This window comes from Clostridium ganghwense (genome assembly GCF_026735165.1).
GTDB classification, from domain to species: Bacteria; Bacillota; Clostridia; order Clostridiales; family Clostridiaceae; genus Clostridium_H; species Clostridium_H ganghwense.
Genome location: NZ_JAPQES010000001.1, coordinates 865,069 through 922,739, shown reverse-complemented (window position 1 = coordinate 922,739; position 57,671 = coordinate 865,069). Strand labels below are relative to the sequence as shown.

55 protein-coding genes, 7 tRNA genes, 1 pseudogene and 2 riboswitches (2 of these 65 only partly in view) are annotated in these 57,671 nt (G+C 29.8%); of the genes and pseudogenes, 49 read left to right on the top strand and 14 right to left on the bottom strand.

Features of this window, described 5'->3' with window-relative positions; genetic code table 11:
* The 16 genes from OXH55_RS04215 to mreB form a co-directional block, all read left to right on the top strand.
* A protein-coding gene (locus OXH55_RS04215) for an acetyl-CoA C-acetyltransferase (protein WP_268048192.1) crosses the window boundary here: on the top strand, positions 1–796 show its 3' portion. 380 nt of this gene lie to the left of the window's left edge; only the last 796 of its 1,176 coding nucleotides appear in the window; its start codon lies off the left edge, out of view; the stop codon is at positions 794–796.
* Between the two features lie 511 nt (positions 797–1,307).
* Positions 1,308–1,682 (top strand): ATP synthase subunit I, encoded by a 375-nt coding sequence (locus tag OXH55_RS04210; RefSeq protein ID WP_268048191.1) that lies wholly within the window; start codon positions 1,308–1,310, stop codon positions 1,680–1,682.
* Positions 1,683–1,696: 14 nt separating this feature from the next.
* Positions 1,697–2,377 carry a F0F1 ATP synthase subunit A gene (locus OXH55_RS04205; RefSeq protein ID WP_268048190.1) on the top strand — a complete coding sequence of 227 codons (681 nt, stop codon included), beginning with the start codon at positions 1,697–1,699 and terminating at the stop codon, positions 2,375–2,377.
* A 92-nt stretch (positions 2,378–2,469) separates the two neighbouring features.
* A complete protein-coding gene (atpE, locus tag OXH55_RS04200) occupies positions 2,470–2,721 on the top strand; it encodes an ATP synthase F0 subunit C (RefSeq protein ID WP_268048189.1) in 252 nt (83 codons plus the stop codon).
* Positions 2,722–2,767: 46 nt separating this feature from the next.
* Entirely contained in the window at positions 2,768–3,247 is a 480-nt protein-coding gene (locus tag OXH55_RS04195; protein WP_268048188.1) for a F0F1 ATP synthase subunit B, read from the top strand.
* Between the two features lie 2 nt (positions 3,248–3,249).
* Positions 3,250–3,786, top strand: a complete 537-nt coding sequence (locus OXH55_RS04190; RefSeq protein WP_268048187.1) for a F0F1 ATP synthase subunit delta — start codon at positions 3,250–3,252, stop codon at positions 3,784–3,786.
* Between the two features lie 26 nt (positions 3,787–3,812).
* On the top strand, positions 3,813–5,321 hold the full coding sequence (atpA, locus tag OXH55_RS04185) for a F0F1 ATP synthase subunit alpha (RefSeq protein ID WP_268048186.1): 1,509 nt from the start codon (positions 3,813–3,815) through the stop codon (positions 5,319–5,321).
* Positions 5,322–5,349: 28 nt separating this feature from the next.
* Positions 5,350–6,213: an ATP synthase F1 subunit gamma gene (atpG, locus tag OXH55_RS04180; RefSeq protein WP_268048185.1), complete on the top strand. Its 864-nt coding sequence runs from the start codon at positions 5,350–5,352 to the stop codon at positions 6,211–6,213.
* A gap of 83 nt (positions 6,214–6,296) precedes the next feature.
* Positions 6,297–7,694 carry a F0F1 ATP synthase subunit beta gene (atpD, locus tag OXH55_RS04175; RefSeq protein WP_268048184.1) on the top strand — a complete coding sequence of 466 codons (1,398 nt, stop codon included), beginning with the start codon at positions 6,297–6,299 and terminating at the stop codon, positions 7,692–7,694.
* Between the two features lie 12 nt (positions 7,695–7,706).
* Positions 7,707–8,114: an ATP synthase F1 subunit epsilon gene (atpC, locus tag OXH55_RS04170; RefSeq protein WP_268048183.1), complete on the top strand. Its 408-nt coding sequence runs from the start codon at positions 7,707–7,709 to the stop codon at positions 8,112–8,114.
* A gap of 147 nt (positions 8,115–8,261) precedes the next feature.
* Complete coding sequence (locus OXH55_RS04165) at positions 8,262–8,960, top strand: YwmB family TATA-box binding protein (RefSeq protein WP_268048182.1); 699 nt, start codon at positions 8,262–8,264, stop codon at positions 8,958–8,960.
* A 30-nt stretch (positions 8,961–8,990) separates the two neighbouring features.
* The gene (gene murA, locus OXH55_RS04160; RefSeq protein WP_268048181.1) at positions 8,991–10,250 is read left to right on the top strand and encodes a UDP-N-acetylglucosamine 1-carboxyvinyltransferase; all 1,260 of its coding nucleotides are present in this window, start codon (positions 8,991–8,993) and stop codon (positions 10,248–10,250) included.
* A gap of 184 nt (positions 10,251–10,434) precedes the next feature.
* Positions 10,435–11,478 carry a stage II sporulation protein D gene (gene spoIID, locus OXH55_RS04155; protein WP_268048180.1) on the top strand — a complete coding sequence of 348 codons (1,044 nt, stop codon included), beginning with the start codon at positions 10,435–10,437 and terminating at the stop codon, positions 11,476–11,478.
* Positions 11,479–11,627: 149 nt separating this feature from the next.
* On the top strand, positions 11,628–12,401 hold the full coding sequence (locus OXH55_RS04150) for a M23 family metallopeptidase (RefSeq protein ID WP_268048179.1): 774 nt from the start codon (positions 11,628–11,630) through the stop codon (positions 12,399–12,401).
* 117 nt (positions 12,402–12,518) lie between these two features.
* Complete coding sequence (gene spoIIID, locus OXH55_RS04145) at positions 12,519–12,773, top strand: sporulation transcriptional regulator SpoIIID (protein WP_268048178.1); 255 nt, start codon at positions 12,519–12,521, stop codon at positions 12,771–12,773.
* A gap of 131 nt (positions 12,774–12,904) precedes the next feature.
* Entirely contained in the window at positions 12,905–13,936 is a 1,032-nt protein-coding gene (gene mreB, locus OXH55_RS04140) for a rod shape-determining protein (protein ID WP_268049017.1), read from the top strand.
* A 65-nt stretch (positions 13,937–14,001) separates the two neighbouring features.
* Here mreB and yyaC read toward each other — a convergent pair whose 3' ends face one another.
* Positions 14,002–14,556 (bottom strand): spore protease YyaC, encoded by a 555-nt coding sequence (gene yyaC / locus OXH55_RS04135; protein WP_268048177.1) that lies wholly within the window; start codon positions 14,554–14,556, stop codon positions 14,002–14,004.
* 108 nt (positions 14,557–14,664) lie between these two features.
* On the opposite strand from yyaC, the gene OXH55_RS04130 reads away from it, so the two are divergent.
* Entirely contained in the window at positions 14,665–15,345 is a 681-nt protein-coding gene (locus OXH55_RS04130) for a hypothetical protein (protein ID WP_268048176.1), read from the top strand.
* A 7-nt stretch (positions 15,346–15,352) separates the two neighbouring features.
* Here OXH55_RS04130 and OXH55_RS04125 read toward each other — a convergent pair whose 3' ends face one another.
* The gene (locus OXH55_RS04125; protein ID WP_268048175.1) at positions 15,353–16,078 is read right to left on the bottom strand and encodes a PP-loop family protein; all 726 of its coding nucleotides are present in this window, start codon (positions 16,076–16,078) and stop codon (positions 15,353–15,355) included.
* A gap of 316 nt (positions 16,079–16,394) precedes the next feature.
* Between OXH55_RS04125 and OXH55_RS04120 the strand changes: the two genes are divergently transcribed.
* The 13 genes from OXH55_RS04120 (at position 16,395) to prfB (ending at position 27,386) form a co-directional block, all read left to right on the top strand.
* Positions 16,395–16,470 (top strand) — tRNA-Thr (locus tag OXH55_RS04120).
* Positions 16,471–16,475: 5 nt separating this feature from the next.
* Positions 16,476–16,560: transfer RNA gene (locus tag OXH55_RS04115), tRNA-Tyr, on the top strand.
* A gap of 7 nt (positions 16,561–16,567) precedes the next feature.
* Positions 16,568–16,643, top strand: a tRNA-Val gene (locus tag OXH55_RS04110).
* 48 nt (positions 16,644–16,691) lie between these two features.
* Positions 16,692–16,776: transfer RNA gene (locus tag OXH55_RS04105), tRNA-Tyr, on the top strand.
* A 7-nt stretch (positions 16,777–16,783) separates the two neighbouring features.
* A tRNA-Val gene (locus tag OXH55_RS04100) sits at positions 16,784–16,859 on the top strand.
* A gap of 49 nt (positions 16,860–16,908) precedes the next feature.
* Positions 16,909–16,993: transfer RNA gene (locus OXH55_RS04095), tRNA-Tyr, on the top strand.
* 122 nt (positions 16,994–17,115) lie between these two features.
* Positions 17,116–17,224: riboswitch (SAM riboswitch) on the top strand.
* A gap of 74 nt (positions 17,225–17,298) precedes the next feature.
* Entirely contained in the window at positions 17,299–18,474 is a 1,176-nt protein-coding gene (gene metK / locus OXH55_RS04090) for a methionine adenosyltransferase (RefSeq protein WP_268048174.1), read from the top strand.
* Positions 18,475–18,726: 252 nt separating this feature from the next.
* Positions 18,727–20,979, top strand: coding sequence for an SF1B family DNA helicase RecD2 (recD2, locus tag OXH55_RS04085; protein ID WP_268048173.1), 2,253 nt, complete (start codon positions 18,727–18,729; stop codon positions 20,977–20,979).
* Complete coding sequence (locus OXH55_RS04080; RefSeq protein WP_268048172.1) at positions 20,976–21,995, top strand: hypothetical protein; 1,020 nt, start codon at positions 20,976–20,978, stop codon at positions 21,993–21,995. The genes recD2 and OXH55_RS04080 overlap by 4 nt, the downstream gene beginning before the upstream one ends.
* A complete protein-coding gene (locus tag OXH55_RS04075; RefSeq protein WP_268048171.1) occupies positions 21,968–22,648 on the top strand; it encodes a ComF family protein in 681 nt (226 codons plus the stop codon). Before OXH55_RS04080 ends, OXH55_RS04075 begins: the two co-directional genes overlap by 28 nt.
* Before the next feature lie 246 nt (positions 22,649–22,894).
* Positions 22,895–23,425, top strand: coding sequence for a ribosome hibernation-promoting factor, HPF/YfiA family (gene hpf / locus OXH55_RS04070; protein ID WP_268048170.1), 531 nt, complete (start codon positions 22,895–22,897; stop codon positions 23,423–23,425).
* 239 nt (positions 23,426–23,664) lie between these two features.
* Positions 23,665–26,175 (top strand): preprotein translocase subunit SecA, encoded by a 2,511-nt coding sequence (gene secA / locus OXH55_RS04065; protein WP_268048169.1) that lies wholly within the window; start codon positions 23,665–23,667, stop codon positions 26,173–26,175.
* Positions 26,176–26,281: 106 nt separating this feature from the next.
* Positions 26,282–27,386, top strand: a protein-coding gene (gene prfB, locus OXH55_RS04060; protein ID WP_268048168.1) for a peptide chain release factor 2 whose coding sequence is annotated in 2 segments (ribosomal slippage) — positions 26,282–26,359 and positions 26,361–27,386 — 1,104 coding nt in all. Because the reading frame shifts where the segments join, the coding sequence is not laid out codon by codon here.
* Positions 27,387–27,422: 36 nt separating this feature from the next.
* Here prfB and OXH55_RS04055 read toward each other — a convergent pair.
* The 3 genes from OXH55_RS04055 to OXH55_RS04045 all read right to left on the bottom strand — a co-directional run bounded on the left by OXH55_RS04055 (position 27,423) and on the right by OXH55_RS04045 (position 30,570).
* Positions 27,423–28,424, bottom strand: a complete 1,002-nt coding sequence (locus tag OXH55_RS04055) for a lipoate--protein ligase (protein WP_268048167.1) — start codon at positions 28,422–28,424, stop codon at positions 27,423–27,425.
* Entirely contained in the window at positions 28,414–30,138 is a 1,725-nt protein-coding gene (lpdA, locus tag OXH55_RS04050) for a dihydrolipoyl dehydrogenase (protein ID WP_268048166.1), read from the bottom strand. Before lpdA ends, OXH55_RS04055 begins: the two co-directional genes overlap by 11 nt.
* A 78-nt stretch (positions 30,139–30,216) precedes the next feature.
* Positions 30,217–30,570, bottom strand: a complete 354-nt coding sequence (locus OXH55_RS04045; protein WP_268048165.1) for a carboxymuconolactone decarboxylase family protein — start codon at positions 30,568–30,570, stop codon at positions 30,217–30,219.
* Positions 30,571–30,806: 236 nt separating this feature from the next.
* Here OXH55_RS04045 and OXH55_RS04040 point away from each other — a divergent pair, with 236 nt between their 5' ends.
* Positions 30,807–31,394, top strand: a complete 588-nt coding sequence (locus tag OXH55_RS04040; RefSeq protein WP_268048164.1) for a DUF4230 domain-containing protein — start codon at positions 30,807–30,809, stop codon at positions 31,392–31,394.
* Between the two features lie 72 nt (positions 31,395–31,466).
* Here OXH55_RS04040 and OXH55_RS04035 read toward each other — a convergent pair whose 3' ends face one another.
* On the bottom strand, positions 31,467–32,813 hold the full coding sequence (locus OXH55_RS04035; RefSeq protein WP_268048163.1) for a M28 family metallopeptidase: 1,347 nt from the start codon (positions 32,811–32,813) through the stop codon (positions 31,467–31,469).
* 143 nt (positions 32,814–32,956) lie between these two features.
* Here OXH55_RS04035 and OXH55_RS04030 point away from each other — a divergent pair, with 143 nt between their 5' ends.
* Entirely contained in the window at positions 32,957–35,116 is a 2,160-nt protein-coding gene (locus OXH55_RS04030; RefSeq protein WP_268048162.1) for a Tex family protein, read from the top strand.
* A gap of 54 nt (positions 35,117–35,170) precedes the next feature.
* Positions 35,171–35,290, top strand: a riboswitch (FMN riboswitch).
* Positions 35,291–35,404: 114 nt separating this feature from the next.
* Positions 35,405–36,037: an ECF transporter S component gene (locus OXH55_RS04025; RefSeq protein WP_268048161.1), complete on the top strand. Its 633-nt coding sequence runs from the start codon at positions 35,405–35,407 to the stop codon at positions 36,035–36,037.
* Between the two features lie 115 nt (positions 36,038–36,152).
* On the opposite strand, the gene rimI is transcribed toward OXH55_RS04025, so the two are convergent.
* Genes rimI through OXH55_RS04005 form a run of 4 tightly spaced genes read right to left on the bottom strand, consistent with a single transcriptional unit; the run spans position 36,153 to position 39,039 of the window.
* A complete protein-coding gene (gene rimI / locus OXH55_RS04020) occupies positions 36,153–36,605 on the bottom strand; it encodes a ribosomal protein S18-alanine N-acetyltransferase (RefSeq protein ID WP_268048160.1) in 453 nt (150 codons plus the stop codon).
* Entirely contained in the window at positions 36,598–37,314 is a 717-nt protein-coding gene (gene tsaB, locus OXH55_RS04015; RefSeq protein WP_268048159.1) for a tRNA (adenosine(37)-N6)-threonylcarbamoyltransferase complex dimerization subunit type 1 TsaB, read from the bottom strand. Before tsaB ends, rimI begins: the two co-directional genes overlap by 8 nt.
* The gene (gene tsaE / locus OXH55_RS04010) at positions 37,311–37,769 is read right to left on the bottom strand and encodes a tRNA (adenosine(37)-N6)-threonylcarbamoyltransferase complex ATPase subunit type 1 TsaE (protein WP_268048158.1); all 459 of its coding nucleotides are present in this window, start codon (positions 37,767–37,769) and stop codon (positions 37,311–37,313) included. Before tsaE ends, tsaB begins: the two co-directional genes overlap by 4 nt.
* A gap of 31 nt (positions 37,770–37,800) precedes the next feature.
* Positions 37,801–39,039: an HD-GYP domain-containing protein gene (locus OXH55_RS04005; RefSeq protein ID WP_268048157.1), complete on the bottom strand. Its 1,239-nt coding sequence runs from the start codon at positions 39,037–39,039 to the stop codon at positions 37,801–37,803.
* Between the two features lie 312 nt (positions 39,040–39,351).
* On the opposite strand from OXH55_RS04005, the gene OXH55_RS04000 reads away from it, so the two are divergent.
* From OXH55_RS04000 to OXH55_RS03975, 6 genes are all read left to right on the top strand, one after another.
* Positions 39,352–39,975: a CBS domain-containing protein gene (locus OXH55_RS04000; RefSeq protein WP_268048156.1), complete on the top strand. Its 624-nt coding sequence runs from the start codon at positions 39,352–39,354 to the stop codon at positions 39,973–39,975.
* Between the two features lie 193 nt (positions 39,976–40,168).
* Positions 40,169–40,244, top strand: a tRNA-Trp gene (locus tag OXH55_RS03995).
* A 298-nt stretch (positions 40,245–40,542) separates the two neighbouring features.
* Entirely contained in the window at positions 40,543–41,826 is a 1,284-nt protein-coding gene (locus tag OXH55_RS03990) for a nucleoside-triphosphatase (protein WP_268048155.1), read from the top strand.
* Between the two features lie 183 nt (positions 41,827–42,009).
* Entirely contained in the window at positions 42,010–43,077 is a 1,068-nt protein-coding gene (locus OXH55_RS03985) for an ABC transporter substrate-binding protein (RefSeq protein WP_268048154.1), read from the top strand.
* Positions 43,078–43,121: 44 nt separating this feature from the next.
* Positions 43,122–44,138, top strand: coding sequence for a FecCD family ABC transporter permease (locus tag OXH55_RS03980; RefSeq protein ID WP_268048153.1), 1,017 nt, complete (start codon positions 43,122–43,124; stop codon positions 44,136–44,138).
* Between the two features lie 25 nt (positions 44,139–44,163).
* Positions 44,164–44,940 carry an ABC transporter ATP-binding protein gene (locus OXH55_RS03975; RefSeq protein ID WP_268048152.1) on the top strand — a complete coding sequence of 259 codons (777 nt, stop codon included), beginning with the start codon at positions 44,164–44,166 and terminating at the stop codon, positions 44,938–44,940.
* Positions 44,941–45,048: 108 nt separating this feature from the next.
* On the opposite strand, the gene OXH55_RS03970 is transcribed toward OXH55_RS03975, so the two are convergent.
* Positions 45,049–45,942, bottom strand: a complete 894-nt coding sequence (locus OXH55_RS03970; RefSeq protein ID WP_268048151.1) for a metal ABC transporter solute-binding protein, Zn/Mn family — start codon at positions 45,940–45,942, stop codon at positions 45,049–45,051.
* Positions 45,943–46,158: 216 nt separating this feature from the next.
* On the opposite strand from OXH55_RS03970, the gene OXH55_RS03965 reads away from it, so the two are divergent.
* The 3 genes and pseudogenes from OXH55_RS03965 to OXH55_RS03955 form a co-directional block, all read left to right on the top strand.
* Positions 46,159–46,338: an asparagine synthase gene (locus OXH55_RS03965; protein ID WP_268048150.1), complete on the top strand. Its 180-nt coding sequence runs from the start codon at positions 46,159–46,161 to the stop codon at positions 46,336–46,338.
* Between the two features lie 177 nt (positions 46,339–46,515).
* Entirely contained in the window at positions 46,516–47,052 is a 537-nt protein-coding gene (locus OXH55_RS03960) for an SLAP domain-containing protein (RefSeq protein ID WP_268048149.1), read from the top strand.
* A gap of 19 nt (positions 47,053–47,071) precedes the next feature.
* A pseudogene (locus OXH55_RS03955) lies at positions 47,072–48,037 on the top strand (NAD(P)/FAD-dependent oxidoreductase); the annotation flags it as partial.
* A gap of 44 nt (positions 48,038–48,081) precedes the next feature.
* Here the strand turns inward: OXH55_RS03955 and OXH55_RS03950 are convergent.
* Positions 48,082–48,705, bottom strand: a complete 624-nt coding sequence (locus tag OXH55_RS03950) for a RusA family crossover junction endodeoxyribonuclease (protein ID WP_268048148.1) — start codon at positions 48,703–48,705, stop codon at positions 48,082–48,084.
* Positions 48,706–48,945: 240 nt separating this feature from the next.
* On the opposite strand from OXH55_RS03950, the gene tsaD reads away from it, so the two are divergent.
* The 7 genes from tsaD (at position 48,946) to OXH55_RS03915 (ending at position 56,720) form a co-directional block, all read left to right on the top strand.
* Positions 48,946–49,971, top strand: a complete 1,026-nt coding sequence (gene tsaD, locus OXH55_RS03945) for a tRNA (adenosine(37)-N6)-threonylcarbamoyltransferase complex transferase subunit TsaD (protein ID WP_268048147.1) — start codon at positions 48,946–48,948, stop codon at positions 49,969–49,971.
* 494 nt (positions 49,972–50,465) lie between these two features.
* The gene (locus tag OXH55_RS03940; protein ID WP_268048146.1) at positions 50,466–52,043 is read left to right on the top strand and encodes an ABC transporter substrate-binding protein; all 1,578 of its coding nucleotides are present in this window, start codon (positions 50,466–50,468) and stop codon (positions 52,041–52,043) included.
* Positions 52,044–52,120: 77 nt separating this feature from the next.
* On the top strand, positions 52,121–53,125 hold the full coding sequence (locus tag OXH55_RS03935; RefSeq protein ID WP_268048145.1) for an ABC transporter permease: 1,005 nt from the start codon (positions 52,121–52,123) through the stop codon (positions 53,123–53,125).
* Between the two features lie 13 nt (positions 53,126–53,138).
* Positions 53,139–54,047, top strand: a complete 909-nt coding sequence (gene nikC / locus OXH55_RS03930; RefSeq protein ID WP_268048144.1) for a nickel transporter permease — start codon at positions 53,139–53,141, stop codon at positions 54,045–54,047.
* A gap of 14 nt (positions 54,048–54,061) precedes the next feature.
* Positions 54,062–55,018: an ABC transporter ATP-binding protein gene (locus OXH55_RS03925; RefSeq protein ID WP_268048143.1), complete on the top strand. Its 957-nt coding sequence runs from the start codon at positions 54,062–54,064 to the stop codon at positions 55,016–55,018.
* Positions 55,019–55,032: 14 nt separating this feature from the next.
* Entirely contained in the window at positions 55,033–56,001 is a 969-nt protein-coding gene (locus tag OXH55_RS03920; protein WP_268048142.1) for an ABC transporter ATP-binding protein, read from the top strand.
* A gap of 242 nt (positions 56,002–56,243) precedes the next feature.
* Positions 56,244–56,720 (top strand): response regulator, encoded by a 477-nt coding sequence (locus OXH55_RS03915; RefSeq protein ID WP_268048141.1) that lies wholly within the window; start codon positions 56,244–56,246, stop codon positions 56,718–56,720.
* Positions 56,721–56,791: 71 nt separating this feature from the next.
* On the opposite strand, the gene OXH55_RS03910 is transcribed toward OXH55_RS03915, so the two are convergent.
* Positions 56,792–57,238 carry a DUF340 domain-containing protein gene (locus OXH55_RS03910; protein ID WP_268048140.1) on the bottom strand — a complete coding sequence of 149 codons (447 nt, stop codon included), beginning with the start codon at positions 57,236–57,238 and terminating at the stop codon, positions 56,792–56,794.
* Positions 57,238–57,671 carry the 3' portion of a DUF3100 domain-containing protein gene (locus OXH55_RS03905; RefSeq protein WP_268048139.1) on the bottom strand. It continues 370 nt past the right edge of the window, so 434 of the gene's 804 nt are visible here — the last part of the coding sequence; the start codon falls outside the window, past its right edge; it ends in the stop codon at positions 57,238–57,240. The genes OXH55_RS03910 and OXH55_RS03905 overlap by 1 nt, the downstream gene beginning before the upstream one ends.

The window sequence follows — 57,671 nt, the reverse complement described above, 5'->3', positions numbered from 1 at the left end:
TGCTAGATGGGGACAAAGAATGGGAGATGCAAAATTAACTGATACAATGATAAAAGATGGTTTATGGGATGCTTTCAATAACTATCACATGGGAATAACTGCAGAAAACATAGCTGAACAATGGAGCTTAACTAGAGAAGAACAAGATGCTTTTGCTGTAAGATCTCAAAATCTAGCAGAAAAAGCAGTTAAAGAAGGTAGATTCAAAGATGAAATTGTTCCGGTTGTAATGAAAACTAGAAAGGGAGAAGTAGTATTTGATACTGATGAATTCCCTAGATTTGGAGCAACTGCTGAAGGTTTAGCTAAATTAAGACCAGCTTTTAAGAAAGATGGAACAGTTACAGCTGGAAATGCTTCAGGAATTAATGATGGAGCGGCTGCACTAGTTATTATGAGTGAAGAAAAAGCACAAGAATTAGGAATTAAACCAATGGCTAAAATTGTTTCTTACGGATCAAAAGGTGTAGACCCTTCAATAATGGGGTATGGACCGGTAGGAGCTACAAGAGTTACTCTTGAAAAAGCTGATTTAACTATAGATGATATAGATTTAATAGAAGCTAATGAAGCATTTGCAGCTCAAAGTTTAGCAGTAGCAAGAGACTTAAACTTTGATATGGATAAAGTAAATGTAAATGGTGGAGCTATAGCACTTGGACATCCAATTGGATGCTCTGGAGCAAGAATTCTTATTAGTTTACTATACGAAATGGAAAAAAGAGATGCTAAAAAAGGTTTAGCAACACTTTGTATAGGTGGAGGAATGGGAACAGCTGTTATAGTTGAAAGATAATAATTTAAAAAAAGAATAATATAAAAAGAGAAGTGAGAGAATGTTGAGAGTTAGTTTATAAAAACTTTAAAACAAACTTCTCTTTTTTTTTGCAATAATTTATATAATATAGTACAAAATATAATTTATAATTGTATAAATCTAAAATTAAGTAAAGAAGAAAAATTGAATAATCTAAAAGACGGTTGTTCAAATATTACCTGGGTAATTGATTAAGTACATATAGAGGTAATTAGATAATTATAATTATATACGAATGTAAACAGTTACTTAATAACAATTAAAAACATTTAAAAATTCAGAAAAAAGAGTAAGAGTGTTTGCTTTCATTCACATATGGCGGGAAACCAAGAAATGATTTTTAAATAAAGAGATTCATTGAAAATAAAGGAAAATTCTCTAAAAACAATAAAATTTAAAGAAATATATAGAAATATGAAGATATTTGAGATTTGAATATAAATACATGAGTAATATAATAAAATGTATTATATCGAAACTTGGAGGAAAAATGAAAAAAGATGGCGAACTTCACATCATGTTAAGGAAAATAACGTTTATAGACTATATATTGGGAATATTGTTCATTTTTACAATGTTTCGAATATATAGAGAATATGTGTTGGTTTCATTATTAGGATTTATACTAGCTATTATTAACTTTTACATAAATAGTTATGCAGTAAATTATGCATTTACCAAAAATAATTTAAATAATAATGCTGTAATAACTTTAAGTTATGCTTTAAGGGTTCTTATAGTAGGAATAATAGGAGCTGTGTTATTTACATATAATAAGTTTAATGTATTAGCATACATGTTGGGATACAATATACATCTTATTTCGTTAATAATATATGGATTATATTCACAAAACAACAAATAAAAGGAAGTGGACGAATGGAACTTAATGTAGAACCATTAAATAATTTTTTAGGAAGGTACTTTGGAATTACTGAGGATATTGTTATTCAGTGGGCAATAATTATAGTTATTGCTATAGCTGCTATAGTGTTAACTAAAGATTTGAAGAAAATTCCTGATAAGAAACAGAATGTAGTTGAAATATTTGTTGATTCTATAAATAATCTTGTAATTAGTAATATGGGAGAGAAGTGTAAAGGCTTCGTATCTTATATAGGAACTTTAGTATTGTTTTTACTATTTATGAATTTGACAGGACTATTTGGCGTTGAGCCTCCTACTAAAGATTTTAATATTGTATTAGGAGTAGCATTAATAACATTCTTGGTGATACAAGTATATGCAATTAAAAAGCAAGGCATTAAAGGATATTTTATTGGTTATGCTAAGCCTATAATACCATTATTGCCTATAAACATAATGGAAAGGGTAATGCTACCTATATCGTTAAGTCTAAGATTATTTGGTAATATAACTGCGGCTACTGTTATTATGAAACTTATTTATGATGCATTGGGCAAAACACCACTAGGAATTGCTCAATTGGGACTGCCTGTACCATTTCATTTTTATTTTGATGTATTCGATGGTTCTATTCAAATGTTAATCTTTGTTATGTTAACTATGATAAATATTAAAGTAATATCAGAACACTAAATATAAAAACAAAAGATAAAATATAATCATATATTATTGTGATTATTTATATATTTAACATTTAAAAATAAAAAAAATAGGAGGAACAGAATATGAATATTAGTTCAGAAGCATTTGTTGCTGGAATGTCAGCAATCGGAGCTGGATTAGCTGCTATAGCATGTATTGGTGGAGGAATAGGAACAGGAAATGCTACATCTAAAGCTGTTGAAGCTGTATCAAGACAGCCAGAAGCAAGCGGAAAAATTATGAGTACATTAGTAGTGGGAGGAGCATTATCAGAAGCAACTGCTATTTATGGATTTCTTATAGGACTATTGTTAGTATTTAAAGTAACATTATAAAAACAACGCTTTAACAAATAAGCCTGAAGGGAGGCTTCAATGAAATATGAAAATTTATTTGCCTAAGATACTATACACTATAATAAATTTTATGATTCTGTATTTTATCTTAAATCGCTTTTTATTTAAACCTGTAAATAAAACTATAGACTCAAGAAAGAATGAAATACAAAGTAATATTAAGCAAGCAGAAGAAGATAGAAAACAAGCAGAATTTCTGAAGAATGAAAATGAAAACAAAATAAAAGAATCAAAGGCTCAAGGGAAAAAGTTAGTTGAAGATTATAAAGTAAAAGCAGAAAAAGTATCTCAGGAGATAATTGGCGAAGCGCATGTAGAAGCAGAAAAAATTATAGAAAGAGCTACAAAAGAAATAAAAAGACAAAAAGAAAAAGTAGAAGATGAGATTAAAGATAATACAATAAATCTAGCTATACAATTAGCTTCAAAAGCTTTAGAAGAGTCAATAGATGAGGAAAAGCATAGACAACTTATAGAGGATTTTATTGCTAAGGTAGGTAATTAATTATGTATGAATATTTAGATAAAAGATATGCTCTTGCTCTTTATGAAGTTGCTGAAGGAAAAGGAAAAGTTGAAGAATACTTAGAAGAAGGAAAAGAAATTATTGAATTAATAAAAAATAACGAAGAAATAAATAAGATTATTAAACATCCCGAAATAAGCACTTCAAAGAAAAAGAAAATATTTGAGGAGATTTTTAAAGGCAAAATTTATGATGACTTATTAAGTTTTATTCTTTTATTAATAGAAAAAGATAGAATTCTCTATATGGAAGAAAAATTTAAAGAAATGGAGACAATCCATTTAAAAAAGCAAAATATCCTTGTTGCTAATGTTAAAACTGTAATTTCATTAAATGAAAATGAAAGAAAAGAAATGATTGAAAAGCTAGAGGTAAAATACAATAAAACAATAATATTGAAAGAAGAAATAGATAAAACTTTGATTGGTGGTGTTTATATCAGAGTAGGTGATGATGTAATAGATGGAAGTATAAAATCAAAGTTTGAAGAAATTAAAAAATCAGTATTAAGTGAATAGTTATTGAATGGAAAAGAGGTGAGTCTATGAACGTAAGACCTGATGAAATTACTTCAATAATCAGAAAAGAAATAGAAAAGTATGAAAAGAAAATTGAGACAGTAGACTCAGGTACAATAATTCAAATAGGTGATGGTGTAGCTAGAGTTTACGGATTGGATGATTGTATGGAAGGGGAATTATTAGAATTTCCTAACAACGTATATGGAATGGCTCTTAATCTTGAGCAAGATAATGTAGGGTGTGTTTTGCTAGGTCATGAAGAGGGCATTAAAGAAGGAGATGTAGTAAAAAGTACAGGTAAGGTGGTTGAAGTTCCTGTTGGGGATGCCTTAGTTGGAAGAGTTGTAAATTCATTAGGACAGCCGCTTGATGATAAGGGTCCTATAAGAAATACAGAAACTAGACCTATTGAAGTTGAGGCACCTGGAGTTATAGAAAGACAATCAGTTAAGGAGCCACTTCAAACAGGTATTAAAGCAATAGACTCTATGATACCAATTGGAAAAGGACAAAGAGAACTTATTATTGGGGATAGACAGATAGGTAAAACTGCTATTGCAATAGATACCATATTAAATCAAAAAGGAAAAAATGTTAAGTGTATATATGTTGCTGTTGGTCAAAAGCAATCTACAGTAGCACATATTGTAAACACGTTAACTGAAATGGGAGCTATGGATTATACAATAGTAGTAACTTCGACAGCTTCAGATTCAGCACCACTTCAGTTTTTAGCACCATATGCAGGATGTAGTATGGGAGAATATTTTATGCATAGAGGAGAAGATGTTCTTGTAGTATATGATGATTTATCAAAGCATGCTGTAGCTTATAGAACAATGGCATTACTATTAAGACGAGCACCTGGAAGAGAAGCATATCCAGGAGATGTATTTTATATTCATTCAAGATTACTTGAAAGAGCTGCTAGACTTTCTGATGAGTTAGGTGGGGGTTCTTTAACAGCATTACCAATAATAGAAACTCTTGCGGGAGATGTTACAGCATATATACCAACGAATGTTATATCTATTACTGATGGTCAAATATTTTTAGAAACTGAGTTGTTTTATGCAGGACAAAAGCCAGCAGTAAATGCAGGTATATCAGTTTCACGTGTTGGTGGTAATGCTCAAATAAAAGCTATGAAGCAGGTTACCGGAACTTTGAGATTGGAACTTGCACAGTATAGAGAACTTGCAGCCTTTGCACAGTTTGGTTCAGATCTTGATAAAGAAGCAAAATCTAGACTTGAAAAAGGTAAGCGTATAGTAAAAATATTAAATCAACAACAATATAGCCCTATGCCAGTAGAAAAGCAAATAATGATTTTGTATGCATCTGTTAATAATTACCTAACTGATATCAAAGTATCTGAAATTAAAAATTTCGAGAATGAATTTTTAGAGTATATAGATACTCACCATAGAAGCTTGGGTAAAAAAATATTAGAAGAAAAACAATTAACAGATTCTATCAAAGATGAACTTGATAAGTCTATAGAAGAATTTAAAAAAATCTTTTTAGCTTAAGGTTAGTCTTATCTTTAGGAGGTGAAATATGGCAGGAGCAGGATTAGTTGCTATAAAGCGAAGGATTAAATCAATCAATAATACCAAAAAGATAACAAAAGCTGTAGGACTTGTTGCCACCTCTAAACTTAGAAAATCAAGACAAAGCTTAGAAGCAAATAATATATATTATAATTATTTTAAAGATATTATAAATAGGATGCTAAATGATATAGAAGATAAAAATAATATATATATATATGGTAATGAAAGTAATAAAAAGTTATATATTGCACTTACATCTGATGCAGGATTATGTGGTGGGTTTAATGGAAATGTAGTTACAAAAACGGTACAGCAAATATCTGGGGAAAGAGAAAACTCACCTTTGATTATAGTAGGACAAAAAGGAAGAATGTATTTTAAAAAATTAGGATATGATTGTATTGCAGAATATGTTGAAATTCCAGATATGCCTACCATTAAAGAAGCAAGGATTATTGTAAATAAAGCTTTAGCATTATATAAAAAGGGTGAAGTAGGAGAAATAAATATTGTATATACTGAATTTATTTCTTCGGTAAAGCAAGAAGTAAAGGTTAGAAAAATACTTCCTTTTGAATATACACCTGTAACTTTTGAGAAGTCTCACAAAGATTATATAGAATATGAACCTGAAAGTAGAGAGATTTTAAAGAATATTTCGAATATTTATTTAAATCAAACTGTATTAAATTTTATGTTGAATTCTAAAACTAGTGAACAAGGAGCTAGGATGGCCGCTATGGATGGAGCTACCAAAAATGCTAATGATTTATTAGAAAAGCTTAACTTAAAATACAATAGAATAAGACAAAGTGTTATAACTCAAGAAATATCAGAAATAGTTGGTGGTGCAGAAGCACAAAAATAGTTGTAAATTGAAAATTTATAGTTAAAGATTTTAAAATCCTTAATAATTTTCAACTTACAATTAAATTAAAAGGGAGGTGTATTATGTCACAAAACGTTGGTAAAGTTGTACAGGTTATAGGTCCTGTTGTAGACATAAAATTTGATTCGGATAGTCTTCCTAATATATATAATTCCATAGAAATAAAGATAGATGATAAAATACTTGTAACAGAAGTTGAACAACATATAGGAGACGATATAGTAAGAACTATAGCAATGGAACCTACAGAAGGTTTAAAAAGGGGAATGGATGCTGTAAATACAGGTAAACCTATATCAGTGCCTGTTGGTAATTCAATACTTGGAAGATTATTTAATGTACTTGGAAAAACTATTGATAAAGAAGAAAGCTTTAAAGGGGAAGAATATTATCCGATACATAGATCAGCTCCAGGTTTTGCAGAACAATCTGTTGAACCTGAAATGTTTGAAACTGGTATTAAGGTAATAGATTTAATTGCACCATATCAAAAAGGTGGTAAAATAGGATTATTCGGTGGTGCTGGTGTTGGTAAAACAGTTCTTATTCAAGAACTTATCAACAATATAGCAAAAGAGCATGGTGGATTGTCTGTTTTTACAGGGGTTGGAGAAAGAACAAGAGAAGGTAATGATCTATATTATGAAATGAAAGAATCAGGAGTTATTAATAAAACTGCTTTAGTATTTGGCCAAATGAATGAACCACCAGGAGCTAGAATGAGAGTAGCCCTTACAGGACTGACTATGGCGGAATATTTTAGAGATCAAGGACAGGATGTACTTTTATTCATAGATAATATATTTAGATTTACACAAGCGGGGTCAGAAGTTTCTGCATTGCTGGGAAGAATACCAAGTGCAGTTGGGTATCAACCAACACTTGCAACTGAAATGGGCGCACTACAGGAGAGAATAACTTCAACAAAGCATGGTTCAATAACATCAGTTCAAGCTGTATATGTTCCAGCAGATGATTTAACTGATCCAGCGCCTGCGACAACTTTTTCTCACCTTGATGCTACAACAGTTCTTTCAAGAAGTATTGTTGAACTTGGAATTTATCCAGCTGTAGATCCATTAGAATCTACTTCTAGAATATTAGATCCAAGAGTAAGTGGGGAAGAACATTATGAAACAGCTATGAAAGTTAAGCATATACTCGAAAGATATAAAGAACTTCAAGATATAATTGCTATTCTTGGAATTGATGAGCTTTCAGAAGAAGACAAAATTGTTGTATCAAGAGCAAGAAAAGTTCAAAGATTTTTATCACAGCCATTTACTGTTGCAGAGCAATTTACAGGTATGAAGGGAAAGTTTGTCCCGGTTAAGGAAACAGTAAGAGGATTTAGAGAAATTATAGAAGGTAAGCATGATGACATACCAGAATCTGCGTTCTTATTTGTAGGTACTATAGAAGAAGCGGTTGAGAAAGCTAAGGATATGTCTAAAAATTAGGAGATAGATTATATGGCAGAGTTTATGAATCTAAAAATAATTACTGCAGATAGAGAATTTCATCATGAAGAAATAGTTCAGCTTAATACAGAAAGTGTAGAAGGACAAATAGGTATTTTGCCTAAACATGTACCTTCAATAGTTGCATTAAAACCTACTATTTCACAGTTTATTAATACTAAGAAAGAAAAAAAAGAATTTTTTTCTTCATCAGGAGTTTTAAAAGTAACTAGAGATGAAATTATAATGCTTTGTGATGCTTGTGAATGGCCAGAAGAGATAGATGTTCAAAGGGCTAAAAGATCTAAAGAACGAGCAGAAAAAAGGTTAAAGCAAGACAAAGATATAGATATAGACATAGAAAGAGCAAAAATGTCACTTATGAGAGCTTTGATGCGAATAAAAATGAAAGAAATGTAGAAAATCACGCAACCAATAAATTTATTGGTTGCGTGATTTTTATTTTGGCACACTTTAATGAGAAATTTTATATATTAATAATATATTTGAAGTATAATTTGTTAGTTTAGTGTCCATAATTTAAAGAGAAAGGTGGGGTGGATAACTATGGAAAAAAACAATAAATTGATTATTCTACTTTTAATTGTTTGTGCTATGCTGTTGAATTATAAAATATCTTATGCATATAAAAAAATAGATATATTCAATTCTATACTAAGTGAAACAAATGGTGAAATTGTGGAATATGGTTTGAAGGCCCGCTTTAAAACTTACAAAAATGGACAAGAATCTTGCAATTACTTCTTAGATAAAATCAATATTAATAGTACAAATTATAAAATTAAAGGTTCTAAAGATAAAAGTAATTATTGTATAGAGTTTTCAGATGAAAGTAGCAAAGGGTATATAGAGTTTTTGAGGGGTAAAGATAAAAATACTGTAGTAATCCAGATATTAAAAAAGGATAATAAAAATGAACTGTTAAAATTAAAAAATGAAATAAAAGATATAAGTAGTCCTATATCAGATGATGAGATAATATACTATCAATATTTAAAAGCTAAGTTGCCTTGTAATAATTTAGATGAAATGAATAAAAAAATAGTTTATTTACTGAAAAATAAAGGGACAGAAAATCTTCATTCAATAAAAATAAACAATGGCTTTAGTACATCAGCATATACAAAAAGATATAAGCCTATAAAAAATAAGGGCAAATTTATGGATCTGAATTTTGCGTTATGTAAATACTCATCAGGAAATTATATTGTAATTGGAACCCCAGAAATAGTTATGTCATACTAGCCAAGGAATAATAGAATGGAGAGGATATCAATGAAAAAGATATTGGTTAAAGGTGGTAAAAAATTAAATGGGGAAGTAAATATAAGTTCAGCAAAAAATGCTGTACTTCCTATAATAGCAGCTAGTATTTTATGTAAAGAAATATGTGTGATAGAAAAAGCACCTATGCTTGAAGATGTTTTTGTTATATGTGATGTTTTGAAGTCAATTAATTCAAACATTACTATAGAAGAAGATGAAATTTTAATTAATAATTCTAATTTAATAAATGGTGAGCCTGATAGTGAATTGGTTAGAAAAATGAGAGCATCTTTTCTCATTATGGGACCTATGATTTCAAGGTTTGGAAGATTCAAAATATCTCTACCAGGTGGATGTAACATAGGCACTAGACCTATTGACTTACACTTAAAAGGGTTTAGCGCATTGGGGGCAGAAATAAATTTAGGTCATGGATATGTAGAAGCATTTACAAATAAGTTAGTAGGAAATAAAATATATTTGGATTTTCCTTCAGTTGGAGCAACGGAAAATATAATGATGGCTGCTGTTTTAGCAGAAGGAGAAACTATTTTGGAAAATGCTGCAGGAGAACCAGAAATTCAGGATTTAGCTAATTTTTTAAATAGTATGGGAGCAAAAATAAGTGGAGCTGGAACAGACACTATTAAAATAGTTGGAGTAAAAGAACTAAAAGGAATAAGATATAAGCCTATACCAGATAGAATAGAAGCAGGTACTTTTATGGCGGCAGCTGCAATTACAAGAGGAAAAATAAAAATAAATAGAGTGAATGAAGAGCATTTAAAACCTATTATTGCAAAGTTAACAGAAATAGGAATTAGCATGGAAAAAAGAGGAGATAGCATAATAGTAGATGGAAATAGTGAATTTAGACCTGTAGATATTAAAACTATGCCTTATCCTGGGTTTCCAACAGATATGCAGGCACAAATGATGAGTTTATTATGTACAGTTCCAGGAACTAGTGTAATTACAGAAACGATTTTTGAAAATAGATTTATGCATGCTGGAGAACTTAAAAGAATGGGTGGAAATATAAAAATAGATGGAAGATGTGCTGTAATTGAAGGTGTAGATATTTTTACAGGTTGTGAGGTGAAAGCAACAGATTTAAGAGCTGGTGCAGCTCTTATAATTGCTGCACTTGCTGCAGAGGGCTGTACTAAAATTGGAGATATATATCATATAGATAGAGGATATGTTAATATAGAAGAAAAGCTGAAAAAGTTAGGTGCGGATATTGAACGAGTAGATATAGAAGAGTAGAGAGAAATTGAAATGACATATTATATTTCAGCAAGCTGAAATTTTATCAAAAGACCATGTAGATTTATAAAATAATTCTATATGGTTTTTATTTTTTAATTAAAAGGAGTTATTTTTTTACTATATCATTAATAAAAATATAGTATGATTTATTAAACTTATTAAAGATTAAGGAGATAACTCTATGAAGAAAATTATCTTAGGAATACTTATTTTTATATCTTTTACTTTGCTGCTTGCTATTTTAATAGTAGGAATTGATAATAAAAATTATATAGGAAAAAAAACAAAGCAAAACAAACAACAATATTTAAAAGAAAAATCAAAGAATATTATATTAGAAAAATATAGTAGTAGGGATTTAGATATAGAAGTGTATATTACAAAAAATAAAAAAATACAAAAAATGAATATTGAAGAATATGTTAAGGGCGTTGTAGCTGGTGAAATGCCAGTTAATTTTGATATAGAAGCTTTAAAAGCACAAGCTATTGCGGCTAGAACTTATGGACTTGCACGCTTAGAAAAGTTTGGGGGAGAAAAAAGTTTAAATGCCAATGGTGCAGATGTAAACGATACTATAGAATTTCAAGTTTTTATGAGTAAAGATGACAGAATAAAATTATGGCCTAAAAAATATGCAGAACAATATTGGAAAAAATTAAGTAACGCAATAGATGAAACTAAAGGGGAAGTTTTGGTTTATGACAATAGACTTGTTATGGAACCATATTATTTTTCTACTAGTGGTGGAAGAACTGAGGATGCTGTAGATGTATTTAGTAAAGATGTTCCATATTTAAAAAGTGTGGAAAGTCCAGGAGAAGATAGGGCGCCAAAGTATAAAACTCAGTTTACGTATACTTATAATGAACTTACTAGTATATTAAATAAAGTATATCCTAAGAGTAAGTTAAGTGCTAAAACATTGAAAAAGCAAATAAAAATATTAGAAAGAAGTAGAGGAGGAAGTGTAAAAAAAATAAAGATAGGAGATACATATATAACAGGTTCAAAATTTAGAAGTATATTGGGGTTAACTTCGTCTAATTTTACCATAGATTTTAGCACCAAAAATGTTTGTGTAAATTGTAATGGTTATGGACATGGAGTAGGAATGAGTCAATGGGGTGCAGATGTGATGGCTAAAGAAGGGAAAGACTATAAAGAAATATTAAAACATTATTATCAAGGGGTAGATGTAATTAAACTTAATATAAAAAATTAAAAAAATATAAATACGAAGAACACCGAGAAGTTAGGTGTTCTTTTTATGCGTAAATTTGTCAAAAATCGATGAAAAAAAAGGAAAAGTTTTTTGAAAATTTATGTATTTTTTATAGGCTAAAGGACAAACTACAAACAGGAGGTGTTTTTATGGAAAACAAAGACAATAATAAGAAATCATCATTTTTCGAAAAGGAGGGTTTTTATGTAGTACTATTTGTGTGTTTGTGTATAGTCGCTGTAGTTGCAGCGTTAACAACTAAAAATAATAAGAAGGCTATGAATAAACCACAAACATCACAGGTTCAAAAAGCTGATATTAAAGATGAAAATGATATTGCAAAAGCTTTAAAAGAAGAGAGTAAAAAAGAAATCTATAACAATGCAATGCAGGTTAAAAATGAAACAAAAAGTAAAACAATATCAAGAAATACAGCAATAGAACCTGTAACTAATGGAAGCAAAGGAGTGGCCGTTTCTAAAACCAAAACTCCTAAATTTGTAAAACCTGTAGAAGGAAAAGTTGTTATGAAATACTCAGTGACACCTGTACATTGGGATACTTCAGGAACAGACAGACCACATTTTGGGATAAATGTAAAAGCTAAAGTTGGAACACCGGTAAAAGCTGTAGCAGATGGAGAAGTTAAATCAGTAGAAAATGGAGCGTTTGGAATAACTGTTGTTATGTATCATCCTGAATATGGTATGAGAACTGTCTACGCTAATTTGGATAAAAATATAAAAGTAAAAAAAGGTGATAAAGTTACTCAAGGAAAAGAAATAGGCAAGATAGGTACAACAACTGTAAGAGGTTCTAATGAGAAATATGGAAAAGAATTTTTACATTTTGAGGTTCTTAAGGGTTCAAAAGGAGAGGCTCAAGCTACAAGTGAAAATCCTGGAAAGTATATTAAATATTAGATTTTAAGTTAATAGCCATTTTCTGATATTATTCGGAAAATGGCTAAATAATAGAATAGTAATTTAAAATGCAGTAATTGCATATTTATAAATATATAAGGTTAAGGAGGTAGCGCTTTGAAAGATTACATTGAGGAAAGGGTTATTGAAGTTGCAAAGTATATTATAGAATCCAAAGCTACTATAAGAAAAACAGCAAAGGTTTTTGGAGTAAGTAAAAGCACAATACACAAAGATATGACAGAAAGGTTACCTAAAATAAATCCTCAAGTAGCCAAGGAAGCGAAAGATGTTTTAGATTTAAACAAATCAGAACGACATATTAGAGGTGGAAAAGCAACAAAGATGAAATACAAAACTTTAGAAGGTTAGAATATTCCTATTTCATAAAAAAAAAAGGTATTTTTTTGTAAAACTATAGAATAAAGAGGCATAAACGTTTATAATAAATGATAGGTAAATGTATAAAGATAATATACAAAAGAGCAGGAGTGAAAATAGGAATGTTTTTTAAAATGAGCACAGATATGGGAATAGATTTGGGTACCGCTACAGTGTTGGTTTACATTAAAGGAAAAGGGATTGTTTTAAAGGAGCCTTCAGTTGTTGCTATAGATAGAAATTCTAATAAAGTTTTAGCTGTAGGTGAAGAAGCTAGACAAATGATAGGAAGGACTCCTGGCAATATAGTTGCAATTCGTCCATTAAGGGATGGGGTAATTTCTGATTATGATATTACAGAAAAAATGTTAAAGCATTTCATAAGAAAAGCTTGTGGTAATAAAAGAGTAGGAGCACCAAGAGTTGTTGTTTGTGTTCCATGTGAAGCTACAGAAGTTGAAAAGAGAGCTGTAAAGGATGCAGCAGTTAATGCAGGAGCGAAAAAAGTATTCTTAATAGAAGAACCATTAGCAGCAGCTATTGGGTCAGGATTAGATATAACAAAAGCAAGTGGTAATATGGTTATTGATATTGGTGGAGGAACCACTGATATTGCGGTTATTTCTTTGGGGGGCATGGTTGTAAGAAGTTCAATTAAAGTTGCTGGAGATAATTTTGATGAATCAATTATAAAATATATAAGAAAAAAACATAAGCTCATGATCGGAGAAAGAACAGCAGAAGCACTAAAAATAAATATTGGTTCTGCATATAAGAGAGAAGAGAATATAAGTATGGAAATAAGAGGACGAGATTTAATAACTGGTCTTCCTAAAAATATAAGTGTTTCCTCAGAAGAGATGAGAGAAGCTTTAAGTGAAGCTGTAAATGCTATTGCAGAATGCACTCACTCAGTATTAGAAAAGACACCACCAGAACTTGCAGCAGATATAGCTGATAAAGGTATAGTTATGACAGGTGGTGGATCATTATTAAATGGGTTAGACAAACTTATAACAGAGGTTACAAAAGTACCTGTATATGTTGCTGAAGACTCTATTTCTTCTGTTGCACTGGGAACAGGAGATGTTTTGAGCTTTTTGGATAAGATAGATGCATCATATAAAGGACAAGATATTAATTTAATAGAATAATTAAATATTAAAATTTATTTATAAAATTCTCAGCTCTATAATTTTTAAAATTATAGAGCTTTTGTTTAATAAATAGAAGTATATTTATCCTTATCATTTAAGCAAGAAAGATAATAAGAATGAATTAAGGCATGAGAAATAACTTTAGCCATACTTAAAATTAAGTTAAGTCGAATATTTCTATTTGTAAAGAGTTCATTATTATCACTTGAGTCAACAATACCTATTATAGAGGTTTCGCCTACATCAGGAAGCAATTTTCCAACTCCTTTACCAGGATGTATTGGATAGTCTCTAGCTTGTATTTCTCCTATATTTTTATTATCACCTAAGCATGCATCTATACCTATGATATTGGAGGCTGGATGTAATTTTTTTATTTCTTGTAGTTTATTATCTATATTTAAAGCGTGTATAGGTTCTGAAATAGTTCCGTATACATTCAAAGGAAAGTTTTCAGTTTTTAATAATGTTCCTACTAAAGGTCCTAGACAATCACCTATACATCTATCTGTACCAATACAAATTATTATTGAATTTGCATTAATGAAATCCTTTAAAAAATAAGCAATTTTATAATAAGATAAATTATTTTTATAGTGGACTTTTACTTTATTCAATAGAATTACACCTCCTTGGTAATTTATATGAAAATTCCGTTAACAATATGAAATAAAAGAATAAAAAAAATGAAAAATGGAATAATTACACAATAGAGGAGGGAATTTATGAATAACAAAAGTCTATCTGTTATTGTTATTTTGTGTACTATGATTTCTGTATGTGTAATGTTATTAATTAATCAAGAGGAAAATCCTAAATTTATTAATAAAAGTTATATTATGCTATATAAAAATAATAATTTAAAAAACATGTCATCAAATTATGATAAAAAAAGTAGTGATGATAGTTCTAAATTTGAAAAAGATATAAGTAATATGCAAAAAAATGATATAAAAAAAGATTATGATAATGATAATGAGGATGAAAGCAATAATAACTTAGAATCCAATAATAACTTGAATAAAAATCATATTAAAGTTGATAAATCTAAAGAGATAAGTATAAATGAAACGTGTGAAAATAGCGAAAAATATGAATATACTTGTAATGAAAATGAATATAAAAAAGTTGATCAAAAGGAGCTTCCTGTTTTTAAAGTATCAACTGATGTAATAAAAAAAGAATTATCCTTCAGAGACAAGCAAAAGCTTTTTTTCATGGCAAGTAAACTTTCACCTTTTGATTTTGGAAGAATAAAAAAAGATTTATATTGTCCTGATGCAGAAGAAGGTGTAAAGGACGCATTAATGCTAGCAAAAGAAAGATTATCAGAGAAGGATTATGAAAAACTCAAGGATATCTTATATGAATATATTAATATGGAAGCTATTGAAAAAGAGAGTTAACAAGGGGTTAACTCTCTTTGTTTTCTTTAAACCAAATATTTAATTGTTCTGTGTTTGATAATGAGTTCAATAAATTATTTTTTAGTCCAGGAATATCTTCTTCAAGTTTATAAGTTAGATTTTTCATATATTCCCTTTTGGTAAATCCGTTTGCGGGACATTCGCTAACTACTATAGGAAATTTATATTTTTCAGCAAGGGTTATTACTTGTTGTTCGTCTATATAAATCATAGGTCTAATTATTGTTATATCAGATCTATCTAAATAAGTTTTAGGAAGAAATGTATTTATTCTACCTTCATAAAACATGGATAATAAAAGAGTTTCGATAGCATCATTTTTATGATGACCTAAGGCAATTTTATTACAGCCTAATTTTTTTGCATGATCATTTAAAGAACCTCTTCTTAAATTAGCACACAGTGAACAAGGATTTTTTTCTTTTCTGATGTCGAAAACTATTTCTTGTATGCGTGTTTTGAATAGATAATATGGTACATTTAAATCTTTACACATTTCAATCATATCGTTAAAATTCGCTCCGGATCCTGGGTCAATGGTTATTGCAATTAATTCGAAAGGTTCTGGGGAGAATCTTTTATAAGCAGCTAATAATTGTAATAAAGTTATGCTATCTTTACCACCTGATAATCCTACTGCTATTTTATCACCTGATTGAATGAGATTAAAATCAGTTACAGCTTTACGAAATCTACTTAATAGTTTTTGCATAGTTATCCTCCATATATTTTTAGCTTTAACTCTTATTTATTATAATATAGTAGATAGCTGAAATAAAGAGGAAGAATTAACATAAAAAAAGTAAAAACAGAGTGTTGGTATGTTACTGGAATGTGAAAACAAAAACAAAAGAATAAATAAATTGAATATGTGTGAAAAATAGATAAAAAAAGCGAAAAAACAAGAATGAATGAGTAGATTTGCTGTGAATAAGGTTGAATGATTTGAAAAGAATCATATATCTAGGTATACTAATATTCGTTGGCGAGGCAAGAGACGTCAACAAAACAACAAAATAGTAAAACATGCTGGCATGGCTCAACTGGTAGAGCAACTGACTTGTAATCAGTAGGTTCCGGGTTCAAGTCCTGGTGCCAGCACCAATTTCGGAGGAGTTCCCGAGTGGCCAAAGGGGGCAGACTGTAAATCTGTTACGTTTCGTTTCGATGGTTCGAATCCATCTTCCTCCACCATATAAATGGGCGCATAGCTCAGCTGGGAGAGCATCTGCCTTACAAGCAGGGGGTCACAGGTTCGAGCCCTGTTGTGCCCACCATTTATAAAATGAAATTGGTAGAAAAATGTTTTATGACAATTTAATTATGGAGGAATTCCCGAGTGGCCAAAGGGGGCAGACTGTAAATCTGTTACGTTTCGTTTCGATGGTTCGAATCCATCTTCCTCCACCATATAAATGGGCGCATAGCTCAGCTGGGAGAGCATCTGCCTTACAAGCAGGGGGTCACAGGTTCGAGCCCTGTTGTGCCCACCATTTATAAAATGAAATTAGTAAAAAAAGTATTTTATGACAATTTAATTATGGAGGAGTTCCCGAGTGGCCAAAGGGGGCAGACTGTAAATCTGTTACGTTTCGTTTCGATGGTTCGAATCCATCTTCCTCCACCATAAGACATCAAGTATTGATGTCTTTTTCATATATAAACAAATATAAAGAATTTTATTGACACAATAATTTTACTATGATAATATTATTGTGCTTTAAAAATTAAATATAAGATAAGAAAAGATACTTATCAAGAGAGGTGGAGGGACTGGCCCTGAGAAACCCAGCAACCAGTACAGCTTGTACTAAGGTGCTAATTCCTGCAGCAAAGAGCAAAGTCTGCAAGATAAGGAAATCATATAACCATGTTAAACTACCTCTTCTCAATGAGAAGAGGTTTTATTATTTTTGTGGGAGGAGTGTAAAAATGAAAAGATTATTTACTTCAGAATCAGTTACAGAGGGACATCCAGATAAAATATGTGACCAGATATCAGATTCAATATTAGATGCAATATTAGAAAAAGACCCAAATGGTAGAGTTGCTTGCGAAACAGCTGTTACTACAGGAATGGTTATGGTAATAGGAGAAATAACAACTAATTGTTATGTAGATATTCCTAAGCTTGTAAGAAATACAATAAAAGAAATAGGATATACAAGAGCTAAATTTGGATTTGATGCAGATACTTGCTCAGTGCTTACATCTATAGATGAACAATCACAAGACATAGCTATGGGAGTAGACGAAGCATTAGAATCAAAATTAGGAGAAAAAGATGAAATTGAAGCAGTAGGTGCTGGAGATCAAGGACTTATGTTTGGATTTGCAACAAATGAAACTCCAGAATATATGCCACTTGCAATAAATATGGCTCATAAACTTTCAAGAAGATTAACAGAAGTAAGGAAAAATGGAACTTTAGATTATTTGAGACCAGATGGTAAAACACAAGTTACAGTTGAATATGAAGATGATAAACCTGTTAGAATAGATGCTGTTGTTGTATCTACTCAACATGGACCAGAAGTTACTCAAGAACAAATTCAAAAGGATTTAATGGAACATGTAATAAAAGCAGTGATACCAAGTGAATGGTTAGATGAAGAAACTAAATATTACATAAACCCTACTGGAAGATTTGTAATAGGTGGTCCACAAGGAGATGCTGGACTTACAGGAAGAAAAATTATAGTTGACACTTATGGTGGATCAGGTAGACACGGTGGTGGTGCTTTCTCAGGAAAAGATCCAACAAAGGTAGATAGATCAGCTGCTTATGCTGCAAGATGGGTTGCTAAAAACTTAGTAGCAGCAGGTGTTGCAGATAAGCTTGAAATAGGTCTTGCTTATGCAATAGGTGTTGCAAAACCAGTTTCTCTTTTAGTAAATACATTTGGAACTGGAAAAATTGCTAATGATAAAATAGTTGAAATTGTTAATAAGGTATTTGATTTAAGACCTGGTGCTATAATTAGAGACTTAGATTTAAGAAGACCTATATACAAAAAGACAGCAGCTTATGGTCACTTCGGAAGAACAGATGTAGAGCTTCCATGGGAAAACTTAGATAAAGTTGAAGAGATTAAAAAACTTTTATAAAAAAAATTTATATACAATTTAAAAGACTAACTATGGTTTGATGTTATAGTTTATAAAAATAAAGGGCTAATGTAGATAAAAAGAGCATTAGTCCTTTATTTTTGTTTTATAAATTTATGCAGAAACTAAACTTTTGATATTGTTTATTAAAGATTACTTATGTCAAAAATAATAATTGTTATAGAATAGTTGAGAAATAGTAAGTAATTACATTATAATTAATAGAAGTAAATGAATTTTAGGAGCGATTTTATGACTGAGATACAAGGAACAGTGGAAGATATAATTTTCCAAAATGAAGATAATGGCTATGTTGTTGCACATATAAAAGAAAAAAAGCATAAAATAACCATAACGGGATGTATACCTTATATTATGGAAGGACAAAATTTAAAATTACTTGGAGAATGGGTTATTCATCCTCAATTTGGACAACAGTTTAAGGTTAAAGCTTGTGAAGAAGTTGTTCCAAATTCTCTTGATGGAATTGAAAAATATTTATCTTCTGGAGTAATATCAGGTATAGGACCAGTTACTGCAAAAAAAATTGTAGCTCAGTTTGGTGAAGAAACTTTGGATATACTTGATAACGATATTGAGAGATTGAAAGAGATAGATGGTATTGGAACTAAAAAAATAGAGACTATTTCAAAGGCTTATTCCAAACAGAGAGAAATAAGAAATATAATGGTTTTTCTTCAAACTTATGGAGTAACTGTAAAGCAATGTGTGAAAATACATAAAAGATATGGAGTGAATTCTATAAATGTAGTTAAGGAAAACCCTTATGCATTAACAGATGAAATAGCTGGGATAGGATTTAAAACTGCTGATAAAATTGCAAGAAGTTTAGGTATAGAAAAAGATTCTCCATTTAGAATACAATGTGGCATAAGATATATAGTAAATCAATTTTGTGGTATGGGGAATACCTATATGCCTTTAGAACAATTATTAAAGCAAGCTAAAAGTATACTTGGAGTAAATAAAGAAGTTATTGAAAAGAATTTACAAGAGTCTATGTTAAATGGAACATTAAAAGTAGAAGTAATTAAAGGAGAAGAATGTGTCTTTACTATGCCGTATTATTATTGTGAATTGTCAGTTGCTAGTAAGACATTAACTCTTACAACTAGTGGTTATGATGCTGTTAAAATTGATGTAAGTAAAGAAATACATCAGTTTGAAAAAGAGAATAATATAAAGTTTGCAGAAATACAAGTGGAAGCAATTAAGGGGGCTTTTGAAAATGGAATTGAAATTATAACTGGAGGACCTGGTACAGGAAAGACAACTATAATTAAATGTATAACAGAAATATTTGAAGCGGCTTCAATGACGGTTTTCATGGCAGCACCAACAGGACGTGCTGCAAAAAGAATGAGTGAAGCTACAGGAAGAGAATCCAAAACAATTCATAGATTATTAGAGTTAGGAGTTAATGACGAAGAGGGGAGGGACTTTTTAAGAAGTGAAGAATCTCCGCTGCAATGCGATGTTTTAATAATTGATGAAGCATCAATGATAGATATTCTACTAATGAATAATCTTTTAAAGGCTATACCTATGGGTACAAGACTTATTATAGTTGGAGATGCAGACCAACTTCCTTCTGTAGGACCAGGAAATGTACTAAGAGATTTAATAGAGAGTAAATGTGTTAAAGTTGTAAGGTTGAAGGATATATTTAGACAGGCAGAAGAAAGTATGATTGTGGTTAATGCACATAAAATTAACAATGGAGAAATGCCTATTTTGAATAAAAAGAATAAAGATTTTTATTTTTTAAATTGTGAAGATGGAGAAAAAATAGTAGATACTTTATTGGAACTTATTCACAAAAGATTGCCTAAGTTTAATAAGAAGTGGAATAAGGTTAAAGATATACAGATATTATCTCCTATGAGAAAAGGATCACTAGGGATAGCTAATTTAAATACCAGACTTCAAGAAGTATTAAATCCAAAGAGTAAGGAAAAAAATGAAAAAGAATTCAAGGATATTATTTTTAGAGTAGGAGATAAGGTAATGCAAACTAAGAATAATTATAACTTGAAATGGACTAGAATAGAAGGCGAAGGTGAGAATGAAGGACTTGGAGTATTCAATGGTGACATAGGATATGTTGGCGAAGTAGAAGAAGATAAGATTACTGTTATATTTGATGAAGAAAGAAAGATTGTTTATGAGGATATGTATTTAGATGAACTTGAATTGGCATACGCTATGACAGTACATAAGAGTCAAGGAAGTGAGTTTCCGGTAGTTATTATGCCTATGTTTATGGGACCTCCACTACTTATGAACAAAAATTTGTTTTATACAGGTATAACTAGAGCAAAGCAAATGGTGGTTTTGGTAGGGCTTCCAAAAGCTATTCATTTTATGATTAACAATAATAGAAGTTTTGAAAGATATTCTGCACTAAAATGGAGAATATTAAATATTTTAGAAGATGAAATTGTTGATTCTAATGATAGTTTAATTGGAGAGGATGAAGAATGAAAATGAATTTAAATCATTCAGATATTAATATAAAAAAGAAAAAAATAAGTGAACAAATAGTAGCTTGGAGTTCTAGTAGAGAAAAATATTTAAATGTAATATCACCACCATATAATTCATCAGAGATATTTTTGAATATTATTTTAAATTATGTTTATAGAAACAAAAAAGTATTATATATAACAGATGAAAATAGTATCCATATAGAAATTATTGAAAAAATAAAGAGAAAAAGTAAATTCAGAAGATATACTTATGTAAAAGAAAAAAGTAATTATAATGATGCATTATTAATAATAAGTAAGCATGATATGTTAAGTAAATTAGATGATAAATTTGATTTAGTAATTTATGATGATATAAAAAGTTTTTCATCCCGTACTAATTACGAGATTATTGAAGCAATGGTAAGTAAGGCTAAAGATAATGCTAAGGTGATATCTTATTGTATAGAAAAAACTTTTAAAAATAAGAGAGAAATACTTTTACCAGTGAGAGGCAATAGTTATCCGGTAATAGAACCAAAGTTTATTGGTACTAGAATAAACATAAATAAAGATATTCCATATGTAGCTTATGAGTATCTAGAATGGTCTATAAAAACAAATCAAAAAGTAATGGTATATGTTCCAAATGAGGAAAAAGTTAAAAAAGTTTACCAATATTTATCAGTGTATTGTAGTAAAATTAATAGAAATATTATATCTTTTATTAAGAATAAAAATGAAGAGAAAGTTTTATATAATTTTATGAAAATGAAACAAGGGATAATGGTAACTAATGATTTTCATTTTGATATAAAAAATGTAAATGTTATGGTGTTTTTTGCAGATGACAAATTATTCGATTACAAAAAATTAGTTTATCTTTGTGGAAAGGTAGGGAGAAGTGGGAAAAGCCGTAGAGGCGAAGTTGTATTTTTAGGCAAATATGAAACGGAAGATATGGATAAGGCTAAAAATATAACTAGACATTTCAATAAAGAAGCATGGGAAATGAACTTATTAAAAATATAAAATACTTATGGCATTGTATACTAAATGTTATATATAGTGATGGCAGAGAATGCACTATATGCAATGAATATGTAAGTGATGAAAAACTTTTATGTAATAAATGTAGAGCTGAAGTAAAATTGTGCAAAGAATATTTCAAAATTTGTGAAGAAACTTTTGAAGTTAAATGTTTTAGTTCAGCTTACTATTCAGGTATAATAAAGGAATTAATAATAAATTTAAAATATAAAAATGATTTTAAAGCAGGAGAAGTTTTAGTACAGTATATGGTAGATACTATTAGAAAACAAAATATTAAATTTGATGTTATTACATATGTACCTTCAACAAAAAAGTCCATAAAAAAAAGGGGTTATAATCAAAGCAAATATTTAGCTAGGACTATTAGTTATAAAATAGATACTAAAAGTTTAGAGTTTTTAGTAAAATTCAACAATACTAAGGATCAGATAGGTTTAAATGGAGAAGAACGATGGAAAAATCTTAAGGATTCTTTTAAGTGTATAAACATAAAGTATCTCAAAAACAAAAGAATATTATTGGTTGATGATGTTATAACCACAGGTGCTACAAGTTTTTATTGTGCAAAAGCTATGCTTAGAAGTGGAGCAAGTGAAGTGATAATATTGACTTGTGCTAAAAGTAGTTTATAAATGCCCTTCACATCTATTCTAACACAAAATTAAAAAAAATTCCTCTAATAAATTATAGTGAAAAAAAGAAGAAACATAAGAGAAACTGTAGTATAACGTTATAAATTAATTAAATATTTCGTAAATTCAGTTTATTTTAGTTGTTATTTATGTTGATTAGTAATAAAATAATAGTACAGAAGGACAAATATTAATCAAATATCTTCAAAGACATAATAGAAGATATACCAGAAAGGGGCTGGCTTTATGAATATAACAGTAATGGGTAAAAACATAGCAATAACAAATGGGTTAAGAAACGCAGTAGAAAATAAACTATCTAAATTAGACAAGTACTTTGACCCTAATGTAGAAGTCAATGCAACTTTAAGTGTAGAAAAAACTAGACAGATAATAGAGGTTACAATACCTTTTAATGGAGTTATATTAAGAGGGGAAGAAGTAAATGAAGATATGTATGCAGCTATAGATATAGTTTTAGAAAAAATGGAAAGACAAATAAGAAAACAAAAAACTAAATTACAAAGAAGAAAATATGGAGATGCATTAAAATTTCAATTTATTCCAGAATATATCCCTAAGGATGAAGATATAGATTCTAAAATAGTGAAGACTAAGAAATTTCCAATAAAGCCAATGAGTAGCGAGGAAGCTTTACTTCAAATGGAACTTTTAGGACATAACTTCTTTGTATATACTAATGCAGATACTAATGAAGTTAATGTTTTATATAAGAGAAAAGATGGTCATTATGGTCTTATAGAGCCGGCAGTTTAAAAAAAAGGAGGAATTTTCCTCCTTTTTTTTATTTATAGATATTTATAGATAATAAAACTATCTTTAAAATAAGTTTTAATGTATTAAATAGTTAATATATTGTTAATATAAATGTAAAAATTATTTAAAAGTTATAGTTATTGAATGGTATATGATTAAGTGTTATAATACAATGAGTGTAAATAAAATTAGACAGTTTTATATGAAATTCAAAATATAGTTAGTGAGGATGAAGATAAATGGGTTTATTTGAAAAGATATTTGGTTCGTATAGTGATAGAGAATTGAAAAAAATAAAACCAATAGTAGATAAAATTGAAGCATTAGATGAAGACATGCAAAAATTAAGCGATGAGGAATTAAAGAATAAAACAGAAGAGTTTAAAGAAAGACTTTCAAAGGGTGAGACATTAGATGATATTTTACCAGAAGCTTTTGCTGTATGCAGAGAAGCTTCATGGAGAGTTTTAAAAATGAAGCATTATAGAGTACAATTAGTAGGAGGAATAGTGCTTCATCAAGGAAGAATTGCTGAAATGAGAACAGGGGAAGGTAAGACTCTTGTTGCTACTTTACCAGCATACTTAAATGCTTTAAGTAGTAAAGGGGTTCATATAATTACTGTTAACGACTATCTTGCTAAAAGAGATAGAGACCAAATGAATGAACTTTACGAATTTTTAGGTTTAACAAGTGGAGTTATAATCCATGATTTGGATAATAATGAAAGACGTGAAGCCTATAATTCTGATATAACTTATGGAACTAATAATGAATTTGGATTCGATTATCTTAGAGACAACATGGTAATATACAAAGAAGAGAAAGTTCAAAGAGAACTAAATTTCTGTATAGTCGATGAGGTTGACTCTATCTTGATTGACGAAGCTAGAACACCTCTTATCATTTCAGGTGAGGGAGAAAAATCTACAGATTTTTATAGAGTTGCTGACTTTTTTGCAAAAACTTTAAGTGAAGATGATTATACAGTAGATGAAAAAACTAATTCTGTTATATTAACGGATGAAGGTGTAGAAAAAGCAGAGAAATTTTTCCATCTAGAAAACTATGCAGATGCAGAAAATATGCAAGTACAACACCATGTAGTTCAAGCTTTAAAAGCTAGTTACACTATGAAGAGAGACAAAGACTATATGGTAAAAGATGATGAAATTATTATTGTTGATGAATTTACTGGAAGACTTATGGAAGGTAGAAGATATAGTGATGGTCTTCACCAAGCGATAGAAGCTAAAGAAGGAGTTAAAATTCAAAAAGAATCTAAAACTCTTGCAACTATTACTTTCCAAAATTACTTCAGAATGTATACTAAGCTTTCAGGTATGACAGGAACAGCTGAAACAGAAGAAGGTGAGTTCAGAGAGATCTATGGTTTAGACGTAGTAATTATACCTACTAATAGACCAATAGCTAGAAAAGATGCATCAGATTTAGTATATAAATCTGAAAAAGGTAAGTATAAAGCAATAGTTAATGATATAGAAGAAACCTATAAAAAAGGGCAGCCAGTACTTGTTGGTACAGTAAGTATAGAAAAATCTGAACTTCTTTCAGATATGTTAAAAAGAAAAGGAGTACCTCATAAAGTTCTTAACGCTAAATATCATGAAAAAGAAGCTGAAATAGTAGCAGATGCAGGTGAAAAAGGAAGAATAACTATAGCTACTAATATGGCTGGTCGTGGTACGGACATTAAGCTTGGCGAAGGTGTTGCAGAAGTTGGAGGACTTAAGGTAATAGGTACTGAAAGACATGAATCAAGACGTATAGATAATCAATTAAGAGGTCGTTCTGGTCGTCAGGGAGATCCAGGTTTCTCTAGATTCTATGTTTCATTAGAAGATGATTTAATGAGAATATTTGGATCAGAAAGACTTCAAGGGATAGTCGAAAAGTTAGGATTAAGTGATGAGGATGTAATAGAAAGTAAAATGGTTACAGGTGCAATCGAAAATGCCCAAAAGAAAGTTGAAGGAAATAACTTCGATGTTCGTAAAACTGTATTACAATACGATGATGTTATGAATCAACAAAGAGAAGTTATGTATAAGCAAAGAGGCGAAGTTCTTCAAGGTGAATCTTTAAAAGAAGAAATTCAAGATATGATAGAAGATGTTATAGTATCAGCAGTTAATGCACATATGTCAGGTTTAGATGAAAACCTAGAAGAGGACATAGAAAAGCTTATTGCATATTTAGAAGAAATATATTTACCAAAAGAAACTGTAACTGTTGATGAACTTAAAGTTCTATCTGATGATGAAATAAAAGAAAAGCTTGTTAAAATAGCTAAAGATATGTATGCAGAGAAAGAAGAAATGTTTGGTTCAGAACAAATAAGAGAAGTTGAGAGAGTTGTTCTTCTTAAAGTTGTTGATACTAAGTGGATGGCTCATATAGATGATATGGATCATTTAAAACAAGGTATAGGACTAAGAGCGTATAGACAACAAGATCCTACACAAGCATATCAGTTTGAAGGTAGTGAAATGTTTGAACAAATGACTGAAAATATTAAGATAGATACTATTAAGTACTTGTTCCATGTTCAACTTGAGAGAGCACCAGAAAGAGAAAGAGTAGCAAAAGAAACTTCAACAAATCAATCTGGAGACGATTCGGTTAAACATGAACCAGTAAGAAGAAAAGAAGAAAAGATAGGAAGAAATGATTCATGTCCTTGTGGAAGTGGTAAGAAATATAAAAATTGCTGCGGAAGAGGACTTTAAGATAAAAGTAATGAACTATTAAATAAAAAATTAAAAAATCCAGCTACGCTGGGTTTTTTAATTATATAATCTACTGGCTACTATTTAAAATGGAGAGGGTGAGTTTATGATAATTCAGTTAGAAGAAGCTAAGAATAAAACTGCTGAAATTAATAAAAATTTAGACGAAGTGAGGGTTTCACTTTGACATTGCTGGTATAGAAAAGAGAGTATCGGAGCTTGAAAATACAATGCAGGAATCTGATTTTTGGGATGATGTAAATAGAGCACAGGAAACTACTCAAGAAGCAAAAAACTTAAAAGATAGATTAGATAAATATAATAATACTAAGACTAGACTGGAAGATACAGAAGTTTTAATAGAAATGAGTATAGAGGAAGAAGATGAAACTTCCTTAGATGAAATAATCAATGAAATAAATGAAATTGAAAATACAATAGAACAATTTAAGATAGAAATACTTCTTTCAGGAGAATATGACAGAAATAATGCAATAGTATCATTACATTCAGGAGCAGGTGGTACAGATGCACAGGATTGGACTCAAATGCTTTTGAGAATGTATACGAGATGGGCAGAGAAAAAAGGATATAAGGTAGAAACTTTAAGTTTGCTACCAGGGGATGAAGCTGGAATTAAGAACGTAGACTTAAAAATAACAGGAGAATTTGTCTATGGTTATTTAAAAGCAGAAAAAGGAATCCATAGATTAGTTAGAATTTCTCCTTTTAATGCTAATGGTAAAAGACAAACTTCTTTTGCATCTATGGAAGTGTTGCCAGAACTTACTGAAAGTCAAGATATAGCAATAAAAGATGATGATTTAAAGATAGATACTTATCGTGCAAGTGGAGCAGGTGGACAGCATATAAATAAAACAGATTCAGCTGTTAGAATAACTCATATACCTACAGGTATAGTTGTTCAGTGTCAAAGTGAAAGAAGCCAATTTCAAAACAAAGATACAGCTATGAGTATGTTAAAATCAAAGCTTGCTGAACTTAAAGAAAGAGCTCATAAAGAAAAAATTGAAGAGCTCACAGGAGACTTAAAAGATAATGGTTGGGGAAGTCAAATAAGATCTTATGTATTCCAACCATATACTATGGTAAAAGACCATAGAACTAACTCAGAAATGGGAAATGTAGATGCTGTTATGGATGGAGATATAGATTTATTTATAACAGAATTTTTAAAATGGAATAAATAAAATAAGCAGCAATTAGTTTGCTGCTTATTTCTTAAGTTATCCTACTTTGGTTTCTAGCCATTTTTTTATATCATAAATTAGATTTGTAGTATTAATATCGCTACAAATAGTATTTAAATTTTTAAAAATAGATTCCTTTTTAAATGGGGTTTTTACTAAGAGCATTTCAATATTCTTAATTAATTTACTATCCATAGCATCAGAGTAGATAACCACAGAATCTATTATGCCATTATCTAGTTTCAGATTTAAATCTATTTCTCCCCACACAAATCTATTCATAAAATTTATATCAAACTTAGGAGTTTCACCATATATCCATTCCCAGGAAGCATATTTACTATATAAAGATTCTAATGGATATACACTATTATTTACATATTCAATAGATGGATTACCACCATAAATTTTAAGAAAGTTTTTTATTATACTAGCCTTTACATTTTCAATAGTAATATCATTTTTAATGCTTTTTAGATTTACTACTCTAGAATTTACAGAATCAATTCCTTTAGAAGAAATCTTTTCTTTAGATACTTTTAAATAAGTAATTAAGTTATCTATATTGGAATTAACTAATATAGTTCCATGATGATATGAAGAAGCATTCTCTTCGTAAAATGCATTTCCAGAGAATTTTTTCCCGGATACTAAAATATCATTTCTTCCAGAAAAATTAGCTTCTACTCCTAAGTTATTAACTGCCTCAAGAATTACTTTTAACTGCCTATTTAAATTATTTAACTTTTTATCCATAATAAAAGTAAAATTTAAATTTCCAAGGTCGTGAAAGACTGTGCCACCACCAGATAATCTTCGAGCGATTTTTCCACCATTGTTTTCAAAATCTTTGCACCTACATTCTTTCCAGGGATTCTGATTTCTTCCAACTACTATAGTATTATCATTCTGCCATAGATATAAGATAATTTCGTTGGTTTTTACTTGTTTAAGAAGATGTTCTTCCATAGCTAAATTGTACCAGGGGTTATGAGACGATGAACATATTAGTTTAGTAGTAATGTTTTTATTTGACAAAGTGTATTGCACCGCCTTCAACTTCTAAAGAAGCTTCATGTATTGCTTCTGCAGTAGTTGGATGAGCAAATATAGTTTCTGTTATTTGTTTTGTAGTTAGGTTATTTTTTATACCTAAGGTTACTACAGCAAGAAGGTCTGTAGCATGAGGTCCAATTATTGTACTTCCAATTATTTTACCAGTTGACTTATCTTTAATAATTTTAACAAAACCTCTACTTTCACCAAGGGTAAGAGCTTTTCCATTAGCGGAGAATGGAAACTTACCTACTTCAACGTCTATTTCTTTTAATTTAGCAGCTTTTTCACAAATTCCAACTGTAGCTATTTCTGGATTTGTAAATATTGCACTTGGAATTGAGCTATAGTCCATAATTTTATCTTTACCTAATATATTATCTACTGCAATAATCCCTTGATGAGAAGCGGCATGAGCTAATTGGATTATATTAGTTACATCACCAATAGCATATATATTAGGTATGTTTGTTTGCATTCTTTCATTAACTTTAATACCTTGTTTATTTTCAGTCATTTCAATACCTAGATTTTCTATACTTAACCCTTCAAAATAAGGCTGTCTTCCTATTGCAACTAATACTTTATCTGATGAAATATATCTTTTTTCATTATCTTTTGTGAATGTAACTATACAATTACCATTTTCATTTTTATCAATGGCTTCTACCTTAGAATTAGTATATATTTTAATTCCACTATTTTGTGCAATAGCTGTTATTTCATTGCAGACATCATCATCTAGAGAAGCTAATATTTTATCAGCAAATTCAACAACAAAAACATCTACACCAAAGTTTGCAAAAATAAAAGCAAATTCTATACCTATAACACCACCACCTACTATCACTATTTGCTTTGGTAGAGTTTTAAGATCTAAAGCTTCCTTACTTGTTAATAAGTAATTAGGATCTATTTCTTTGATAGGAGAGGTTGAAGTTTTGGAACCAGTAGCTATTATTATATTTTTAGTTTTAATTGTGGTATGTGTTCTTTTATTTTTTACGAATACTGTATTTTCATCAAAAATTTCACCAACTCCATCAATCTTTTTTACTTTATGTTTATCTAGTAAATATTCTATTCCGTTGATTAATTGATTTTTGATATTATTTTTTCTCTCTACTACTTTTTTCATATCAACAGAAACATTTTCAGCAAAAAGACCAAATTCATCAGCAGTTTTCATGTGCTTATAAACTTCTGATGAACGTACCAAAGCTTTAGTTGGGATACATCCCCAATTAAGACAAGTTCCACCTACCTTTTCTTTTTCAATTAAAACAACTTTTGCTTTTTGTTTAGCTGCATGTATAGCTGCGACATATCCACCAGGACCTCCACCAATTATAGTTATATCTGCTTCTATTTCTTCATTTTTAGGTTTCATAATACTGCTAAAATAGTTAAAATTACCTGAAGGTTTAGAGGTGGAAGTTTTTGAGGTATTATTAGTATTTTTTTCGTCTTCAAGTTTAAATAAAATATCACCTTTGGTAACTGTTTGATCTTCTTCTACTAATATTTTTACAATCTTACCATTAGTATTGGACTTAACAGGGAAATTTCCTTTTTTAGATTCTACTTGAAGTAATATATCTCCTTCCTTAACTGTATCACCAATCTTAACATTAACTTTTCCCACTTTGCCGTTATTGTCATGTCCAGATAGTTTTTCTAATTTTATTTCAATCATTATATTATCCTCCATCCTTAAATAAATAAAAGGCAGTTTATATTATATTCTGCCTTTTAAAAAAATATTATTTAAAATTTATTGAAAATCTTTTTCAAATTCATCTATGGAGTCTTTTAATAGAGTTACACTATACGCCATGGTAGGACCACCCCCAAAGGCTACTGATACCATTGCAGCTTCAAGGATTTCTTCGCGAGTAGCACCTGCTTCTAGAGCTTTGTATGTATGGAATACTATACAATACTCACAGCGATTGTATACGCCAATAGCCACACTTATCAATTCTTTAGCTTTTAAATCAAGTTTACCTGGTTGGTATGCAGTTCCTAATAAATTCATAAAAGCATTTACTTGTTCACCATTAGTTTGACCTAATGTTTCTAAACCACCTGTAAAAGAATTTAGCATTTCTCTTGGATTTTTTGACATAATAGAACCTCCTTTATTTTAATAGCTTTACTATTACTTAGTATGGTAACTATTTAAGTTTTAATTACAAGAATTTTTATAAATTTAATGGATAATTTGAAAATGAAACCAAAGAATGTTTTTAGGTTTTTCGTTTGACGAAATATGTATAATTAAGTAGTAATTTGGAATGCAAAAGTATATAATTAAAGTAGATATGTAAATAAGATATGGATTTAGGGGGAGATATTTTAAATATGAAAAAATGGGTTAAAGAGATTAAGGTTATTAGTTTAATTACAGTAATTATAGCTGCAACTTGGATTTTGGCAGGATTTGGAACTACTCATGAAAAAGTTGTAAGTAGTACTAATGTTGCTAATGAACTTAAAAGAATTTCTGAGCTTGCAACATACAAGAATACATATACAGATGTTATTTTTGTGAAAGATAGTAAAAAAATTAAAGATTTTACTATACCTTTTACAACAAAAACATTAGTAATAAAATATAGTGGATATGTCAAAGCTGGAGTAAATTTAGAAGATGCTGAGATAGATGTGAATAATAAAGAAAAAAAAGTTGATGTAAAATTAAAAAAGGCTAAAATCTTAGATAATGTTATAGATACGAATAATGTGAATATTTTAGATGAAAGATCAGCGTTATTTAATAAGGTTAATGGACAAGAAATATTTAATGAATTAAACAAAAATAAGGGACAAGTAGTGGAGAGCCTCATAAAAGATGGTTTTCTAGATAAAGCTAACGAAAATACAAAAATATTATTAGAGGGAATATTAAAAAGTATGGGGTTTGAAAAAGTAAATATTCAACTAATTTAAATTAATAGGTTTAAATATAAGTAAAGGGCTAGTATAGAGCGGTATATAAATAGTCCTTTACTTATATTTTAGTTAATGATATTTTTTTTTACTACAAGCCAAAATAATTAAAATAATACCAGCAATAGAAATTAATAAGCCTTGTTTATAATAAATAATTATTGGATTGTTATCAAAGGCATATTTAACAATTTCTTTTGAAGCTACATTATAGCATCGTTCAATAGCAGAAGGAGATATAAATTCCAATGTATCCTTAGGAGTATGAATTTTTGATGTATCATTATCGCAGAAAGTTATAGCATTTATATTATTTTCTCTAAAGGCTTTATGATCGCTGGCATCTTGAAAAAGATAGTTAAAATGTACATGTTCATCTGTACATGTATTTGAAGCTGAACGCATAAGATCAGTTTTGAAAGTATCATTTTCACCACCCATTATACAAAGAGGAACTCCTCTGTCACTACCAATCATATCGAAGTTAAAGACCTTGCTATCCTTAATATAGTTTTTATATTTTCCTACAAATTTTGTGGAACCTATACATCCAAATTCTTCTGCATTAAAGCCTATAAATAATATACTTTTTTCAGGAGTACCTAAAGATTTTAGGTGTTTAATCATTTCTAACATGAATGCTGTTCCAGAAGCGTTATCAAGGGCACCTCTATAAATATTATTAGCTAAATCTGTTCCTAAATGATCAAAATGAGCGGAAATTATTATAGGATTAGAAGTTTTATCGTTACCTTCAATATAGCCCATAATATTTCTAGCAGTAGTTTCTTTATTTGTAAATGGAATAAAGCAATTTATATTATAGCCTTCAGAAAGATATTTTTTTATGTTAGATAAGGTATCTTGTGATACCATAATACACATACTCAAAGGATCAGGACATACAAAAGAACTTCTAAATTGGAGGGCATTATCAGAAGGCGTATAAAATAAAAAGTAATCAGAATTTTGTTTTACTTGTATTGATTTATCACTTGATTTAATTAAGGGATTTTTATTATTAAAGCTAAATTTATTATTTTTAAAATTTAACATATCTTCTTTGTAATCTTTTGCATAGGAAAAATTTCTAATTATATTGCCTTGTTTATCTGTTACATTTAAGTAAGGATCTTTATTATTAATTCTATTTGGAAACGTTAATTTAAAAGTTTGTTCATACTCTCCTAGGAAGGGTTTTAAGTCATTTTCAATAAATTGCAGTTTAATATATTCTTCTACCTCTTTATTTTCTAGAGTTCCTGTAAGCCTGCCTTGAAAGTGATCAGAGGATAAATAGTCTATTGTATCGATGACAGTGGATACATTAAAAGTATGTATGGTCCTATAGGTATTTAAGCTGAGGAAAAAAACAATTAGAAATATACAAGTTATAAATTGATTGAAAAGTCTTTTCATATAATACTCCTTAAAAATTAGTATATATATAGTTATGAGTGGATAAAATGTTATATGATGGAATATTGGACTTTTGATCTGTAATAATGTAAAATAATGAAAGCGAAAAGAAGTTATTTATGGATGAAAGATTGGAGGATAATATGTCAAATAGTATTAATAATAAATTAGCTAAAGAATTTCAAATAAGCATAAAGCAAGTTAATAGTGTTATTGAACTTCTAGATGATGGAAACACAGTTCCTTTTATTGCAAGATATAGAAAGGAAAGAACTGGTGGACTTGATGATATAATTTTAAGAAATTTTGCTGAAAGGCTTACATATTTAAGAAATTTACAAGATAGAAAAGCAGATGTTATAAGAATAATTGGAGAACAAGATAAGCTTACAGAAGAGTTAAAGCTTCAAATAGAAAAATGTGAAACTTTAACTGAGGTTGAGGATATATACAGACCGTTTAAACCTAAGAAAAGAACAAGAGCTACTATTGCAGCGGAAAAAGGTTTAAAACCTCTTGCAGAGCTTATTATAGGCGGAGAATTTAAAGGTAATATTGAAGAATATGCTTCGCAATTTATTGATGAAGAAAAGCAAGTAAATACAGTGGAAGATGCTTTGAATGGTGCAAAGGATATTATTGCTGAAATTATTTCTGACGAAGCGGAATATAGAAAATGGATAAGAGAATTTGTACGTAGAGAAGGAATAGTTGAGTGCAGTGGTGAAAGTGAAGAGCCAACTCCTTATGAAATGTATTATAAGTACTCTGAACCGGTTAAAAAGTTGCCTTCACATAGAATACTTGCAATAAATAGAGGAGAAAAAGAAAAAGTATTATCAGCTAAAGTTACTAGTAATATGGACAAAATAATTGAATTTTTAAATAGAAAATGTCTAAAGGGAAATGATGTTACAGATAAGTATATTCAAGAAGCAGCAGCTGATTCATTAAAGAGACTTATATACCCTTCTATTGAGAGAGAAATTAGAGCAGAACTTACAGATAAAGGTGAGGAAGGAGCAATAGAGGTTTTTAAAGCTAATCTTAAAGCTCTTTTAATGCAGGCTCCAATAAAGGGGAAGGTTGTACTTGGATATGACCCTGGGTTTAGAACAGGATGTAAAATAGCGGTTCTAGATGATACAGGAAAACTATTAGATACAGCTACAGTATATGCTACTGCTCCTCAAAATGATGTTAAAGGTTCTATAAAAATACTTAAAGAATTAGTTTATAAGCATGATGTAGATGTCATATCTCTAGGAAACGGAACAGCAAGTCGTGAATCGGAAGAAGTATTAGCACAGCTTATAGATGAAGTTAAAACAGAAAAAGGTAAGGAATTATTTTATGTTGTAGTATCAGAGGCTGGAGCTTCTGTTTATTCAGCATCAGAGCTTGCATCTAAAGAATATCCTGATATAAATGTTTCTTTAAGAGGAGCAATATCAATTGGAAGAAGACTTCAAGATCCAATGGCTGAACTTGTAAAGATAGATACTAAATCTATAGGGGTAGGACAATATCAACATGATGTGGCACCAAAGAGATTGGATGAATCTTTAAAGGGTGTTGTTGAAGATGGAGTAAACAGCGTGGGTGTTGATCTTAATATTGCAACACCATCACTTTTATCTTATATATCTGGTATAAATGCATCGATTGCTCAAAATGTTGTAAATTATAGAGAAGAAAATGGTAAGTTCAAAAATAGGAAAGAGCTTTTAAAAGTTAAAAGATTAGGACCAAAGGCTTTTGAGCAGTGTGCAGGATTTTTAAGAGTTACAGAAAGTGATGAAGTTCTTGATAATACTGCAGTTCACCCAGAGTCATATAAAGCCGCAAAAGGATTTTTAAGCAAATTAGGATATGCTAATGAAGACGTTAAATGTGGAAAGTTAGTTGATATAGATAGCAAGGTAAATGCAATTGGAATCGAAGCTTTAGCTGAAGAACTAGAAATTGGTATTCCAACGCTTAAAGATATTATAAAAGAAATTAAAAAACCTGGGCGTGACCCAAGAGAAGAACTACCAAAGCCTATATTTAAAAAGGGAGTAGTTGATATAAATCAATTAAAACCTGGAATGGTTTTAACTGGTACAGTGAGAAATGTGGCTGATTTTGGAGCTTTTGTAGATATTGGAGTGCATCAAGATGGTTTAGTTCATATAAGTCAGCTTTCAGATAGTTTTGTTAAACATCCTTTAGATATAGTAAAGGTCGGGGATATAGTAGAGGTTAGAGTATTAGAAGTAGACGACAAGAGAGGTAGAATTTCGCTTTCCATGAAAAAATAAAGGTTGAATTTTCTTATATAAATGTTATAATTATTTATAATAAAAGTAAAATAAACATATCTTCAGGGCAGGGTGAAATTCCCGACCGGCGGTATAGTCCGCGAGCCATAGTAATATGGTTGACTTGGTGAAATTCCAAGACCGACAGTAAAGTCTGGATGGTAGAAGGTATAGGTAGTGTATGTTTGTATAGAATTTTTTGCCCTGACGATTTTAAAATTGTCAGGGCTTTTTATTTTGACAGCTGCCAATACCCTTGGAGATTATGCATAATAAGGGGGAGAAAAGATGAAACAAACTAATTTAAACAAAATGATTAAAATTTCACTTTTATCAGTAATGGCTTTCGTACTTATGTTTTTAGAGTTTCCATTGCCTGTTTTTCCAAGTTTCTTACAAATTGATTTAAGTGACCTTCCAGCGTTGCTTGGAGGTTTTGCACTAGGACCTGTTAGTGGTATATTAATCGAATTATTTAAAAATGTATTACATGTAATTTTTAAAGGAACTCCAACAGGTTTTGTAGGAGAATTTGCTAATTTCATGGTAGGTTCAATTTTTGTAGTTACAGCAGGAACTATATATAAAATGAAAAAATCTAAGAAAACTGCTGTTTTAGGTTTACTAGCAGGAACGGTAGTTATGTCTTTATGCGCATCAGTATTAAATTATGCTATATTATTACCTTTATATGCAAAATTATTTAAAGCACCTATAGAGGCTTTTGTAGCAATGGGAACAGCTATAAATTCTAATATAAAAACTGTAAAAGATTTAGTTATGTTATCAATATTACCATTTAACCTTTTAAAAGGAATAGTGGTATCTGTGATTACTATACCAGTTTACAAAAGTGTTTCACCAATGCTTCATAGAGAAGAAGTAATTCAAGAGAGTAAAACAAGTGCTTTAGGCAATTAATTATAGTTGAAAACTGAAAGTGGAGAGTTGAAAGTATAAATTTTTAAATATAAAGTAAGAGACCATAATGATAAAAATATCTTTATGGTCTCTTATGTTTATCTCATATAAATTTTCAATTAGATAAAACGTCTCTTTTCCACATGACTATAGCATCTATATTGTTTTCGTAGTAATTTTTCCTTATCCCTTCTTGTACAAAGCCAAATTTTTTATACAGGCCTCTAGCTGAGGTATTATTTTCCCTTACTTCAAGAGTGATAGAAGGTATTTTATATTCCCTGCAGATAGCTATAACACCTTCCATTAAGAGATTACCTCCACCTATTCCTCTATAGTCAGGATGCATAGCTATATTTGTTATATGTGCTTCATCTATAATAAGCCATATACCAGCATAACCTATAACTTTATTTTCTTTTTTTAGAACAATATATTTGGCAAATTTATTTTTAAGTTCATTTTCTAAAGCTTTTAAACTCCAGGGTGGACTAAATGAAAGATTATTTATTTCTAATACATCCATAGTATCTTTTTCTTCAATAGGCGATATTACGAAATTATTCATCTATACTCATTCCTGTTCTGCTTTCATATTCTCTTTCAGCTTGAGATTTTTTCAAATAGATAGGAGCAAAGCTTAACAAATTATCATTTTCGCCCTCTTTTAATTTTAAAAGACCTAATTCACCAAGAGAAGCAGCTTTTGCTACATTTAAATGAGCAGGAGCAAAATATGTATTTTCAAAGCTTTCATTTAATTTTTCTTTGAATTTTGGTATAGCATCTCCAATAAAAGTAATATTAGATGGTGTATATTCTTTTATAATTGAAACTAATTCATCAATATGAATCGCCATATAATCAGTTAGCTGTTCTAATTTTCCATTATTGAATTTGTATAAAGCGGTATATACATTATCTCTTAAGGCATCCATTATAGGGCATATAATTCCAGAAGTATAAGCTAAATTATATGCAAGAGCATCCAAAGTTGAAATTCCTATAAAAGGTTTATTTGTTCCTTGTGCAAAGCCTTTTACTGTTGCAATTCCTATTCTAAGACCAGTAAAAGAACCAGGTCCTTTTGATACTACAAAACCATCTATATCCTTTAACTCTAATTTTAAAGTTTTTAATAAAGAGTCTATTTGGGGCATTAATATAACAGAATGCTGTTTTTTATCATTAAAAGTTATTTCTCCAAGTAATTTATTGTCCTCTATAACTGCACAAGTTGCACTAGCTGTAGAGGAATCTAAACTAAGAATTTTCATAGCTTAATCTCCTTTACATAGTTATATCTGTCACTATTATATTTTATACTTATTTTTCTAAAATTTACACCCATATCAGGTAATTTTTCTATAATTATTCTCAAATGGTTTTTGGGGATTAATTCTTCGATATAATTAGCCCATTCAATAATACTTACTCCTTCGCCAAAAATATATTCATCAAATCCTATAGCTTCAATTTCATCTGGATCATTAACTCTGTATACATCAAAATGATATAATTTAATTCTTCCATCATATTCATTCACAATGTTAAAAGTAGGGCTAGTTATGTGGTCCTCTACATTTAATCCTTTTGCAATACCTTTAGTAATATGTGTTTTACCTGTTCCTAAATCTCCAATAAGACAAATTATATCTCCTTTATTTGCATTTTTCCCGATTTCAGTTCCTATGGAAATAGTCTTTTCAACACTATCAACAATAAACTCCATATACAATCACTCCTAATTTTATTAAATATTTTTATAATAAAGCGTTTTTTAAGTGGTCTAGTGCATTTTTACAAATAGAATTATTTTCACACATTTCATGTAGTATACAAAAAGCTTGATCTATGTTTAAACCTTTTCTATAAGGTCTATCTTCAGTTAAGGCTTGATATATATCACATACAGTCATGATTCTGCATTCTTCAGGTAAATCTTCAGAAGATAAAGATTTAGGGTATCCCATACTATTTAGTTTTTCATGATGATTGGATGCCCATGCACTTATCTCTGGAATATCTTCTATTTTATCTAGTATAATTGATGTATAGTATACATGAGATTTTATAATAGAAAATTCTTCATGTGTAAGCTTCCCGTTTTTATCCAAAATACTTGAAGGAATCGCTAATTTCCCAATATCGTGAAGTAGGCCTGCAATTCTCATTTTAGTACATTTTTCTTCAGAATAACCTATATGTTTTGAAATCTTATAAGCTAATTCTGCAATTTCACGAGAATGTTTTGCTGTAAAGCTACTTTTAGCATCTATTATCCTAGAAAAAATTTCTGCAATTATTTCAAAATCTTTTAAGTTCAGGGTTAAATCTAACTTAGGAGCAATTTTATCAAGTATCAAATCCATGAAAGATATATTTTCTAAGTCAAACCAAAATATATCTTTGGATGAGACATCAAGGAATGCTCTTCCAATTTCTTCTGAAAAAATTATGCCTATTTTTGATTTTACCCAATTTACAATATGTTCTTTCTGTTTGTAAGCAGGAAGTTTTTCATTATATGATAATTCCACAAGATCTGATATTCGTATAATTTGGCTTATAAATGGGATTTCACTTTCTTTAAGGCCCATAGAGCCTGTACCATCATGATTTTCATGGTGATATAAAATTATATCTGATATATCATTAAATATTGGAAAATATTTCAATATATTTGCTCCACTAATACAGTGATGTTTTATAAATTTTTCAGAAGTATGACAAATTTTTAAATTGCTTGCAGATGTTATTCCTATATCATGTAAAAGAGAAGCTATATATAAGCAATTTAAAGACTGTTTGTCTAAATTAAATTGACTAGATATTTTTAGTGCAATATAAGCAGTTCGTTTTGAATGATGCGAAAATTCATGCTGTGAGTAATTTATATTTGAAATATTTTCTATAATATTTTTATCTTCTATAGAGTTAATTTCTGCTAAATCAAGAGCTACAGACATAGCTCGTATAGTGTTATTTAACCTTATATTCATTTTTATACCTCTCTTAAAGTTAAAATTATGTAGGTTTCAGAAATAATTTTAACATACTATTTTAGATTTTGACACTCCCATCCATGAATGGGATGGGCTTTACGACTTTTGTTGTAAAATATAATAAAGGTTAATTATAATAAGTACGAAAAATAAGTTAAGATAAAAATTTAATTTAAATATTTTTATTTTGAAGGATATATATGTATTAATGGAGAAATAAATCATATAATTCTATTGGCTTTACAATTTAAAATAGTAAGGCACAATTGTTAGAAATGGGAAAAAATCAAATAAAGGGGGAGTGATAGCATGTTAGTAAGTAATGTAGTATTATCAAAAGAAAGACTAACTACTATATCACTTAAGGAGTCTGCTAAAAAAGCTTTGGAATTGATTAAGAAAAATGATCTTTTATCTATTCCAGTAGCAGAAAGAGATAAGTTATATGGTTCAATATCTAAAGAGAGAATTTATGAAACTATTTTTGAAGTGGATGGCGATAAAGAAGAACTTTTATCAAAATTAGTAGTAGAAGACTTAATGACAAAAGAGTTACCCCTTGTAAAACCTACTCAGCAATTGGAAGATGCAATTATATTACTTGGAAAAGGGCATACACCTTTTGTAGCAGTGGTAGATAAGTATAAAAAATTTCAAGGAATAATAACTCATAAAATAGTATTTCGTCAATTTACTGAGGTGTTAGGAATAAATAAAGGAAAGAAAATGTCAATAATAACTCATGAAACTAAAGGACAACTTTCAAAAATTTCAAAGATAATAAGTCAAAATGGTGGAAATATAATAAGTACAGTTGTAATTAATCTAGAAAGTGCTTTTAATTTAAGGGAAATAATTATTAGAATAAAGCCTGATAACTTCGATATTATAGTGAGAAAGATAAAGGAAGCAGGGTTTAATGTACAAGATTAGATATTACAATGAATAGTTAGTATAGAGATTAGGAATTATGTGCCTGGTACTATAATAGGTATCAGGCGGCAGGTTCCAAGTAGACAATGTAGTATTAATACTTAGGTTTTGTCATAAAGATAAAAAAATAAAATTTTTTAAAAAAAACTATTGCATATATGTGAAAGGCATGCTATAATTAATTTCGTTGTGAAGGGGTATGGCTCAATTGGTAGAGTAGTGGTCTCCAAAACCATTGGTTCCGGGTTCGAGTCCTGGTGCCCCTGCCAAAGATAAGTCAGTAGAATCAATAATTCTACTGGCTTTTTACTTTTTTGAAAAAATAGATTTTATTTGTTTTCACGAGTTAGAAATACCTAAATAGATGTGCAAAAAAAGAAATAACGGAATTAGAATAACTGTAAAATAAGAGTCGTATGTTGAATATATAAATATTCAACATTTTTTTTTGTTTTTAGTTAGAAATCATGATGAATACAAAATAAGCTTTTAATTGGCATAAAAAATGCAAGAATTGTATAGAAAAAGATTTATACATATAAAATAACAAACTATGGAGGTGAGGATATGAAAAACTTATTTTTAACAGGAGCAATAGGAGTTGGGAAGAGTACATTGTTAAAAAAAGTTTTAGAGAAGCTTTATAATTCTATTGGAGGATTTAAAACTGAGGGACTACTACGGGATAACAAAAAAACTTATCAAATGATTTCCTTATATGATGGTAGTTATGGCTATGAAATAGGAACGATTAAAATTACAAACGAAAATAAACAAAAATATACTACAGTGTTTGACGATATAGGAGTGCAAATTATACAAAATAGTCTTATAGATAGAGAAGTTATAGTTATGGATGAGTTAGGAGTTATAGAAGCGGATGCTTTAATATTCCAGAAAGTGGTCAAGGAATGTTTGGATTCAGAAAAAATCGTATTGGGAGTTCTAAAGAAGCACAAAAATAGCTTTCTAGATTATATAAAAAATAGAGAAGATACGATAGTTATAGAAGTAACAAAAGAAAATAGAGAAAGCTTAGAAGAATATATAATCCATATTCTAATTGGATGGAATGTAAGAATAAAAACCAAAGGTATATCAAGATGGAGTAAAGAAAAGGTGCGATGGTATAATGAAGCGCTTAATCATCCAGAAAATAAGTATCCAGAAGCTTTTATAGATGAGATGAAAAAGGATTTTAAGAGTTTTCAGGGGATGAAAGTTTTAGATATAGCTTCAGGTACAGGGGTTTTTACTTTCCCATTATCTGATATGGGTGCAGAGGTTACTGCTGTAGATTCATCTTTTTCGGGGTGTGAAAGTATAAGAAAACAGGTGATTGACAAAGAAATAAAAAATGTTAAGTGCATAACAGCTGATTGGACAACAATAAATGTAAAAGAAAAATACGATATATCTATTTGTGCATTTTGCCAAGATGCTGTAAATAGTGGAGCTTTAATTAAAAAGCTTATGAATTGTACAAAGTATAGAATATACATAATAACCTACAAGCATAAAGAACATAAAAATTTTAAGGTGGACGAGTTATATCCTAGATTAGGGAGAAAAAAGAGGATATTTAGTTATGATATTAAGGATATGTTTAATGTATTTAAGGATGCACAATGTTTATATGATTGTAAGGAAGTTAGTGTTCCGTTTAGTCAATATTTTAAGAATTTAGAAGAAACTAGAAGATTTTTTTACGATCATTTTAATATAAAAACTAAAGGAGAACAAGAAATCATAGAGGAATTTTTACATGAAAATTTAGGAAAATATAAAAACCAGATAGTATTTCCTAATAAAAGGGAGTGCTTGATGGTGAATATTCAATTATCAAATTGATAATTATTTACCAAATTGATAATTACTACATATTTGTTTAAAATATGGTAAAAGATAAGAAAACATAATATAATAGATATCAATATGATAAAATTTTGAAAAAATACTGAATTAGCTTTGAGGGAATGCTAATAAAATTTTGGTTAAAAAATCATACCAAATAAATAGGAAGAAGGAATTAAAATGAATAGTAAGTTTAAATGCAAAATTTCTTTTAGTTTAGTAATAGTATTTTTATTAACAACATTTTTTATAACTGGATGTGGCGAGAAAAACAAAACAGCTTCTGCATCTAAATCTAGTACAGAAAATAAATTAGTTTTTAAAGATGGAATAGGAAGAGAAATAACCTTAGACAAGCCAGCAGAAAAAATTGTTGTATTTCCACCTTGTATGAGTTATGTTTGTGCACTTGATTCAGAAAATAAAATTGTAGGGGCAGGTACTAAAAAAAATATAGAATTAAGATTTGTAAAGAAAATAATACCTAATATAGCAGAGATACCTGATTGTCTAGGAAATACAAAAAATCCAAATATTGAACAGATAATGTCACTAAAGCCTGATCTAGTTATAATGTCTGCGTCTATGAAAGGCAATTTAGAAATTTTAGAAAATTCAGGAGTTAAAGTTTTTATTGCTGTTGGAGAAGATATTGAAGGCATTAAAGATACTATTTTAAATTTAAGTATAGCTTTAGGCAAAGAAGAAATAGGAGAAAAATTCATAAAATATTATGATAATACTATTGCTATGGTTAAAGATAGAGTCAAAGATATAAAGAATGAAGATAAGCCAAAGGTTTATTTTGCAGGATCTGATATTTTAAATACTTGTTCAGATAATATGTATCAGAATTTTATGATTGATATCTCAGGTGGAAGAAATGTTTCCTCAGAACTTCATGGAAATAGTTGGGTAAAGATATCTCCTGAGCAAATTTTAAAGTGGAATCCAGATATAATTTTTATACCGCAGTATTCACGTACTATAGGTCCTGAAGACGTACTAAAAGATCCAAGATGGAAGAACATTAGTGCAGTGAAAAATAAAAAGGTATATAGATTTCCATCCAATTTAATACCTTGGGATTATCCGTCCGTACAAACAGTTTTAGGCGTGCTTTGGACTGCCAAAACTATCAATCTAGAAAAATTTAAAGATGTAGATATTAATAAGGAATCAAATGAATTTTTTAAAGGTTTTTTTGGAAAAGATTTTGCAGAACTAGGTGGGAAATTAGAAAAATAATAAAATATTTATATATCAAATATAAGAAAGGACTAATTTATTAGATGAAACACAAGAAAAGGTTTTTTTCAGCTTCAGTATTACTTATTTTATGTGTGTTTATATCCTTTAGTGTAGGTAGATATAATATTTCTATGAGTACAATACTGTATTTAATAAAAGCTAAGATAATGAGTTTGCAGTTAAATGCTGATACGCAAACTGCATATGTAGCATTTTGGATAATACGAGTACCAAGAACTATAATGGCAGCTATGGTTGGAGCAGTATTAGGTGTTACAGGAACTGTATTTCAAGGAGTTTTTAGAAATCCACTTGTTTCTCCAGATGTTCTAGGAATATCTCCAGCAGCCAGTTTTGGCGCAGGTATAGCAATTATAGGATTTGGATCTTCTATATTTTTAATACAAGCTATTGCTTTTGCTTTTGCTTTATTTGCTGTTTTAGTTGCATTAGGAATAGGAACTAAAAATCATTACAATTCTATAACATCCTTGGTGTTGGCTGGAATAGTAATATCATCCTTGTTTTCTGCAGGTAATTCTATTTTAAAATATATTGCAGACCCTTATACTCAGCTGCCTGCAATAACATTTTGGAGTCTTGGTGCTTTTAATAAAGTAACTTGGAATAATGTAATACAAGCTACACCTATATTTGTTATATGTCTTTTAGTTATTTATATGATTAGATGGTATATTGATATTTTATCTTTAGAAGAGGAGGAAGCTATATCTCTTGGGATTAATGTTAAAAAAATAAGAATCATTCTTATTTTATTTTCAACGTGCATGACAGCATCATCAATAGCTTACTGCGGTATCATAGGATGGATATCACTTATAATACCACACATAGCCAGATTTATGGTAGGACCTGAGAATAAAGTCTTAATTCCGTTTTCAGCTATATTTGGCGCTTTATTTACACTAATTATGGATATTGTTGCAAGAACTATTTTCCCGGGAGAGATTCCAATAAGTATTCTTACATCTTGTGTTGGTGCACCATTTTTGGGATATCTTTTAATTAAGTATAATAAGAAAAAGTGGTTTGGTTAAGAAAAATAATAGGATGTGAGTATATATGGATATTTTAAATGTTAATGGTATTTCTTTTTATTATGGTGAAACACAAATATTAAAAAATATAAGCTTTTCCGTTGGTGAAGGTAAAATTTGCTGTATACTAGGACAAAATGGAACAGGAAAAACTACATTATTAAAATGTATTCAAGGTATTTTACAACCTAAAAAAGGAGAAGTTTTAATTAAAGGAAAATCGGTGTATGAAATGAAATGTAAGCAGGTAGCTAGAAATATAAGTGTTGTACCTCAGCAGATGAGTGTGGTTTTTCCATATACAGTTTTGGATATAGTTTTAATGGCTAAAGTTTCAAGAACAAATTTCCTAGGAGCTCCTAAAAAGAAGGATGAAAATGATGTTATAAAAATACTAAATAGTTTAAAGATTAGTCACCTATGTCACAAGAGATTTAACGAACTAAGTGGTGGAGAAAGACAAATGGTATTAATGGCTCGCGCTATATACCAAGATACTCCAATAGTATTATTAGATGAACCAACTTCACATTTGGATTACAAAAATCAAATTGTGATAATGGAGATGATTAAACACGTAGTTAAGACTAAAAAAATAACTGCCATAATAAATATTCATGATCCAAATCTTGCTCTTAATTATTGTGATGATATTATAATGATAAAAAATGGTTGTTTATTGATGAAAGGAAACCCTGAGGATATAATATGTGAAAGGTACCTTAGTAATTTGTATGATATGTCTATTACAGTTGATAAAACTAGAGCGGGAAAAACGGTAGTAGTACCATGGAGTGCATAAAAGCCCTAATAAAAGGTAGAACGTTAATTAGTTATTACCTTTTATTAAGGATTAAATTAATAGTAGTATAATAAATAGCTGTATATCATAAATGACAAAGTTAATTTGTTACTGTGTTAACACTTGGCGAAAGGTATCAGCTATTTTTTCAAGATTTTCTATATAGTTAGGTGCAAGAGGAGCTATTAATTCGGTCTTACCGCCTATTTCTTCAGCAAAAGTTTTAGATTGTCTACTGTCAATTTCTTGTTGATAAAATATAGCTTTTATTCCCTTGGTCTTGGCTGCATCTATAGTTTGTTGCAAATCTTGAGGGGGTGCTTCCTTTCCTTCATTCTCCAAAGATATCATTTCTAAGCCGTAGTCATCACATAAATAACCAAAAGCAGGGTGATATACAATTAGGGTTTTATTCTTTAATTTAGTTAAAGAGGTTTTTATATCACTATCAAGTTTATCAAGTTTTTGGATATATTCTCCTGCGTTTTTTTCGTAAACAGATTTATTATTTGGATCTATTTTAGATAATTCATCTTTAATTATATTAATCATAATCTTTACTCGTTTTGGAGATAACCATATATGAGGGTCACGTTTTTCAGGTGCAAATTCTCTATCTGGATAAACTTTTGAAACTTCTTTTGCTAAATTAACAATTTTAAGATCTGAATTTAAATCTTTTGCTTTAGGTAAAATAGATGATTTCTCAGTAGGAACACCTATTGGGAAGTATAGTTCAGATTTGCTGAATTTTTCTATAAGATCAGGTGTAGGTTGAAAATTTTCGGGACTTTGTCCTGATGGAATCATAGTTACAACATCTATTAAATTTCCACCAACTGCTTTTACAAAAGTTTCTTCAGGTACTATAGATACTGCAATAGGTATTTTTTTATTTGGAGTTTTGGTATTAGAAGAAGTTTTTTCTTTTGAACATCCTGAAAAAGCAATACATACTACAACTAAAATAAGTAAAAAAATTTTGTTTAACAAATTTTTCATTTTATGCCTCCTAAGACTTGATAATCAAATTATTTACAAATAAACTATGGATTTATTATATCATTTAATTTTGAGGATTCAAGCATATTTATAAGGAATAAAAAATACATATACTTATTAAAGTAAATATAATAAATAATTACAAATATTTTTACTGGATAAAACATTTTTTATTACACATTATAATAATGAAAAATAAAAAATGGGGGTAGTATTATGAGAATTCGTGAAGGTATGATACCTACAGTGCTTGGAACAGTAGTAACAGGAGCTGGAACTGCACTTACAAGAACTAAGGTTAATTCTAAAATTGCAGCAGGAATTGTGGGATTTGGATTAGCACATGTAGTATTAGGATCTATAGATTTGGTTCAGCACAACAGGAAAATATGGTAAAAATGAAGGCTTAAATAAGCCTTCATTTTATACTTTTAAGCTATAAAATGTTATAATATTTTATGTAAAAAAGAGGATTTATGAATATTATTATTTTCATAGACAGTAAACATATAGAGTGATATAATTACCATGTTTTTCATATACAATAATTTTTTATATCAGAGGAGAGATAGCATGGAGAAAATAATTTTATCTATCATGATATTCATATTATTATTTTCAGGATGTAGTTTTAGTTCAATAAATTCTCCTAGTAATACAGAGGATATGAAAAAAGAAACTGAGCAACAAGAAATTATAGTCAATCAAAAATATAGTTTTGGACCCGCTGCGGATTTATCTATAATTGATGATAAAACTAAAAAAGAATTGCAAGAGGTTTTAAATAAATTAGGTGATGTACCTAAAAATACTATTTCATTCAATGGTATAGAGGTGAGAGCTCAAGAAGATGGAGCAATTGTTATTGATTTATTTATTAGAAATGGATATTCATGTGAAATATACAATATAGATTCAAAGTTGGATATAATAGTAAATGAAGAATTGGTTGCTTCAGGAGACTTTTTCTTTAGTAAAGAAGAGTTTGGAGTTCTTACTTCTAATATGTCTAGACCATGGAGTATTATGTACTATCCAGAAAATATAAAAAATAAAGAAATAAAATTAGAAAATTATATTATAAAAAGTACTTATCAGTATGAATTCTAGAATAGGGGGATAAAATAGAATGCAAGAGTACGACATAGTAGTGGTTGGTGGAGGACCAGCAGGGCTTGCAGCAGCTATAAGGGCTAAAAAAGAAGGAATAGATAATATTTTAGTTTTAGAAAGAGATAGTCAATTAGGGGGGACTCTTAATCAATGTATTTATAATGGATTTGGTTCTAAAACTTTTAAAGAAGAACTTACGGGACCTGAATATGCTCAAAGATTTATTGATAAATTATTTGAATTAAATATAGAATATAAATTAAACACTATGGTTTTTGATTTTACCGATGATAAGATCTTAACTGCTGTTAATGAAAAAGATGGTGTTTTAAAGATAAAGGCAAAGGCTGTTATACTTGCAACAGGGTGCAGAGAAAAACCTAGAGGTGCAATAAACATACAGGGTAGTAGAATTGCAGGTATTTATACAGCTGGTACGGTTCAAAAATTTGTTAATCTCGAGGGATATTTACCAGGAAAAGAGGTAGTGATTTTAGGTTCAGGAGATATTGCTCTTATAATGGCTAGAAGAATGACTCTTGAAGGAGCAAAAGTTAAAGCTGTTGTTGAAATTATGCCTTATCCAGATGGATTTGAAAAAAACGTTGTACAATGTTTGGATGATTTTCATATTCCATTAAAGGTATCTCATGCTGTTATAAATATAAGAGGAAAAGATAGAGTTGAAGGTGTTACTATTGCTAAGGTTGATGAGAATAAATCACCTATAGAGGGTACTGAGGAATATATAAGATGTGATACTTTGGTATTATCCGTTGGGTTATTTCCTGATAATGAATTAGTAATAAAGGCGGGAATAACAATGATACCGTCAACACAAGGACCAGAAGTTAATGAGAAAATGAGAACTAGTAATGTTGGTGTATTTGCTTGTGGTAATATATTATATGTTCATAATGTGATAGATGATATTACAATGGAAAGTTATAAAGCTGGTAAAAATGCTGCTGAATATGTAAAAAAAATAAGGGAATAAAAGCCAATAGAAATTATTTCTATTGGCTTTTAAAATAACCTTTTTAAACAGTTGTGGCATAATATAGTCTTACCTTTATTTGCAAAAATTGCATCTTCCTTTTTTATGGATTTACCACATATTTCACAGCAGAATTTATTAGAATCTGTAGTTTTCTTTTTAGGCTTAGATATGCTTTGTGATTTTTTATTAGGCGGAGCAGAATATTCTATAGGCGGTGAAGAAATTTGTTTTTCTCGTATTTCATAATTCATGTAATGGGTGCTTTCACCAAAAAGTTCTAGTTCAAATCGAGGATTTTTATTATCATAGTATTCTTCTATAATAAGTCTTCTTATTTGGGCATCGTTAATAATTAGTCCACTTTTTTCTATACCGTCAAAGATACTTTTGGGTATGTTAGTAGTATCAGGATGTCTTTTTTCACTCTTATAATAAACCTTTAAAATTGCAATTAAAGATTCTGTAAACACTGTATTGGGATTTTGCAATCTGGCTTCATAGGCTATTTGTTCTTCATATATGGCATATCTATCATGATATTTACCAGAGTTATAAGGTAAAATTGATCTACCGTTTTTATTAGAAAGTTTAAAATTTGATTTTGAAATAGGAGAACCTTGTATTATAATTTTTGCATAAGTATTAGACATTATGTTAACTCCTTTTCTAATTTTACTCAAATTTAATTATAGCACATATGTTCGCTTATATTAATATTAAATTTTATAAAAAGGGGCATAATATGAAACAAATCTTATTGAGTTTAGATAAAATATATAAATAATATTTAATCGTAAAATTTGCGTATTGATTGTCAATAAAGTATAATTATTGCTAGAATTTGTTTGTTATAAACTTCGGTTATTAATATAGATAAGAGAGGGAAAAAGATGGAGAAAGATATAAAAATACTTGCTATAGAGTCAAGTTGTGATGAAACTGCAGCAGCTGTAGTTGTAAATGGAAGAGAAGTTCTTTCTAATGTAATAGCATCACAAATAGATATTCATACTAAGTTTGGAGGTGTAGTTCCAGAAGTTGCATCGAGAAAGCATATTGAAGCTATTTCTTTAGTTGTAGAAGAGGCTTTAAATGAAGCTAATTTAACTTTGAAGGATATAGATGCAATTGGAGTTACATATGGTCCAGGACTTGTAGGAGCATTGCTTGTGGGAGTTCAATATGCTAAAGGACTTGCATATGCTCTAGATAAGCCATTAATTGGAGTAAATCATATTGAGGGACATATAAGTTCAAATTTTATACAATATAAAGATTTAGAACCTCCTTTTATTTGTCTTGTAGTTTCTGGTGGACACACTTTTATAGTATATATGAAGGATTATGGAGAATTTGAAGTTTTGGGGCAAACAAGGGACGATGCAGCAGGAGAAGCTTTTGATAAGGTAGCAAGAGCTATTGGACTTGGATATCCAGGGGGTCCCAAGATAGATAGAGTATCAAAGGAAGGAAATAAAGAAGCTATAGCTTTTCCAAGAGCTAACTTTCATGATAAGAATTGCTTAGATTTTTCTTTTAGTGGTATAAAATCAGCTGTATTAAATTATCTTAATAAGATGAAAATGAAGGGGGAAGAAATAAATAAAGCTGATGTAGCAGCCTCTTTTCAAAAGGCAGTAGTAGATGTATTAGTTGATAATGCTATGATGGCTTGCAAACGAAAAAAGGTAGATAAAATTGCTATTGCTGGAGGAGTGGCTTCTAATTCTGCTTTAAGAGCTGCAATGGTTGAAGAAGGTACAAAGAGAGGGATAAAAGTGTTATTTCCTGAACTGAAGTTATGTACAGATAATGCAGCAATGATAGGAAGTGCTGCATATTATGAATTTTTAAAAGGAAAAAGAGCTCCTTTAGAATTAAATGCAATTCCAAATTTAAAATTAGGAGAAAGATAAAATAATTTTAAATATAAAATAATAAGTTAGTTATATGACTAGCTTATTTTTTTTGCTATTTTTATTTATGGAGATAGTAAAATTAGCATTGAATTTTCAAAGTCATATAATTAACAGTGAAAGAAAAAAATGAAATTTTTAAAAAAATATATTGCAATTTTTAGAAAAAACTGATATAATCATATAAATAAAACATGAATAAATATTTACAATAGAGTAATTTATTTCAATGTAAATATTTATATTTTTATCAAAAAAATTTAACTAAATTGCATAGGGGTGATATTTTAATAAAATATCTGCTACTTAGTTGGAATTATAATAATTTAAAAGTTGTTTATTTGAAAAAGTTTTAAAAAAAGTTTTGGGTAAAAAAAGCAATAAATTCAATTGAAATGGATAAAAATACGGTTATGTTTACGTTTACATTGCAAGGCGATGCAGGAAAATGAATTGATTTACTCAAAACTTCACAAAAAAGGGGGAGCAAATGTATGAAGAAAAAAATAATTTCGGTAGTTTTAACATCTGTTTTTGTTGTAAGCAGCTTGTTTGTGGGATGTGGCAACAAAAGTAACAAAAAAGCTGATGGTGCAAAAGCACAAAAGGCTGAAAAAACTTTAGTATTTGCACAAGGTGCTGATCCTAGAGGATTAGATCCAGCTTTTGTAGACGATGGAGAATCTGCAAAAATTATAGCAAATGTTTATGAGGGACTACTAAAATACAAAAGTAATTCTACAGAATTAGAACCATGTCTTGCAACGGAATGGAAGATAAGTCCTGATGGAAAAGAATATACTTTTAAATTACGTCAAGGAGTTAAGTTCCATGATGGAACTGATTTTAATGCAGAAGCAGTAAAATTTAGTATTGATAGACAGTTACCTCCAAAAAGAACAGAAGATATGCCATATGCATCTTTTACTTTTGGACCAGTTGATAAGGTGGAAGTAGTAGATCCTTACACTGTTAAGATTCTTTTGAAAGAGCCATATACTCCATTTCTTGCAAATTTAGCTATGTGTCTTGCAGCACCTATAGTAAGTCCAGCAGCTGTACAAAAATATGGAGATAAATTTATAGAAAATCCTGTAGGAACTGGAGTTTTCAAGTTTGTTAAATGGGATAGAGGACAATCAATTGTATTGGAAAGAAATGAAGAGTATTGGGGAGAAAAGGCTAAAGTTAATAAGGCAGTATTTAAGTTCACAAAAGAAAATTCTGTTCGTGCTAGTGAACTTATGGCAGGGCAAGTAGATATTATTGATGGAGTTGATCCTAATGATGTTGCGCAGCTTGAAAAGTCAGGTTTAAATGTACTTAAACAACCAGGAATGAATATAAATTATATGGCATTTAATTGTTCTAGACCTCCATTTGATAATGCAAAGTTAAGAGAAGCAATAAGCTATGCTATAGATAGAGAAGAATTAGTTAAATTCTTATATCAAGGATATTCAGAAGTAGCAAACAGTCAAATGCCAAGCTTTATACCAGGTTTTAATGATAAGGTTAAACCTTATGAATACAATCCAGAAAAAGCAAAGGCTATGTTAAAGGAATTAGGAAAAGAAAATTTAGAAATTAAAATGATAGTTTATTCAAATCCAAGACCATACAACCCAGTGGGACAAAAACTAGCAGAAGCTATTCAAGGATATTTATTAAAGGTTGGAGTTAAAGCAACAGTAGAACCTTATACATGGACTGAATATAAGGAAAAAACAAAACAAGGTGAAGGCGATATAATGTTCTATGGCTGGACTGGTGATAATGGAGACCCAGACAATTTCTTATCATTACTTGATTCAAATGAAATTGCATCTAGTTTAAATGCAGCTAAATATAAAAATGATAAAGTAGATGAGCTTCTTGCAGAAGCAAGAAAAACTCCAAACGGAGAGGAAAGAAACAAATTATATAAAGATATTCAAGATATATTAGCAAAAGATGCACCGTGGTTACCAATTTCAAGTGCTAAAAGCATGGCAGCGTATTCATCTAAGATTAAAGGCTTTACCTATCATCCAACAGGAGTTATATTCTTAAAGAATGTAGATAAAGAGTAGTTTAATAATAAAGAGTATAGATGGAAACCCCCTTTTGAGGGTTTCCCATTTTCATATTTAGAGATAGGGGGAAGCTTATGATTAAATATACAATTAAAAGATTGCTTATGCTTATTCCAGTTTTATTTGGAGTTTCTATAATGGTATTTTTGGTAATGCACGTATTTACAAACGACCCTACCAGTATAATTTTAGGACAACATGCAACTACGGAACAGATTGCAAAACTTAGAGAAGAATTAGGGTTAAATCAGCCATTATATATACAATATTTTGATTTCTTAAAAGGAATAGTACATGGAGATTTGGGAAATTCACTTATTACTAAAACATCAGTGGTAAAGGAGTTGGGGTCAAGATTTCCAGCTACAGTTGAGCTTGCTTTGGTTTCAATTATACTAGCTTCAATTTTTGGTATTCTAATAGGCGTTATCTCAGCAGTTAAGCAGAATACAGTTGTTGATTATATAAGTATGATAGTATCTTTGCTAGGAGTATCAATGCCTATATTTTGGCTTGGACTTATGCTTATAGTGTTGTTCTCTGTAAAGTTAGGTATTTTACCGGTTGCTGGAAGAATTCAAATAGGAATGGAACCACAGCACATTACAGGACTATACTTGTTAGATAGCTTACTTACTGGAAACATGGAAGCTTTTAAAGATGCTTTAAGTCATATAATATTACCAGCTATTGCTCTAGCATCATATTCGACTGCTATAATTACACGTATGACCAGATCTACAATGCTTGAAGTAATAAGACAGGATTATGTACGTACTGCAAGAGCAAAAGGGATTTTTGAAAAAACTGTTATACTAAGTCACGCTTTAAGAAATGCTTTGATTCCAATTATTACAGTAATAGGATTACAATTGGGTTCTCTACTTGGAGGAGCAGTTTTAACAGAAAGTGTTTTTTCGTGGCCAGGAGTTGGGAGTTATACTGTAGATGCAATTTTAAAATCAGATTATCCTGTAGTTCAAGGATCGGTTATGATGTTAGCTATAATATTTGTCGTTGTAAATTTACTTGTAGATTTATTGTATGCTCAGTTAGACCCAAGAATCAAATATTCTTAAGGGAGGTCTTAGTATGGAAAACAATTTAGAAATAAAAGATAAGTTTATAGATAGAACTGAAGAACTAAAAGAAGAAAAGAGTTTTTCTCAATGGAGAGAAATGTGGGATATGTTAAAACAAAATAAGACAGCTATATTTGGAATGATTATAATTGTAATTTTGATTATTATAGCTATTTTAGGGCGATATATTATGCCTTATGATCCTAATGTGGGGGAGTTATCTCAAAGCTTACAAACACCATCAAAGTTACATTGGTTTGGTACTGATGAGCAGGGAAGAGATATTTTAAGTAGAATTATAGATGGCACAAAAATTTCGTTGAGAGTTGGTATAACTGCGGTTGCTTTTGCTCTTACTATAGGAACTGTACTAGGATCTGTTGCAGGATATTATGGTGGGAAAATAGATATGCTTATCATGAGATTTATGGACGTAATTTTAGCGTTCCCATCACTACTTTTGGCTATAGCTTTTATGAGTGCACTAGGTCGTGGTATAGATAAAGCTATTATTGCAATTAGTATTGTTACTATTCCTGAATATGCACGTATAGTTAGAAGTTCAATTTTAGCTGTAAAGGAAAGCGAGTATATTCAGGCAGCTAGAGTAATAGGAAATAGTGATAGTGCAATAATATTTAAACATATTTTACCGAATGTTATTTCGCCAATTGTTGTGCGTGCTACATTAGGTGTATCTTCAGCAATTTTGGATACTGCAGCTTTAGGATTTTTAGGATTAGGAGTGCAACCACCAGCTGCAGAGTGGGGAAGTATGCTAGGTTCAGGAAGAGGGTATTTTTTCAATGCACCTCATATAGTTGTTTTCCCAGGAATAGCTATAACAATTACAGTACTTGCATTTAATTTATTTGGTGATGGACTTCGTGATGCTTTAGATCCAAGATTACGCAATTAAGGGGGGGACACTAGATGTTATTGAAAGTTAAAAATTTAAAAACTCAATTTAAAACAAAAGCCGGAATTGTTAATGCGGTAAATGGTGTGGATTTTGAAGTAGAAAAGGGAGAAGTTGTTGCTATTGTTGGAGAGTCTGGTAGTGGAAAAAGTGTAACCTCCTTATCTATAATGAGATTGATACAGAGTCCCCCAGGAGAAATAGTAGACGGCGAAATTTTATTTGATGGGGAAGATTTATTAGAAAAAAACAAAAGACAAATGCAGGATATAAGAGGAGATAAAATATCTATGATATTTCAAGAGCCTATGACGTCCTTAAATCCTGTTTTCACTATAGAAAGGCAGATATGTGAAACATTAATTAGACATAAGAACATGAGTAAAAAGGATGCAGCTAAAGAAGCTGTAAAAATGCTTGAGTTAGTTGGAATTCCTTCTCCAGAAAAAAGAATCAAAGATTATCCACATCAAATGAGTGGTGGTATGAGACAACGTGTGATGATTGCTATAGCTCTTGCTTGTAGGCCAGAACTTTTAATTGCAGATGAGCCCACTACTGCTTTAGATGTAACTATTCAGGCACAAATCTTAGATTTGATGTTAAAGTTAAGGAATAAGTTCGGAACATCTATTTTACTTATAACACACGATTTAGGAGTAGTTGCAGAAACTGCTGACAAAGTTGTAGTTATGTATTCAGGTCAAATTGTGGAAAAAGGAAAGGTAGGAGATATATTCCAAAAGCCACTTCATCCTTATACTGAAGGACTTTTAAACTCTATACCTAAAGTAGATAATAAGAAAGAAAAACTTTTTATGATAGAAGGGGTAGTTCCTAACCCATTAAATTTACCTAAAGGGTGCCCTTTTAGTACAAGATGTACTAAGTGCATAGAGAGATGTACAAAGGAAAAACCTGAATTAGTTAATGTTAATGGCAGAGAAGTTAGGTGTTTTTTGTATAGCTAAAAGGGGGAAGCGCAATGTCAGAAGTATTGTTACAGGTTAAGAATTTGAAAAAATATTTTCCAATACGTTCAGGAGTATTTAACAAAGTTACAAATAACGTAAAAGCAGTAGATGATGTAACTTTTGATATATATAAAGGTGAAACTTTAGGACTTGTAGGAGAGTCAGGATGTGGAAAGTCTACTACGGGAAAGATGATTGTAAATTTACTCAAGCCTACTAGTGGAGAGATTATTTTTAATGATGAAAATATTATTGATGCTAATAAAAAAAGACAAAAGGAGTTAAGGAAAGAAATACAAATTATATTTCAGGATCCGTATGCTTCTTTAAATCCTAGAATGACTATAGGTGATATAATTGCTGAGCCCATTAAAATAAATAATATTGCCAAAGGAGAAGATGTTGAAAAGAGGGTAAGAAAATTATTAGAATGTGTTGGACTTGCTACTTATCAAAGAAATAGATATCCTCATGAATTTAGTGGAGGTCAAAGACAAAGAGTAGGTATAGCGAGAGCATTAGCTCTTAATCCCAAATTAATTGTTTGTGATGAACCTGTATCTGCACTGGATGTATCTATTCAGGCACAGGTACTAAATTTACTAGATGATCTTCAAAAAGAATTTAATTTGACTTATTTATTTATAGCACATGGATTAAATGTAGTTAAACATGTAAGTAGTCGTGTGGGAGTTATGTATGTTGGAAAGTTAGCTGAGATAGGTAATGATGACGAGTTGTACGATAATCCCAAACATCCTTATACACAAGCTCTTCTTTCAGCTATTCCAATACCAGATCCTACAAAAAGAAAAGATAGGATAATTTTAAAGGGAGATGTTCCTAGCCCTATTGATCCTCCTAAGGGATGTAGATTCCATACGAGATGTAGTAAATGTATGGAAATTTGCAAAATGGAAGAGCCGAAAATGAAACAAATAGAAAATACACATATGGTAGCATGTCATTTATATGATTAAAAAGGGGAATAGAGAAAAAGAGAATAATTGTATGGAATTAAAAATTAAACAACTCGATATTTTTTTATTGGGTTGCTTAATTTTTGATTTTTTGAAATATTTAAAGTAGAATGTTATGATTATATGTGAAACCGAAGAAAATTACTTTTTATAGTATAAAATTTAATTTATAATAATAATTATAAGATTGGTGTTTGAATAGAAATATATTGAATAAGAATATATTTCTATTCAAACATATAATGGATTACATAAATATTAGAGGTGATGAGAGGGTGGAAAAAGTACTTCTTATTAATGATAGTAAATTTGAGAAAATTATTATAAAAGATTTACTTATGGGATTAGGATATAGTGTTGAGTTAGGTGATGAATATGAAGCAGAGAGAATGATGAAAGAATTTTCTCCAGATATTATTATCGTTAATTTAATAATGAAAGAAATAACAGGAGATAGGCTTATAAAAAAAATTAAAAATATTAATCCAAGTGTACTTTGTATATTGTCTTCAAGTAATGATTTAAATATAGATGATTATAAAGAAAATGGAGTGGATGAAGTTATTCATACCCCTATAAATGGAGATAGATTAGTAGAGACTTTAGAAAAAAAGAAGAAACACAGTACTAAGATGAAATTTTGTCCATACTGTGGCAATGAACTAGGTGAATCGTTTGAAAAGATTATATTTTGTCCCTTTTGTGGACAACGTTTATAGAAGTTTAGAGAATGAATTCTCTAAACTTCTTTTGAATAATCATTAAAATAATATATATATAATAATAAATATTAAATTTGACCAATAGCTTTTAATATTATTTGAGCAATAATAGCTGATGATAAATAAGTGCCTATAAAGACAAAACAAGATAATAATACTAATTTCCAACCAATTTTTGCAAAAGAGTCTAAGTCTTTTCCTATTGAAATACCTGAATAAGCAAGTATTGGTGTTGTTAGAGATAAGAAATTGACTTTTTTTACATAAGCTGAAATAGAAGATGCAAATGGAAAGTCAGGAAAAGTTAAAAGGCAACCAATTAAAACTATATATGCTACACTTGGAATTTTAATAGGAATAATTTTAGATAATAGTACTCCAGCAACACAAATTCCAACAAGTATTAGCATTCCGGGAAGGGATTCTATAATTCCGTTTTTATAGCCTATTAAGTTACCTACTAAGGATAAAATTGCTACTATAATCATTATAAATAAAATGTCTTTTGTCTTCATTATTTACCCTCCTTTGCTTCTATTGTAGGTAAAGTTCCATATTTGATTTTGTATGTTTTTCTATAGAGCCATTCTGAAATGGGTAGTGCTATCCATAATGACATATATAATCCATCAAGACCAGACAGCATGTTACTTGCAGCACCAAAAGCAGCTAAGGTATCTTTCATTTGAGGAAACATAGTGCTTAAAGAGCCTACAGAGGCAGTCATCATACTAGCACTTCCAACGCCAGAAGCCATAGCTAATGAGTATGGATGTAGGGGTAGGTATGCAGCACAAAAGCTTGCTATTACACCAAAAAATATAGTTCCAAAAACTGTACCACATATATATACACCCATAACTCCTTGGCCTTCTGCACCATCCATACCATAAACATCACTTATTAAGGCTACATTTGGTTCACGAGCTATAGAATGAGCAGCGCCTA

Bases quoted from the DNA above. Each gene is read 5' to 3' on its own strand.
- OXH55_RS03975 (WP_268048152.1), top strand. From the start codon at position 44,164: ATGGATATTTTAAATGTTAATGGTATTTCTTTTTATTATGGTGAAACA.
- OXH55_RS04040 (WP_268048164.1), top strand. From the start codon at position 30,807: ATGAAAAAATGGGTTAAAGAGATTAAGGTTATTAGTTTAATTACAGTA.
- lpdA (WP_268048166.1), bottom strand. From the start codon at position 30,138: ATGATTGAAATAAAATTAGAAAAACTATCTGGACATGACAATAACGGC.
- OXH55_RS04150 (WP_268048179.1), top strand. From the start codon at position 11,628: ATGGAAAACAAAGACAATAATAAGAAATCATCATTTTTCGAAAAGGAG.
- OXH55_RS04075 (WP_268048171.1), top strand. From the start codon at position 21,968: ATGGGAAATGAACTTATTAAAAATATAAAATACTTATGGCATTGTATA.
- OXH55_RS03935 (WP_268048145.1), top strand. From the start codon at position 52,121: ATGATTAAATATACAATTAAAAGATTGCTTATGCTTATTCCAGTTTTA.
- OXH55_RS04125 (WP_268048175.1), bottom strand. From the start codon at position 16,078: ATGCAAAAACTATTAAGTAGATTTCGTAAAGCTGTAACTGATTTTAAT.
- OXH55_RS03910 (WP_268048140.1), bottom strand. From the start codon at position 57,238: ATGAAGACAAAAGACATTTTATTTATAATGATTATAGTAGCAATTTTA.
- OXH55_RS04205 (WP_268048190.1), top strand. From the start codon at position 1,697: ATGGAACTTAATGTAGAACCATTAAATAATTTTTTAGGAAGGTACTTT.
- tsaD (WP_268048147.1), top strand. From the start codon at position 48,946: ATGGAGAAAGATATAAAAATACTTGCTATAGAGTCAAGTTGTGATGAA.
- mreB (WP_268049017.1), top strand. From the start codon at position 12,905: ATGTTTTTTAAAATGAGCACAGATATGGGAATAGATTTGGGTACCGCT.
- tsaB (WP_268048159.1), bottom strand. From the start codon at position 37,314: ATGAAAATTCTTAGTTTAGATTCCTCTACAGCTAGTGCAACTTGTGCA.
- recD2 (WP_268048173.1), top strand. From the start codon at position 18,727: ATGACTGAGATACAAGGAACAGTGGAAGATATAATTTTCCAAAATGAA.
- metK (WP_268048174.1), top strand. From the start codon at position 17,299: ATGAAAAGATTATTTACTTCAGAATCAGTTACAGAGGGACATCCAGAT.
- atpE (WP_268048189.1), top strand. From the start codon at position 2,470: ATGAATATTAGTTCAGAAGCATTTGTTGCTGGAATGTCAGCAATCGGA.
- atpD (WP_268048184.1), top strand. From the start codon at position 6,297: ATGTCACAAAACGTTGGTAAAGTTGTACAGGTTATAGGTCCTGTTGTA.
- OXH55_RS04030 (WP_268048162.1), top strand. From the start codon at position 32,957: ATGTCAAATAGTATTAATAATAAATTAGCTAAAGAATTTCAAATAAGC.
- OXH55_RS03925 (WP_268048143.1), top strand. From the start codon at position 54,062: ATGTTATTGAAAGTTAAAAATTTAAAAACTCAATTTAAAACAAAAGCC.
- OXH55_RS03950 (WP_268048148.1), bottom strand. From the start codon at position 48,705: ATGTCTAATACTTATGCAAAAATTATAATACAAGGTTCTCCTATTTCA.
- nikC (WP_268048144.1), top strand. From the start codon at position 53,139: ATGGAAAACAATTTAGAAATAAAAGATAAGTTTATAGATAGAACTGAA.
- OXH55_RS03960 (WP_268048149.1), top strand. From the start codon at position 46,516: ATGGAGAAAATAATTTTATCTATCATGATATTCATATTATTATTTTCA.
- OXH55_RS04025 (WP_268048161.1), top strand. From the start codon at position 35,405: ATGAAACAAACTAATTTAAACAAAATGATTAAAATTTCACTTTTATCA.
- rimI (WP_268048160.1), bottom strand. From the start codon at position 36,605: ATGAATAATTTCGTAATATCGCCTATTGAAGAAAAAGATACTATGGAT.
- OXH55_RS04045 (WP_268048165.1), bottom strand. From the start codon at position 30,570: ATGTCAAAAAATCCAAGAGAAATGCTAAATTCTTTTACAGGTGGTTTA.
- OXH55_RS03980 (WP_268048153.1), top strand. From the start codon at position 43,122: ATGAAACACAAGAAAAGGTTTTTTTCAGCTTCAGTATTACTTATTTTA.
- OXH55_RS03990 (WP_268048155.1), top strand. From the start codon at position 40,543: ATGAAAAACTTATTTTTAACAGGAGCAATAGGAGTTGGGAAGAGTACA.
- OXH55_RS04195 (WP_268048188.1), top strand. From the start codon at position 2,768: ATGAAAATTTATTTGCCTAAGATACTATACACTATAATAAATTTTATG.
- OXH55_RS03940 (WP_268048146.1), top strand. From the start codon at position 50,466: ATGAAGAAAAAAATAATTTCGGTAGTTTTAACATCTGTTTTTGTTGTA.
- OXH55_RS04210 (WP_268048191.1), top strand. From the start codon at position 1,308: ATGAAAAAAGATGGCGAACTTCACATCATGTTAAGGAAAATAACGTTT.
- OXH55_RS04080 (WP_268048172.1), top strand. From the start codon at position 20,976: ATGAAAATGAATTTAAATCATTCAGATATTAATATAAAAAAGAAAAAA.
- atpA (WP_268048186.1), top strand. From the start codon at position 3,813: ATGAACGTAAGACCTGATGAAATTACTTCAATAATCAGAAAAGAAATA.
- OXH55_RS03985 (WP_268048154.1), top strand. From the start codon at position 42,010: ATGAATAGTAAGTTTAAATGCAAAATTTCTTTTAGTTTAGTAATAGTA.
- atpC (WP_268048183.1), top strand. From the start codon at position 7,707: ATGGCAGAGTTTATGAATCTAAAAATAATTACTGCAGATAGAGAATTT.
- murA (WP_268048181.1), top strand. From the start codon at position 8,991: ATGAAAAAGATATTGGTTAAAGGTGGTAAAAAATTAAATGGGGAAGTA.
- OXH55_RS03920 (WP_268048142.1), top strand. From the start codon at position 55,033: ATGTCAGAAGTATTGTTACAGGTTAAGAATTTGAAAAAATATTTTCCA.
- tsaE (WP_268048158.1), bottom strand. From the start codon at position 37,769: ATGGAGTTTATTGTTGATAGTGTTGAAAAGACTATTTCCATAGGAACT.
- OXH55_RS04130 (WP_268048176.1), top strand. From the start codon at position 14,665: ATGAATAACAAAAGTCTATCTGTTATTGTTATTTTGTGTACTATGATT.
- OXH55_RS03970 (WP_268048151.1), bottom strand. From the start codon at position 45,942: ATGAAAAATTTGTTAAACAAAATTTTTTTACTTATTTTAGTTGTAGTA.
- OXH55_RS04165 (WP_268048182.1), top strand. From the start codon at position 8,262: ATGGAAAAAAACAATAAATTGATTATTCTACTTTTAATTGTTTGTGCT.
- OXH55_RS04000 (WP_268048156.1), top strand. From the start codon at position 39,352: ATGTTAGTAAGTAATGTAGTATTATCAAAAGAAAGACTAACTACTATA.
- hpf (WP_268048170.1), top strand. From the start codon at position 22,895: ATGAATATAACAGTAATGGGTAAAAACATAGCAATAACAAATGGGTTA.
- OXH55_RS04005 (WP_268048157.1), bottom strand. From the start codon at position 39,039: ATGAATATAAGGTTAAATAACACTATACGAGCTATGTCTGTAGCTCTT.
- secA (WP_268048169.1), top strand. From the start codon at position 23,665: ATGGGTTTATTTGAAAAGATATTTGGTTCGTATAGTGATAGAGAATTG.
- OXH55_RS03915 (WP_268048141.1), top strand. From the start codon at position 56,244: ATGGATTACATAAATATTAGAGGTGATGAGAGGGTGGAAAAAGTACTT.
- OXH55_RS04190 (WP_268048187.1), top strand. From the start codon at position 3,250: ATGTATGAATATTTAGATAAAAGATATGCTCTTGCTCTTTATGAAGTT.
- OXH55_RS03965 (WP_268048150.1), top strand. From the start codon at position 46,159: ATGAGAATTCGTGAAGGTATGATACCTACAGTGCTTGGAACAGTAGTA.
- atpG (WP_268048185.1), top strand. From the start codon at position 5,350: ATGGCAGGAGCAGGATTAGTTGCTATAAAGCGAAGGATTAAATCAATC.
- OXH55_RS04035 (WP_268048163.1), bottom strand. From the start codon at position 32,813: ATGAAAAGACTTTTCAATCAATTTATAACTTGTATATTTCTAATTGTT.
- spoIID (WP_268048180.1), top strand. From the start codon at position 10,435: ATGAAGAAAATTATCTTAGGAATACTTATTTTTATATCTTTTACTTTG.